This window comes from Pantoea sp. GCM10028869 (genome assembly GCF_042666835.1).
GTDB classification, from domain to species: domain Bacteria; phylum Pseudomonadota; class Gammaproteobacteria; order Enterobacterales; family Enterobacteriaceae; genus Pantoea; species Pantoea leporis.
In genome coordinates, this window is sequence record NZ_JBHTGO010000001.1 from 1 (window position 1) to 57,671 (window position 57,671).

Annotated in this window: 50 protein-coding genes (1 of these 50 running past the window's edge); 32 read left to right on the plus strand and 18 right to left on the minus strand. The window is 57.4% G+C overall.

The genetic code is table 11. The annotated features are described in order from the left end of the window. Window positions 1-221 precede the first annotated feature (221 nt). Entirely contained in the window at window positions 222-1,172 is a 951-nt protein-coding gene (gene fepB / locus ACFQW4_RS00005; protein ID WP_350262148.1) for a Fe2+-enterobactin ABC transporter substrate-binding protein, read from the plus strand. On the opposite strand, the gene entS is transcribed toward fepB, so the two are convergent. The 4 genes from entS to fes form a co-directional block, all read right to left on the minus strand. Beyond that, entirely contained in the window at window positions 1,169-2,431 is a 1,263-nt protein-coding gene (gene entS / locus ACFQW4_RS00010) for an enterobactin transporter EntS (RefSeq protein ID WP_377722974.1), read from the minus strand. The genes fepB and entS overlap by 4 nt on opposite strands. Before the next feature lie 105 nt (window positions 2,432-2,536). Next, window positions 2,537-10,930 (minus strand): amino acid adenylation domain-containing protein, encoded by an 8,394-nt coding sequence (locus ACFQW4_RS00015; protein ID WP_377722976.1) that lies wholly within the window; start codon window positions 10,928-10,930, stop codon window positions 2,537-2,539. A 52-nt stretch (window positions 10,931-10,982) separates the two neighbouring features. Next, complete coding sequence (locus ACFQW4_RS00020; protein ID WP_110866731.1) at window positions 10,983-11,204, minus strand: MbtH family protein; 222 nt, start codon at window positions 11,202-11,204, stop codon at window positions 10,983-10,985. Then, the gene (gene fes, locus ACFQW4_RS00025) at window positions 11,197-12,555 is read right to left on the minus strand and encodes an enterochelin esterase (protein WP_377722979.1); all 1,359 of its coding nucleotides are present in this window, start codon (window positions 12,553-12,555) and stop codon (window positions 11,197-11,199) included. The genes ACFQW4_RS00020 and fes overlap by 8 nt, the downstream gene beginning before the upstream one ends. 278 nt (window positions 12,556-12,833) lie before the next feature. Between fes and ACFQW4_RS00030 the strand changes: the two genes are divergently transcribed. Further along, entirely contained in the window at window positions 12,834-15,020 is a 2,187-nt protein-coding gene (locus tag ACFQW4_RS00030; RefSeq protein WP_377722981.1) for a TonB-dependent siderophore receptor, read from the plus strand. A 173-nt stretch (window positions 15,021-15,193) separates the two neighbouring features. Next, window positions 15,194-15,679 carry a hypothetical protein gene (locus ACFQW4_RS00035; protein ID WP_101761737.1) on the plus strand — a complete coding sequence of 162 codons (486 nt, stop codon included), beginning with the start codon at window positions 15,194-15,196 and terminating at the stop codon, window positions 15,677-15,679. 219 nt (window positions 15,680-15,898) lie between these two features. Here ACFQW4_RS00035 and ACFQW4_RS00040 read toward each other — a convergent pair whose 3' ends face one another. The 4 genes from ACFQW4_RS00040 to ACFQW4_RS00055 all read right to left on the minus strand — a co-directional run bounded on the left by ACFQW4_RS00040 (window position 15,899) and on the right by ACFQW4_RS00055 (window position 17,908). Beyond that, on the minus strand, window positions 15,899-16,528 hold the full coding sequence (locus ACFQW4_RS00040) for a LysE family translocator (RefSeq protein ID WP_280173221.1): 630 nt from the start codon (window positions 16,526-16,528) through the stop codon (window positions 15,899-15,901). Between the two features lie 25 nt (window positions 16,529-16,553). Continuing rightward, a complete protein-coding gene (locus ACFQW4_RS00045; protein WP_110866735.1) occupies window positions 16,554-17,090 on the minus strand; it encodes a GNAT family N-acetyltransferase in 537 nt (178 codons plus the stop codon). Next, a complete protein-coding gene (locus tag ACFQW4_RS00050; protein ID WP_377722984.1) occupies window positions 17,071-17,382 on the minus strand; it encodes a DUF1778 domain-containing protein in 312 nt (103 codons plus the stop codon). Before ACFQW4_RS00050 ends, ACFQW4_RS00045 begins: the two co-directional genes overlap by 20 nt. Window positions 17,383-17,596: 214 nt before the next feature. Continuing rightward, entirely contained in the window at window positions 17,597-17,908 is a 312-nt protein-coding gene (locus ACFQW4_RS00055) for a PTS lactose/cellobiose transporter subunit IIA (RefSeq protein WP_222212812.1), read from the minus strand. Window positions 17,909-18,076: 168 nt separating this feature from the next. On the opposite strand from ACFQW4_RS00055, the gene ACFQW4_RS00060 reads away from it, so the two are divergent. The 4 genes from ACFQW4_RS00060 to ACFQW4_RS00075 all read left to right on the plus strand — a co-directional run bounded on the left by ACFQW4_RS00060 (window position 18,077) and on the right by ACFQW4_RS00075 (window position 22,027). Beyond that, on the plus strand, window positions 18,077-19,411 hold the full coding sequence (locus tag ACFQW4_RS00060) for a PTS sugar transporter subunit IIC (protein WP_061719102.1): 1,335 nt from the start codon (window positions 18,077-18,079) through the stop codon (window positions 19,409-19,411). 9 nt (window positions 19,412-19,420) lie between these two features. Continuing rightward, window positions 19,421-20,848: a glycoside hydrolase family 1 protein gene (locus tag ACFQW4_RS00065; protein WP_271460521.1), complete on the plus strand. Its 1,428-nt coding sequence runs from the start codon at window positions 19,421-19,423 to the stop codon at window positions 20,846-20,848. Window positions 20,849-20,857: 9 nt separating this feature from the next. Beyond that, window positions 20,858-21,175 (plus strand): PTS sugar transporter subunit IIB, encoded by a 318-nt coding sequence (locus ACFQW4_RS00070; protein ID WP_008110135.1) that lies wholly within the window; start codon window positions 20,858-20,860, stop codon window positions 21,173-21,175. A gap of 78 nt (window positions 21,176-21,253) precedes the next feature. Beyond that, complete coding sequence (locus ACFQW4_RS00075; RefSeq protein ID WP_036650080.1) at window positions 21,254-22,027, plus strand: FCD domain-containing protein; 774 nt, start codon at window positions 21,254-21,256, stop codon at window positions 22,025-22,027. 241 nt (window positions 22,028-22,268) lie between these two features. Here ACFQW4_RS00075 and ACFQW4_RS00080 read toward each other — a convergent pair whose 3' ends face one another. Then, window positions 22,269-23,189, minus strand: coding sequence for a LysR family transcriptional regulator (locus ACFQW4_RS00080; protein WP_377723965.1), 921 nt, complete (start codon window positions 23,187-23,189; stop codon window positions 22,269-22,271). 142 nt (window positions 23,190-23,331) lie between these two features. Between ACFQW4_RS00080 and ACFQW4_RS00085 the strand changes: the two genes are divergently transcribed. After that, complete coding sequence (locus ACFQW4_RS00085) at window positions 23,332-24,333, plus strand: zinc-binding alcohol dehydrogenase family protein (RefSeq protein ID WP_377722988.1); 1,002 nt, start codon at window positions 23,332-23,334, stop codon at window positions 24,331-24,333. Window positions 24,334-24,448: 115 nt separating this feature from the next. Further along, window positions 24,449-25,102, plus strand: a complete 654-nt coding sequence (gene nfsB / locus ACFQW4_RS00090) for an oxygen-insensitive NAD(P)H nitroreductase (RefSeq protein WP_377722990.1) — start codon at window positions 24,449-24,451, stop codon at window positions 25,100-25,102. Between the two features lie 73 nt (window positions 25,103-25,175). On the opposite strand, the gene ACFQW4_RS00095 is transcribed toward nfsB, so the two are convergent. Next, window positions 25,176-25,721, minus strand: a complete 546-nt coding sequence (locus ACFQW4_RS00095) for an ATP-binding protein (RefSeq protein WP_255610321.1) — start codon at window positions 25,719-25,721, stop codon at window positions 25,176-25,178. Window positions 25,722-25,989: 268 nt separating this feature from the next. Between ACFQW4_RS00095 and ACFQW4_RS00100 the strand changes: the two genes are divergently transcribed. From ACFQW4_RS00100 to ACFQW4_RS00115, 4 genes are all read left to right on the plus strand, one after another. After that, window positions 25,990-26,682 carry a hypothetical protein gene (locus ACFQW4_RS00100; RefSeq protein WP_377722992.1) on the plus strand — a complete coding sequence of 231 codons (693 nt, stop codon included), beginning with the start codon at window positions 25,990-25,992 and terminating at the stop codon, window positions 26,680-26,682. 225 nt (window positions 26,683-26,907) lie between these two features. Next, a complete protein-coding gene (locus tag ACFQW4_RS00105; RefSeq protein ID WP_222234284.1) occupies window positions 26,908-27,387 on the plus strand; it encodes a type VI secretion system tube protein TssD in 480 nt (159 codons plus the stop codon). A gap of 231 nt (window positions 27,388-27,618) precedes the next feature. Beyond that, window positions 27,619-28,389 carry a transporter substrate-binding domain-containing protein gene (locus ACFQW4_RS00110; RefSeq protein WP_192413220.1) on the plus strand — a complete coding sequence of 257 codons (771 nt, stop codon included), beginning with the start codon at window positions 27,619-27,621 and terminating at the stop codon, window positions 28,387-28,389. Window positions 28,390-28,462: 73 nt separating this feature from the next. Continuing rightward, window positions 28,463-29,536 (plus strand): DUF2817 domain-containing protein, encoded by a 1,074-nt coding sequence (locus ACFQW4_RS00115; RefSeq protein WP_377723967.1) that lies wholly within the window; start codon window positions 28,463-28,465, stop codon window positions 29,534-29,536. On the opposite strand, the gene ACFQW4_RS00120 is transcribed toward ACFQW4_RS00115, so the two are convergent. Further along, entirely contained in the window at window positions 29,531-30,301 is a 771-nt protein-coding gene (locus tag ACFQW4_RS00120; RefSeq protein ID WP_377722995.1) for a 2OG-Fe(II) oxygenase, read from the minus strand. The two genes, ACFQW4_RS00115 and ACFQW4_RS00120, sit on opposite strands and share 6 nt — an antisense overlap. Before the next feature lie 99 nt (window positions 30,302-30,400). Here ACFQW4_RS00120 and ACFQW4_RS00125 point away from each other — a divergent pair, with 99 nt between their 5' ends. From ACFQW4_RS00125 to ACFQW4_RS00140, 4 genes are read left to right on the plus strand one after another with little or no spacing between them, the layout of a single operon-like run. Beyond that, window positions 30,401-31,300 carry a LysR substrate-binding domain-containing protein gene (locus ACFQW4_RS00125; RefSeq protein WP_377722997.1) on the plus strand — a complete coding sequence of 300 codons (900 nt, stop codon included), beginning with the start codon at window positions 30,401-30,403 and terminating at the stop codon, window positions 31,298-31,300. Between the two features lie 58 nt (window positions 31,301-31,358). After that, the gene (locus ACFQW4_RS00130) at window positions 31,359-32,657 is read left to right on the plus strand and encodes an SLC13 family permease (protein ID WP_377722999.1); all 1,299 of its coding nucleotides are present in this window, start codon (window positions 31,359-31,361) and stop codon (window positions 32,655-32,657) included. A gap of 21 nt (window positions 32,658-32,678) precedes the next feature. After that, the gene (locus ACFQW4_RS00135; protein WP_101761724.1) at window positions 32,679-33,536 is read left to right on the plus strand and encodes an AraC family transcriptional regulator; all 858 of its coding nucleotides are present in this window, start codon (window positions 32,679-32,681) and stop codon (window positions 33,534-33,536) included. 34 nt (window positions 33,537-33,570) lie between these two features. After that, window positions 33,571-33,978: a DUF2000 family protein gene (locus ACFQW4_RS00140; protein ID WP_101761723.1), complete on the plus strand. Its 408-nt coding sequence runs from the start codon at window positions 33,571-33,573 to the stop codon at window positions 33,976-33,978. Between the two features lie 135 nt (window positions 33,979-34,113). On the opposite strand, the gene ACFQW4_RS00145 is transcribed toward ACFQW4_RS00140, so the two are convergent. Beyond that, entirely contained in the window at window positions 34,114-35,436 is a 1,323-nt protein-coding gene (locus ACFQW4_RS00145; protein WP_377723001.1) for an amidase, read from the minus strand. Window positions 35,437-35,440: 4 nt separating this feature from the next. Next, a complete protein-coding gene (locus ACFQW4_RS00150) occupies window positions 35,441-36,262 on the minus strand; it encodes an MBL fold metallo-hydrolase (protein ID WP_377723002.1) in 822 nt (273 codons plus the stop codon). A 133-nt stretch (window positions 36,263-36,395) separates the two neighbouring features. Here ACFQW4_RS00150 and ACFQW4_RS00155 point away from each other — a divergent pair, with 133 nt between their 5' ends. Beyond that, complete coding sequence (locus tag ACFQW4_RS00155; protein ID WP_377723969.1) at window positions 36,396-36,815, plus strand: LysR family transcriptional regulator; 420 nt, start codon at window positions 36,396-36,398, stop codon at window positions 36,813-36,815. A 30-nt stretch (window positions 36,816-36,845) separates the two neighbouring features. Here ACFQW4_RS00155 and ACFQW4_RS00160 read toward each other — a convergent pair whose 3' ends face one another. Further along, complete coding sequence (locus tag ACFQW4_RS00160) at window positions 36,846-37,526, minus strand: SDR family oxidoreductase (protein ID WP_377723004.1); 681 nt, start codon at window positions 37,524-37,526, stop codon at window positions 36,846-36,848. Between the two features lie 132 nt (window positions 37,527-37,658). On the opposite strand from ACFQW4_RS00160, the gene ACFQW4_RS00165 reads away from it, so the two are divergent. Further along, complete coding sequence (locus tag ACFQW4_RS00165; protein ID WP_377723006.1) at window positions 37,659-38,594, plus strand: LysR family transcriptional regulator; 936 nt, start codon at window positions 37,659-37,661, stop codon at window positions 38,592-38,594. On the opposite strand, the gene ACFQW4_RS00170 is transcribed toward ACFQW4_RS00165, so the two are convergent. Continuing rightward, the gene (locus ACFQW4_RS00170; protein WP_101761719.1) at window positions 38,552-39,586 is read right to left on the minus strand and encodes a LacI family DNA-binding transcriptional regulator; all 1,035 of its coding nucleotides are present in this window, start codon (window positions 39,584-39,586) and stop codon (window positions 38,552-38,554) included. The genes ACFQW4_RS00165 and ACFQW4_RS00170 overlap by 43 nt on opposite strands. A gap of 217 nt (window positions 39,587-39,803) precedes the next feature. On the opposite strand from ACFQW4_RS00170, the gene ACFQW4_RS00175 reads away from it, so the two are divergent. The 4 genes from ACFQW4_RS00175 (at window position 39,804) to ACFQW4_RS00190 (ending at window position 45,068) form a co-directional block, all read left to right on the plus strand. Continuing rightward, on the plus strand, window positions 39,804-40,832 hold the full coding sequence (locus ACFQW4_RS00175; RefSeq protein WP_377723008.1) for an ABC transporter substrate-binding protein: 1,029 nt from the start codon (window positions 39,804-39,806) through the stop codon (window positions 40,830-40,832). 140 nt (window positions 40,833-40,972) lie between these two features. Then, window positions 40,973-43,195: an ABC transporter permease gene (locus ACFQW4_RS00180; RefSeq protein ID WP_377723010.1), complete on the plus strand. Its 2,223-nt coding sequence runs from the start codon at window positions 40,973-40,975 to the stop codon at window positions 43,193-43,195. Then, window positions 43,192-44,253, plus strand: a complete 1,062-nt coding sequence (locus ACFQW4_RS00185; RefSeq protein ID WP_061719127.1) for an ABC transporter ATP-binding protein — start codon at window positions 43,192-43,194, stop codon at window positions 44,251-44,253. Before ACFQW4_RS00180 ends, ACFQW4_RS00185 begins: the two co-directional genes overlap by 4 nt. A gap of 14 nt (window positions 44,254-44,267) precedes the next feature. Continuing rightward, complete coding sequence (locus tag ACFQW4_RS00190) at window positions 44,268-45,068, plus strand: inositol monophosphatase family protein (RefSeq protein ID WP_101761717.1); 801 nt, start codon at window positions 44,268-44,270, stop codon at window positions 45,066-45,068. Between the two features lie 36 nt (window positions 45,069-45,104). Here ACFQW4_RS00190 and ACFQW4_RS00195 read toward each other — a convergent pair whose 3' ends face one another. Continuing rightward, window positions 45,105-45,743 carry a LysE family translocator gene (locus ACFQW4_RS00195; RefSeq protein ID WP_101761716.1) on the minus strand — a complete coding sequence of 213 codons (639 nt, stop codon included), beginning with the start codon at window positions 45,741-45,743 and terminating at the stop codon, window positions 45,105-45,107. Window positions 45,744-46,131: 388 nt separating this feature from the next. On the opposite strand from ACFQW4_RS00195, the gene ACFQW4_RS00200 reads away from it, so the two are divergent. From ACFQW4_RS00200 to ACFQW4_RS00230, 7 genes are all read left to right on the plus strand, one after another. Continuing rightward, window positions 46,132-47,244, plus strand: a complete 1,113-nt coding sequence (locus tag ACFQW4_RS00200) for a lactonase family protein (protein WP_217548450.1) — start codon at window positions 46,132-46,134, stop codon at window positions 47,242-47,244. A 291-nt stretch (window positions 47,245-47,535) separates the two neighbouring features. Continuing rightward, a complete protein-coding gene (locus tag ACFQW4_RS00205) occupies window positions 47,536-48,777 on the plus strand; it encodes an ABC transporter substrate-binding protein (RefSeq protein ID WP_377723014.1) in 1,242 nt (413 codons plus the stop codon). A gap of 11 nt (window positions 48,778-48,788) precedes the next feature. Continuing rightward, on the plus strand, window positions 48,789-49,658 hold the full coding sequence (locus ACFQW4_RS00210) for a branched-chain amino acid ABC transporter permease (RefSeq protein ID WP_192234635.1): 870 nt from the start codon (window positions 48,789-48,791) through the stop codon (window positions 49,656-49,658). Next, the gene (locus ACFQW4_RS00215; RefSeq protein WP_377723017.1) at window positions 49,658-50,668 is read left to right on the plus strand and encodes a branched-chain amino acid ABC transporter permease; all 1,011 of its coding nucleotides are present in this window, start codon (window positions 49,658-49,660) and stop codon (window positions 50,666-50,668) included. Before ACFQW4_RS00210 ends, ACFQW4_RS00215 begins: the two co-directional genes overlap by 1 nt. Next, entirely contained in the window at window positions 50,665-51,396 is a 732-nt protein-coding gene (locus ACFQW4_RS00220; RefSeq protein ID WP_137387268.1) for an ATP-binding cassette domain-containing protein, read from the plus strand. Before ACFQW4_RS00215 ends, ACFQW4_RS00220 begins: the two co-directional genes overlap by 4 nt. Then, the gene (locus tag ACFQW4_RS00225; protein WP_101761710.1) at window positions 51,389-52,093 is read left to right on the plus strand and encodes an ABC transporter ATP-binding protein; all 705 of its coding nucleotides are present in this window, start codon (window positions 51,389-51,391) and stop codon (window positions 52,091-52,093) included. Before ACFQW4_RS00220 ends, ACFQW4_RS00225 begins: the two co-directional genes overlap by 8 nt. Window positions 52,094-52,331: 238 nt before the next feature. Beyond that, window positions 52,332-52,910 carry an ANTAR domain-containing response regulator gene (locus ACFQW4_RS00230; RefSeq protein WP_377723020.1) on the plus strand — a complete coding sequence of 193 codons (579 nt, stop codon included), beginning with the start codon at window positions 52,332-52,334 and terminating at the stop codon, window positions 52,908-52,910. On the opposite strand, the gene ACFQW4_RS00235 is transcribed toward ACFQW4_RS00230, so the two are convergent. Next, window positions 52,899-53,846 (minus strand): helix-turn-helix domain-containing protein, encoded by a 948-nt coding sequence (locus tag ACFQW4_RS00235; protein ID WP_377723022.1) that lies wholly within the window; start codon window positions 53,844-53,846, stop codon window positions 52,899-52,901. The genes ACFQW4_RS00230 and ACFQW4_RS00235 overlap by 12 nt on opposite strands. A 118-nt stretch (window positions 53,847-53,964) precedes the next feature. Continuing rightward, window positions 53,965-55,359, minus strand: a complete 1,395-nt coding sequence (locus ACFQW4_RS00240) for an amidase (RefSeq protein WP_377723024.1) — start codon at window positions 55,357-55,359, stop codon at window positions 53,965-53,967. Window positions 55,360-55,634: 275 nt separating this feature from the next. On the opposite strand from ACFQW4_RS00240, the gene ACFQW4_RS00245 reads away from it, so the two are divergent. Together ACFQW4_RS00245 and ACFQW4_RS00250 are read left to right on the plus strand one after the other, a co-directional pair. Next, window positions 55,635-57,065 carry a hypothetical protein gene (locus ACFQW4_RS00245; RefSeq protein WP_377723026.1) on the plus strand — a complete coding sequence of 477 codons (1,431 nt, stop codon included), beginning with the start codon at window positions 55,635-55,637 and terminating at the stop codon, window positions 57,063-57,065. Window positions 57,066-57,368: 303 nt separating this feature from the next. After that, window positions 57,369-57,671: the start of an SfnB family sulfur acquisition oxidoreductase gene (locus tag ACFQW4_RS00250; protein WP_377723028.1), read on the plus strand. Its footprint extends 903 nt past the window's final position; the window shows 303 of its 1,206 coding nt (coding positions 1-303); it begins with the start codon at window positions 57,369-57,371; the stop codon falls past the right edge of the window.

The following is a 57,671-nucleotide window of genomic DNA, read 5'->3' on the forward strand; positions in this document are numbered from 1 at the left end:
ATGGTATCTCTCGCATCCCAGGACATAAGCGACTCCATAAACGGGTTCTTATGCCTTAGTTGTAAGTGTCTACCATGTCCCCGAACAAGTGTTCACCATGTCCCCGGACTGTACAGCGGGAGAGGGTTAGGGTGAGGGGAAACCACGCACAATTTCCCTTGCACCTACACTTATTTTTGATAATGATATTTATTCTCAACTATCAAGTGATGGACAACCTGATGCGTTTCCCCGCTCTTTCTCTGCTGCTTAGCCTGTTTTTCATCTGCACCCATGTACAAGCCGACGCCGCCTGGCCGCGCACTATCGCCACACCGAAAGGCCCCTTCACGCTGCAACAGCCGCCGCAGCGCATTGTCTCGACCAGCGTTACGCTGAGTGGCACTTTGCTGGCAATTAACGCGCCGCTGATTGGCTCCGGCGCCACCAGCCGCAATAGCAGCGTATCGGATGCGCAGGGCTTTTTTACGCAATGGAGCGCGATGGCCAAAGCGCGTCAGGTTAAACCGCTCTATATCTCACAGCCGAATGCCGAAGCGATTGCCGCCGAAGCGCCGGATTTGATCGTGATTGCCGCCACCGGCGGCGATTCGGCGCTGCGCCTTTACGATCAGCTGCAAACCATCGCGTCGGTGTTAGTGATCGACTACGGCGATAAAAGCTGGCAGGCATTGACCTTGCAGCTGGGCGAGATTACCGGCCATGAAGCTGATGCCAATAAGGTGATCGCAGCATTCGACCAACGAGTCGAAGCAGTGCGTCACAAGATTACGCTGCCGCCGCAGCCGACCTCTGCGCTGGTCTATTACGAAGATGGGCGCGGGATGAACTTGTGGACGCCCGCATCGGCGCAGGGCGCACTGTTACAGGATTTGGGCTTTACGCTGGCCGCGCCGCCCGCCAGTTTTCAGGGCAGCACCAGCATGGGTAAGCGCAATGACATTATTCAGCTGAACGGCGAAAACATGGCCGATGGCATCACCGGTAACACGCTTTTGCTATTCGCTGCTGATGAGAAAACCGTGCCGCAGGTGGCGAAGAATCCGTTCCTCGCCCATCTGCCGGCGGTACAGCAGCACGACATCTTTGCCGTGGGCAACGATACTTTCCGCCTCGATTACTACAGCGCCAGCAATATGCTCAGCAGCATCGAGCGGCAGTTTACCCGTTAAGCGTCTGCGGTGGCGGGCTGCGGCGCGTCCGGTTGTTCACTGAGGCGCGCCGAGCGCAGGCCGCGCGCCGCCAGCGACAGCAGCACCAGCAATCCCGCCGCCAGTCCACCAAACCACAGCACGCTGCTCAGCGGTGCCAGCACGCGTGCCAGCGCCCCCAAACCCAATGCCCCAACCGAATCGCCGGTCACATCCTGCGCGGTGCCGAGGCTGTTGACGCGTCCCAGCAGCGCATCCGGCGTGTGGTGCTGCGTCAGCATAAACTGCAATAGCGAGGCGATGGCGTTGCTGTAGCCGTAACACACCAGCGCCAGCAGCGCGGGCAGCAGATGGCTGTAAAGACCGAGTGAGGCGATACAGGCAAATGCCAGTAGCGCACAACCCATCAGCACCCATCCCGGGCGCGTTAACTGCCGCACCCAGCCGCTGGTAAAGGCACCGATCATCGCACCCAGCGGCACCGCCGAGTACATCAATCCTAATGCGGATGCATCGGCGTGATAGGTCAGCGCCAGCGCCGGGAACAGAATACGCACCGCGCCAACCATGCTGAGCAGCAAGCCAACCAGCACCACCGCGCCCACCACTTTATGCTGGCAGACAAACTGCATGCCGCTCGCCAGCGCGCGCAGCGGATGCTCCGGCTCCTGTTGTTCGGGCTTCATCGACGGTAAACGCACCAGCGGAATCAGCGTTGCTAGCGTACCAATCGCGGCGACCGCAAACGCCCACCCGACACCCGCCGCAACGATGATCATGCCGCCGAGCGCGGGCGACAAAATCGCGCCGAGGCGCACCGTTAGCATACTGAGCGCACCGGCTTCCGCCAGATGTTCACGTCCGACGATTAGCGGGATCACTGCCATTAGCGCAGTCATGCCGAGCGCGCCAAAGAAGCCATCCCAGAAGGCGAGGAAGTAGAGCGCCAGCAATGAAGGCGCTGGGCTGAAGGCGTTGAGGCTGAGCAGCACAAAGCCGATGCCGCAGGTGCCGCGCGCGAACAGGATTAATTTGCGGCGATCGTAGCGATCGGCCAGCACGCCGCCGAGCAGCAGGCCGATAAACATGCCGATGCCATCGAGCATTACCGCCACACCAACCTGCAACGTGGAGCCGGTCATCGCCTGAATTTGCACCGGCACGCCAACCGCCAGCATGCCAAGGGCAAATACCGAGAGCATGCGCGCGCAGAATATCGCGCGGAAGGATGCATTGTTTTTAAGCAAACTGAAATCTAGGAATATCGAGGGCTTAGCCATAAATCTCCAACGGTGAATCACATTTGCATCACCCGTAGCGGCGCAACTTATTGCGCGTTTTTTGTCAAAACGCGATGAATCGCGCCGCTACGGTATGTGCCTTAATTAACGCCGAGCTAACAAACGATTTATCAACGGTCCCAGCACCTGCAACGAATCTGCTGAAAGAATATCGGCGTGTTCGCAATCCAGCGGGAAGATCGTCAATTCATCAACGAACAGTGCCCAACTGGCGCGCACATCCATCTCCGGCGGCAGGGTTTTCTCGGCCATAAACAGCGTGGCGTGGCCGGCATAGCGCGGCGTTCGCGCTTCAGCCAGGCGTGCGACGGCGTCTTTGTAGTTCGCGACGATGGTGCTAAACATCGCCGCCTTCTCTTCACGCAGTAGCGGATCGCGCTCATCTTCGGTCGCAGCCATAAACTCGGCCTGCTCACGCGCCACTTCCTGTTCCGCTTCATCGGCATCCGGCGTGCGCCAGTCCTGACCTTCTGCCGGATAGGTATCCAGCAGGCCAAGAAATGCCACCGTTTCACCCTGCGCCTGCAAACGTGACGCAATGCCTTGCGCCAGCGTGCCGCCGAGTGAATAGCCGAGCAGGAAATACGGACCGCTCGGCTGCTGCTGGCGAATCGCCTGCAGATGACGTTCACACATCGCCTCCACGCTGTGACAGGCAGCAATCACGCCGTTTGGCCGCGGCGATTGCAGGCCGACAATCGGGAAGTCGCCGTCGAGATAGTGCAGCAGGGCGCTGTACTGCCAGGCGAAGCCGGATGCCGGATGGATGCAGAACAGCGTCGGGCCGTGACCGGCGCGCAGCGGCAGCAGTTCGCCGTTGCCACCGCTTTCACTGTTGGCACCGCCGTCAAGCAGCGCCGCCAGCTTCTCCACGCTGCGCGCGGCGATGATCTGCCCGACGCTGAGCGGCGGCACCTCACGACGACGCAGTTCCGCCGCCAGACGCATCGCCAGCAGCGAATGACCACCGAGCGCGAAGAAGTCGTCATCGGCAAACACGCTGTCGCAACCAAGCAGCTGCTGGAACAGATCCGCCAGCAAACGCTCGTTGGCGCTGTGCGGCAGGCGGCCGCTGCGCGCGCTGAGCTGCGGCATCGGCAGCGCTTTACGATCCAGCTTGCCGTTGGCGCTGAGCGGCAGATGGTCGAGCAGCAGATAGCTGACCGGCTGCATATGCGCCGGCAGACGTTCGCCGAGCTGCTGCTTCACCGCGTCGATATCCAGCGCCACGCCCGTTTCGGCCACCAGCCAGCCGAGCAGCTGACGGTTATCGACGCCCGGCGTGGCGTGCTGCGTCAGCGCGCGCGCCGCCACCACCGCCTGCGCCACGCCCGGCAGCGCCACTAGCGCCTGTTCGATTTCGCCCGGCTCGATACGTTGTCCACGCATTTTTAGCTGATCGTCGCTGCGGCCGAGATACTCCACCGCGCCGTCGGCGCGCCAGCTGGCGATATCGCCGGTGCGATACATGCGCTCGCCTTCGGCAAACGGCGCGGCGACAAAGCGCTGTGACGTAAGATCAGCGCGATGCAAATAGCCATCGGCCAGCTGCACGCCGCTGAGATAGAGATCGCCCGGCACGCCAACCGGCACCGGTCGCAGCAGGCTATCGAGAATATGCAGCTGCGTGTTCCACACCGGACGACCAATCGGCACGCCCGGCCCGTTAAGGCCTTCCAGCGCGCTGCCGCTGGCCGGTTGCCAGGTGACATCGACGGCGGCTTCGGTTGGGCCATACAGATTGTGCAGCGGCGCGGCGATCATCTCCTGATAGCTGCGCGCCAGGTCGCACGCCAGCGCTTCACCGCTGCAGAATACGCGGCGCAGCGTTGGGCAAGCTTGCTCGGTTTGCGCGGCGAGATGGCCGACAAAGGCCGCTAACATCGAGGGCACGAAGTGCAGGGTGGTCACGCGATAATCGTCGATCAGCTGCCACAGCGCCTGCGGATCGCGATGCGCTTCCGGCGGCGCCATCATCAGCTGCGCACCGGTCATCAGCGGCCAGAAAAACTCCCACACCGATACATCAAAGCTGCACGGCGTCTTCTGCAACACTACATCGTCGGCGCGCAGCGGATAGCTGGCCTGCATCCAGCGCAGGCGGTTGACGATGGCGCGCTGATTCACCACCACGCCTTTAGGTTTACCGGTCGAGCCCGAGGTGTAAAGCACGTAAGCCGGGCGACTGGCGTCCGCCTGCGGCAAAGGATGGCGCGGCTGAATGTGTTCACCGGCTAAACCATCAAACATCATCAGCGTGCCAAACGTGGCAAAGCGGGTTTCCAGCGCGGATTCGGTGATCAGCACCCACGGCCGCGCATCTTCCACCATGTAAGCCAGACGCTCATCGGGATAACCGATATCCAGCGGCAAGTACGCCGCGCCCGCCTGCAGGATGGCAGTGAGCGCAATGCTGAGACGCACCGAGCGCGGCAGCGCCACGGCGACGATATCGCCTGGCATCACGCCCGCTTCAATCAGGCGATCCGCCAGCAGCGCGGCCTGACGCTGCATTTCGCCGTAGCTCAGACGGTGGTCGACATCCATTAGCGCCAGCGCGTCGGGCGTGCGCGCCGCCTGCTGGGCAATCGCCTGTTGCAGGGTTTCATTTTCCAGCTGCACGCCGGTGTTATTCACCCAGGCGAGCAGCGATTGCTCGGCCAGCGTTTGCAACTTCCACTGCGTCAGCGGCAGATCCGGCGTGCTGACCAGCTGTTGCAGCAGCAATAATAGGCGTTCGGCGAGACGTTCCGGCTCGCTGACGCAGTCGCGATACTCCATCAGCAGCGTCAGCTGTTCGCCCGGCAGCACCAGCAGCGTCAGCGGATAGTGCGTGTAACCGCGATTATGGATCGCTTCGCAGCGCACGGTAGCGTTGGCATCCAGCAGCGTTTGGTTGTCCGGATAGTTCTCCACCACCAGCAAGGTATCGAACAGCGTACCGACGCCGACACACTGCTGAATCTCGGCGAGGCCGAGGCAATCCTGCTCAATCAGCTGGATTTGCTGCGCCTGATGATCGGCGAGCTGCGCCAGTAACGAACGTTGATGATCGAAGCGTACGCGCACCGGCAGCGTATTGCTGAACAGGCCAACGTGCTGATCGATGCCGTCAATCTGACCAAAACGGCCAGAAACCGGCGCACCAAACACCACGTCTTGCTGGCCGCTGGCGACCGACAGCAGCAAGCCCCACAATCCCTGCATCACGGTGTTCAGGGTTAAGCCGCGCGCCCGGCATAGGGCATAGAGTTCCCGCTCCAGCGTGGCATCCAGCGTAATGCGCTTTTCGTTGACCGCGCTATCGGCGGCCTGCGGATAAAGCAGCGTCGGACGCACGTCTTTCAGGCAAGCTTGCCACTGCTGACGCGCTTCATGGCTGTCGCGCTGGCTGAGCTGACGCACGATGTCGGCGTAGCTGCTGCTGTGCGCGGGCAAGATTTGCTGGCGCAGCGCGCTGAGCAGATCGTTGAGGATCACCGGCGTTGACCAACCATCCACCACCAAGTGATGCGCGTTGAGCAGTAGCGTCCAGCGCGCGCCATCGCGATGGGCGATCAGCGTGGCGTGCAGCATGATTGGCTGGCTAAACAGATCCTGCGCCAGCGCCTGATGTTCCAACGCCTGAATGTCCGCTTCCTCGCCCAACTGAAGCAGCGTCAGCGGCCAGTGCAATTCGCCTTCCGGTATCAGCTGCAGCGGTTGCAGGCTGAGTTCGGCGTCGAAGCGCGCCGCCAGCTGCGGATGACGCTGTAACACCGCGTCGAGCGCGGTTTGTACCGCTGCGGGGCTGATATCGCCGCTCAGCGTCAGGCGGGTTAACGAGTTATAGCTGCCTTGCTGCGCGGTGGTTTGCGCGTGGAACAGCAAACCTTTCTGCAGCGGCAATAGCGGCAGCGCATGGCTAAACGCACCGTGACGCGCATGCAGCTGTTGCAGCAGCGCGTCATCAACGCCTTCCAGCGCCACCTCGGCGGCCACCAGCGTGTGGGCGGCGTGCTGCGGTTGCTGTTGGGCCAGCGCGATCAGCGCCTGCGCGGCAGCCGCCATTGCCCGATGTAAATCGGTAATCGCTTCGGCGTTGAGCACGCCGTCCGCCCAGCTCCAGTTCAGCGCCAGCTGCGCCGCATGTGGCTGCTCCTCAACGAAGACGTTGAGTTCCAACGCGTGCTGCAGCGGCAGCGCGTCATCCTGCAATACCGCGAAAGTGTCACGGAACTGTTGCGCGGTGCGCTGTGGCGTCCAGTCACCGCTGCGCGGTGTAAAGCGCCCGAGGTAGTTAAACAGCACCTGCGGCGCGTGTTGTGCCGCCAGTTTTTCCAGCGTCACGCCGCGATGTGCATCGAGCCAGCGCAGCTGCCCGTGGCCAATGCCGCGATCCGGCACCGCACGCAGTACCGCTTTCACCGCGCGTACGCACTCATTGAGCGGCGCATGTGGATTTTCTGGCAACGGCAGCAGCAGCGGGAATTCGGACGTCAGCCAGCCTACGGTGCGCGCCAGATCCTGTTGCGCATGCAGTTCAGCACGGCCATGCGATTCCAGCGTGACGCGCTGCTGTGCGCTGCCGTTGAGCTGGCGCAGAGCGAGGGTCAACAAGGTCAGCAGCAGCTCTTCGCTGGTGGCGCGATAGTGCTGCGGCAGCGTGTTGAGCAGCGCGTGCGTGGTTGAGGCATCCAGCAGCGTGCGTTGATGCTGTTGGCGATCGCCGGACTGAATCGCCCGTTGACCGACAAGCGGCAGCGGCTCGGCCAGCATCTGCTGCCAGAACGGTAACTCGCTGGCGCGCGCCGCAAGGTTCGCCAGCAGCGCGGCAGACCAGTCGTGCAGCGAGGTTTCCTCGGCGGGGATCACCAGCGGCGTGTTATTGAGCAGCGCGTCACCGGCCTGTTGCAGTTCTTCCAGCAATACGCGCCACGAGACGCCATCGACAATCAGGTGATGCAGCGTAAACACCAGCCCACAGCTGGCGCCATCTTGCTGCAGCAGCGTGGCGTGCAGCAGCGCGCCGTTAGCCGGGTCGAGCGCCTCAGCATCCTGGCGGAACGCCCGTTCCGCTGCTTGGTCGCGGTCCTGCACCTCCAGCGCACGCACGCGAGCAGGGCGCGTCGTCAGCGCTTCGCCGACAATCAGCTGATCGCCACGCGTAAAGGCGTTGAGCGCCGGATGCGCCTGCGCCAGCTGATCGATCAGTATTTCCAACTGAACGAGCTGCAACTGCGGCGGCACCGACAGCAGTACGCCGTGAGCAAAGCGCGCATTGATGCCCGCCTGGGCGTTGAACCAGTGCAAAATTGGTAAGCCGCCAATCGCGCCCTGTTGCGCGACGCGCGCGCCGGTGTGGTGCTGCGCCAGCGGCTGCAAACCCCGCGCCATGCGGGCGGCGGTGCGTTCGGCAAAGATTTCGCGTGGACGCAACAGATAGCCAGCGCGACGCGCGGCGGTGCTGAGCCCCATCGCTGAGATGCTGTCGCCGCCGAGCGCGAAGAAATCATCTTCCGCGCCAACGCTCTCCAGCCCCAGCAGACTCGCAATGGCGTGGCAAATCAGCTGCTCCTGCGGCGTGCTGGCGGCGCGACTTTGACTTTGCTGCGCCTGTTGCGGCTTCGGCAGCGCCTGACGATCAATCTTGCCGTTAACGTTGAGCGGCAACTCGTCCAGCACCATCAGCACCGCAGGCACCATGTAATCCGGCAGCTGCGTGGCCAGCTGCGCCAGCAAACGGGCGTTGAGATCGGCATCGGCACGCAGCGCGTCATCCTGCACCGAGCAGTAACCAATCAGGCGATGCGTGGCGCCCATCACCTCGGCGATCACCACGGCGGTGCTGACTTCTGACAGCGCCACCAGCGCGTTTTCAACCTCACCGAGTTCAACGCGGAAGCCGCGCACTTTAATCTGGTGATCGGTTCGCCCAATAAACGCCAGCTGTCCATCCTGACGCCAGCGCATCAGGTCGCCGCTGCGGTACATCACATCGCCATCGCGGAAGGGGTTAGCGACAAAGCGTCCGCTGGTGAGATCGGGACGACGCAGATAACCGCGCGCGATGCCGCTTCCGGCGATATACAGCTCGCCAGCAGAACCAATCGGCACCTGACGCAACTGGTTATCCAGCAAATAGACTTCGCTGTTGCCCACCGGACGACCAATCACCGGCTGCGGTGACGCCATGACGCTGGCACCCAGCGTATCGATGGTGTATTCCGATGGGCCGTAATAGTTGTGGATCTCCATCTGCTGCTGTTGCTGCATCAGCTTCCACAGCGTTGGCGTGGCCGCTTCACCACCAATCATTACGAAAGAGGGACGATGGTTATCGGCTTCCAGCAGGCCGCTGTCGATCATCTGCGAAAAGAATGACGGCGTGATATCCAGCAAATCAACCGGCACCGCGTTCATCTGCTGAATCAGGCCCCACGCATCGCGGCGCAGCTCTTCGTCGAAGATATTCAGCTCGCAGCCCATCAGCATGCAAAACAGCGGTTCCCATGAAGAATCGAACGAGAAGGAGGCGGTGTGACCGGCGCGCATGCGGCGCGGGCTGCTGGCGCTGAAGCGCGCAATTGCCGGGCCGAACAGATGCTCGCGGTGCGACAGGAACAGATTGAGCAACCCTTGATGGGTGCTCATCACGCCTTTCGGGCGGCCGGTCGATCCTGAGGTGTAAATCATGTAGGCCAGATCGTCGCCGCACAGTGGGGTAACTGGTCGTGCGGTGGAGAGGGTGTTCAACGCAATCTGATCAATCAGCAGATGCGGCAACTCCGGCATTTGCGCCAGCGTGCTGGAGTGCGTCAGCAGCAGCTTCGGCTGCGCGTCATCGCACATCAGCGCCAGGCGTTCGCGCGGATAGTCGAGATCGAGTGGCATATAAGCCGCGCCGCTCGCCAGCACGCCGAACATCGCTACCAGCGAATCCACCGAGCGCGGAATGCCAATCGCCACCACGTCGTCTGCTTGTAAACCGCGCGCAATCAGCAGATGCGCCAGTTGCATCGCGCGATCGGCTAACTGGCGATAGCTCAGGCTGCGATCGCCGCACACCACCGCGGTTTGCTCGCCGTAGTGCTCAGCGGCTTGCAGCAGGATATCGACGATGGTGTGGGTATCGGCGGGCGGCACGATGGTTGGTCCGGTCGACCAGCGTTGCAGATCGATCAGTTCCTGGGGCGCCAGCAGTGACAGCGCGCCGATTTGCGTGTTGGCATCCGCCGCAAATTGCGTGAGCACGTGGCTGATGCGCTCGGCGTGACGTTGTAGCGTTTTTGCCTCGTAGCGGCGCGGGTTTGCCACCAGCGTCAGCTGCAATGCGCCAGCGCGGAAGCCGACTTCAAACTCGAGATCGTCGACCGGGCCCATCGCCAGCGTGTGCGTTGGAGCTGCATGGCCATCGAACTGCAGATCGTCGTGGTAAACTTTGACGTTAATCACCGGACCATACAGCGCCTGGCTGCTGCCGACCAGACCGAGATCGCGGCGCAGCTGTTCAGCTTCATAACGCTGATGACGGCGCGCTTTGCGGATTTCGCCTTGCACCTGCTGCACCAGCATCGGCAAGGTCATCTCATCGCTGATGCTGAAAATCAGCGGCAACACGTTGACCACCGGGCCGAGGGCAGAAATCGCAGCCGAACCCATGCGGCGCATAAACGGGAAGCCAATCGACAAACGTTGGCAATTACTGAAGCGCGCCAGATAGGCCACCAACAGCGCGCTGACGATATCGCCTTCGCTGCTGTCGGCGAGTGGATGCTGCTGACGCAGCGTGGTCAGTTGCGGCAGCGTTACCTGACAGCTGATCGGGCGATCGCCGGGATCGCTGACGTTTTCACTGGCAAGCGTCAGGGTTTCCGGCAAATCCGCCGCGTAACTTTGCCAGTGGCTGGCGGAGCGGGCAAAAGCTGGCGAATCCTGCCACTGCTGAATCTCGTCAATCACCGTGGTGAACGGGGTAAACGGCGAGGGCGCGGGCGCTTCGCCGGCGCAAAGGGCGGCGTAGATCGCTGCGACGCGTTGAGTTAACGCTTCAAAGCTGAAGCCATCCACCAGCAAATGGTGATAGCGCTGATACCACAGCCAGCTGCCGTCGCCGATGCGCATCAGCGCGTGACGATAGAGCGGTTTGTCGCCGTCGGCGGGCAGATCGGCAGCGAGATCGGCCTGCATCAGTTTCTGAGCATGGCTGCTGGCATCGCCGCGCTGGCTGAAATCATGCCATTCCGGCGCGACCGGCGCTTGTGCACCAAACCACTGCGCCGGATTGCCATGTTCGTCCAGGCCGAAGCGTGCCTGCACGGTATCGGCTTCCGCCATCGCCTGCTGAATGGCGCTGTCCAGCGCCGCGCGATTGATGTCGCCGTGCAGCACGCTGTAGTGCGCCACGGTAAATTGATTGCGCTGCTGCGCAATGCTGTCAGCGATCCAGATGCCGGGCTGCGCCGCGACTAACGGATAAGGTTGGTTGAACGTTGCCAAAGGACAATTCCTGTCGAGAAAAACAATTTAAAAAAGAGAAAGTTAAAAAAATTTAATGCGCGGTAGACGACGTCTGTTGCGTCGCTGGCCGCATGTCGTGCCAGTTTGCTTCGATAAACTCAATGGCGGCGCTGCGCGTCAGCGGTCCCGCCACGTTGTGCCAACCTGCCGGAACCGGGGCAAAAGCCGGCCACAGGCTGTATTGCTGGCGCGCGTTAAGCAGCACAAAAAAATCGAGCGCGTCGTTATCAAACGGATTCTGTTGTTCAGACATGGTGGTTACCTTCAGAGGTTGATGTAGGGGAGAGAAAATCGGCCAGCAGCCAGCGGCAGCCGTCGATCAAACCGCCACGCCAGCACAACGCATCGTGCCCTCCGGCGAAGCGGCGAAAATGTAATTCATGGCCTGCGGCCTGTAGCGCCGGGGCGATCTGTTGGTTGACGTACACCATGTCCGCCTCGCGATCGCCCACTTCCTGGAAAATCTTCAGCTTGCCCGTCGGTAAATCGCCCTGTTGCAGCCGCTCGAGTAGCAAGCCGGGTGCGTGCTGCTCGCGGTTGGCGTAGTCGCGGATGTATTGCAGATGCGGCCACCAGAAGGAGCCGGATTGTGTAAGAATGCGGCCAAAACGCTGCGGCCAGTGCAATCCGGCATAGAGCGCGGCGAGTCCGCCATAGCTTTGCCCGGCCACCAGCGTGCGGTCGGCGTCGCTGCTGAACGCCGCGTGCTGGCGTGCCAGCGGCAACAGTTCCTGTTGCACCGCTTGCCAGAAGGTTTCATTGCACGGCAGTTCGGCTTCGCGGTGCTGGCTGTCGATAACATCGATAAATAGCCAGCAGGCGGGCGGCAGTGCGCCATCCGCGGTGACCTGATCCAGCGCGCTGAAAATCGGTTGGCCGTACACCCAGTTTTGTCCATCGAGCAGAATCGCCAGCGGACGCTGTTCCGGCTGAGCGGTTGTTCCGGTGCTATAAAGCCAGACGTTGCGTGTGACGTTGAGCAACGCGCTGTGCCACTGCAGGGTTTGCAGCGTATCCGGCCAGGTTTCGGCCATGCCGGCATCCAGCGCGCGCCAGGCCGATTGATCCGGCGCATCCGGCATGTGCGCGTTGCTCAGCGCAAAACGGCGGCTGCTGAGAAACGGCGGCGTGGGATTGAATTTGTCGGGGATCGCCAGCGGCATCAGCGAGATCCACCACTTACGCTGCAGCGCGCGGCATTCGGCATCATCGCCACAAAACAGCGGCGGTAACTGCTGCGCGGTGGCGGGGATCAGGCTGTAACTGCCGCGCCAGTCAGATTCAATGGCGGTCGACCAATACCAGACGTTGCTGTCGCCGACGCGCACCAGACTTTCTGGCGCTTCGCTGTGGTGATCGGTGACGCCGTTAATATCGATATAAACCCGTTCAGTGGAAGAACGTGCGGAATGTCCTTCGGGATCGCGCCAGAAGAAGTGCATGGTCGTTTGACCGCTTTCGTCACGCTCCACCAGCGGCGTACCTACCGCATACAGCCGCTGCCACCAGCTTTCGCTTCCTATTTCGGCCTGCTGCAACCATTGCGCAACTGTTCCGGCGGGCAACCACGTCTGCGTCGTATTTTCTGCGCTTGTTAGAAACATCCTGCAACCCATCTCCACATTTTGTTCACTGTCTTTACTTAATCAAAGCTAATGCAAATGCTATTGATAACGATTTACATTTGCAATATGATTTTTCGTGCCTGATAAACCTTCGTAATTTCAGTGGATTATTTTGTGAAGGACGTCACGCGGGGAGATTAGGACCGTCAATTACGCAAGAGATTAATATTTCAATCCGTTACGGCCCTTGTCGTTGGGTGAGGGCGACTGAACGGATTATTTCATTTACAAGGCAGTTTGAAATAGAGATGGCAACTATGTCCGTTAACGCTAAAAATTCAGCAATACCTGCTGTGGCACGGCAGTTCAGATTCAATCCTCTGTACCTTTCTCTGGCCTCAATTCTGTTGGTGACACCAGCCGCCTTCAGCGTGGCCGCCGAAGAGACCCTTACCGTCAACGCCGACACGCGTGAAAGCGTGACCTCGCCGCTGCAGGGCTACGTGGCGAAAGAGAGCGCGGCAGGCACCAAAACCGCGACGCCGCTGCGCAAAACCCCGCAATCCATTTCGGTGATTACCCGCGAGCAGATGGACGATCAGGCTGCGGCCTCCGTCGCGGATGCGTTGAGCTACAGCAGCGGCGTGTTGACCAACTATCGCGGTAACTCCAACCGTAATGATGAGATCATCGCGCGCGGTTTCCGCTATGCGCCGAAGTTCCTTGATGGCCTGAGCTACGGTTTATCCGGCCAGGCGGGCGCAGCGGGGCAGATCGATCCCTGGTTGCTGGAGCGCGTAGAGATGATCCACGGCCCAGCTTCTGTGCTGTACGGCCAGGTGAATCCGGGCGGTATCGTGGCCATGACCAGCAAGCGCCCGACCGCGCAGAGCATTCACAAAGTACAGCTCAGCACCGGCAATCAGCATTTGGGTGAAGCGGCGTTTGATTTTGGCGGCAAGCTGAATGATGACAACACGCTGTTTTACCGCCTGAACGGTATTGCCAGCACCAAACATGAGTTCGTTAAGGACAACAAACAGCAGCGCATGGCGATTGCGCCAGCGATAACCTGGCTGCCGAACGCAGACACCAGTTTCACGCTGCTGACGATGTATCAAAATGAGCCGAAAGCGGGATACCGTAACTTCCTGCCGGCCAGCGGTACGTTGAAAGAGAGCAGCGCGGGCTTTATCCCTTACGATTTCAACGTCAGCGATCCAAGCTTTAACGAAGCCAAGCGCGAACAGACGTCGATTGGCTATATCTTCGAGCACAATTTAAGCGATAACATCAGCTTCACGCAGAATCTGCGCTACAGCAACATGGACGAATCGTACAAATATCTGGTGTATACCTTTGATGCCGATAACGATCACTCCATCAATCGTCGTCCGCAGCATGACAAGATCAAGTCGAAAGAGTTGGGTCTTGATAACCAGCTGAAAGCCACCTTTGAAACCGGCAACATCGCGCACACCGTGCTCGGCGGGCTCGATTACAAGTGGAGCGACGTCGATAACAAACTGTGGCGCGACAGCGGCGATCAGTACATCCTCGACTGGTCGAATCCGACGCGCATCAGGATCAACGAGAGCGATTTGACGCTCACCACCAGCACGCGCAAGAAGCTCGATCAGGTGGGTGTTTATCTGCAGGATCAGCTGGAGTGGAATCAGTGGAACCTGCTGCTCTCCGGACGTCACGACTGGAGCGAAGTGCGCACGCAGGATCGCACCGACGACAGTGAAACCCAGCAGAATGACAACAAGTTCACTGGCCGCGCGGGTCTGCTGTATGCGTTTGATAACGGCATTTCACCGTACGTCAGCTACAGCACCTCGTTCGAGCCAAACCTCAACAGCGGCGCGCCAGGCACCGATCCTTTTAAACCGACCACCGGCGAACAGACCGAAGTGGGCGTGAAGTATCAGCCGGTAGGTTGGGATGCGGTGTTAACCGTGTCAGCGTTTGATATCACGCAGAAAAACATCACCGCTTATAACAGCGTGACCGGTTATAACGAGCAGATTGGTAAAGTGCGTTCGAAAGGCATCGAAACCGAAGCGCATGCGCAGATTACGCCAGAGATCAAACTGTTAGCGGCCTATACCTACACCGATGCGGTGACCAAAGAGAGCAGCATCACGCAGCGCATCGGCCATTCACCGTCGAGCATTCCGCGTCATGCGGCGTCGGCGTGGGGCAGCTATACCTTCCTTGATGGCGTGCTGAGCGGCTTAACGCTGGGCAGCGGCGTACGTTATACCGGCACCGCGCCAGCGGATGAAATTGGCGTCGACAAAGTACCGCATTACACCTTGTATGATGCGATGGCGAAGTATGAGCTGGGCGAAGCGGCGAACTCGCTGCGTGGCACCACGCTGCAGCTCAACGTCAACAACATCGCGGATAAGCACTACGTGGCGTCATGCAGTAATGAAAGCGCCTGCTTCTACGGCAGCGGTCGCACTATTGTGGCTTCGGTCAGCTACAGCTGGTAATTCCCTCCGGCGGCCTGCGTGGCCGCCGTTTCGTTTCGCATTCCGTGCGACGCGCTTTTCAGCCAGGTATTTATTAAGCGGTTTTCGGAAAATACTGTATTTGTGTGACTGTCATCACTCTGCAAGGCACGTTAAAATACGCGCTTCTCATTTAGCAGGGGTTTTTCGTCACGATGTTATCGCGCTTCACTTTAGCCACTTTGATGGCAACAATCATGCTCACCGGCTGCGCCCGCCTTGCCGCCGTTACTGGTACATCTCATGACAGCACTGCGACTGCGGACGCATCCGCCGCTCAGCCTGCAACCGGCGCGCCAATCGACAATAATGATTCGCCTTCTCCATTCGAGACCGGCCCAACGGTGATTAACGTTTCGCACCTGGTGACGCGTACCGATGACGGTTCTTCTGTCTATGTGACGGTAGATGGTCAGGATGCGGGGTTGCTGAAGAAGGGTGAAAAACGAGAAATTCGTGTTGCGCCAGGTAAACACCAGATTGGTGGTTACGTGCAGACGCTGTTTGGTTTTGGCAAAGTGACCATCGCATCCGTGGATGTCACCACCGATCCGAACAGCCCGAAAAACGTGGTCTATTCTGTAACGCGCCAGAAGCCCGCGTTCAGCGAAACCGACGCCACGCCGCCGAATAATTCCTGATGTATGGGTGCGCAGAAATGCGCACCGATATGGTTTTTTCAGGTCGCCATTGATGGCTTAATGTCGATCAGTTAAGCGCCCTATCAAATCACCGCACCTTCCGTAGCGGCGCGATTTATCGCGCAATGAATTGCGCCGCTACAATGTGTGCTCTCGATAATAAGGGATTTTCATGCCTTAACTGACGAGCATTACGCCATTTATGGCGATCTCCCCACATCAACTCCGGCTAAACACTAGTTTCAATCCCGCAACTGTGAAGCAGCAAGCCAGCAGCGCATCCAGCCCACGACGGATGCGGCGATAGAAAGCCGTCATCACCGCGGTGGAAAACAGCAGCGCATAACCGCCAAACACCAGCACACAAATTGCCGCGCAGCCTGCAACAATCATCGGCAAGGTTGATGCCGCCGCACCCGGTTTTAACGCCACCGACATGATCGCCACCCACGTCAAAATCGCTTTAGGATTGCCGACGTGCATCAAAATGCCCTGACGAAACATTCTGCCGAAGCGCGCTTTTTCGCTGACCGGTGCGAATTCACTGGCATCTGGCCGACGCAGCGCCGATTTCCCTGCCTTGAACGCCAGCCACAGCAGATACAATCCGCCGCCAATCTTCAGCACAATCAGCAGTTGCGCAAAGGTGGCCAGCACGGTGAGAACCCCGCAAGCCGCCAGCAGCGCCCACATCATTGAACCGCCAATCACGCCGCTCGCTAATGCCAGCGCCGCGCCGCGTCCCTGTTTCATCGCCGTACCCATAATCGCCATATTGCTCGGGCCGGGACTGGCGGTCGCGACGAAATAGGTGGTGTAGATCAGAATCAGTTCATGTGACAGCGCCATAGGTTCCTCAGTTAATCATGATGGATTACGCCGCGAGTATGTGCTGAATCGCCAGAAACATCGGGATTGCGCCAAATACATTGGGCGGCTCATGCAATGCCACAAATCCCAGGCGGGTGTAAAAATTCACGGCTTTGGGTTCAGCGTCAAGATAAACGCCTTTTACAGGTAATGCGTCATGGATTATTTTGACGTGTTCGAAGAATTCGCCTAACAAATCCTGTCCATAACCCTTGTTTTGTTCTTTGACGGCGACTCCCAGCATAACCAGGCGCACCACGCCGACTTCGGCTGGCATTGAACCGGACACCACGCCTGTGAGCTTTTGTCTCAACAGGGAGTAGGCGCTGAAGGTACAGATTCCCAGCAGTTCGCCGGTATTAGCGTCAATCAGCGCCTTCGCTGCACAGTTTCCCTCTTTTACGCTTTTTTTAAGCGAGTTGCGCACGAAGGAGTTGATAATTGCGTTGCCGCAATCGAAGTGCTTATTACCGGGATAGGTGATATCAGCCTGATAAGCGCACACCATAACGTCAGCGCTGTTATTCCGTGAATTTTCCATCTGCTCTTTTCCTTCGCATCAACGCTTGTAACGCCAGCGTCGGAGCTGCAGGTTCAGACATGAGCTGATTCACTTGCTGCCAACTCACTTCCGAAAGCTGGCGACGTCGCTGATTATCCAAAACGGTTTCTGCACGCTCAAGCGCCGCATTTAAGATAAAGGCACTCAAATCTAACCCTGCAGCGGTTGCTGCTTCCTTTAAGACTTCTTTGAGATTCGAACTGGTTTTTAACTCTACGCGCGCATCTTTAACGGCGCGCGTATCGGTGGAAAGTGCGGATACTTTTGGCATAGCGAGAGCCTCGTTGAGTAAAAACGCCTCCTGTTGACGTCAGTCCTTAAACTTATGCAGCGTTGCAATGTGAGTGAAGTCTTTCATTTCAGTTAGCTTGGTACGGCTAATAACCGTATGCGGATAATGTAAACCTTATCGCTTTGATAAGTCAACGCGTACGGTTAATAGCCGTATAGCATTTGATGTCGGTTAAATTTACCGTGCTGCACCCTTACTTCCCATGCAACTCCTTCCTTAACAGCACCAACTCGCCCGCCAAATCGCGGCACAGCATCGCCGTCATCAGATGATCCTGCGCATGCACCAAAATCAGCGTGACCGGTACTTTACCGCTGCCTTCATCGGCACCAATTAACGCGGTCTGGATTTTATGCGCGGCTTTTGCGGCCTCGTCGGATGCTGCTAAAGCCTCATCGGCACCGTGCCAGTCAGCTTTACGCGCCTGCTGAATCGCCATCATGGCTTGCGATCGCGCCTCACCGGCATTAATCAGCAACTCCATCATCGTTTGTTCAAAATCCATATCCGCCTCACTTATTGGTATGCCAAATTGGTAATAACGATGCTACCGGAATACCAAAAATGAGTTCCGCGAGCATGATCACAGAAATTAACGGCGAATATCGCCATTTTGGTATGCCACGAACCATCAAGCTGATGCATAACACCTAAAACCGCTGAGGGTTGACCAATGTCTCTACAGGAACGTCTTATCGATTCACTGGGTAGCTTTGCCACGCGATTCAACAGCTACCGCTACATTATGGCGATCAAAGCCTCGTTTATTACGCTGATGCCGGTGATCATCGTCGGCGCGTTTTCGGTGCTGATTTCCAACATGGTGCTGGATCCGAAAAATGGCCTCGCCAGTTTCTCTGCGCTGTCGTTTCTCGCCGATCTGAAACCGATCACCAGCAGCATTAACTACGCCACGCTGAGCTTTCTGAATATCGGCGCGGTGTTTCTGATTGGTATCGAACTGGGCCGCATTAACGGCATTAAAACGCTGTTTCCCGGCCTGCTGGCGATCATCTGCTTCATCTCGGTGACGCCCACCACGCTGCAAATGCTGGTGGATGGCCAGATGCATGTGGTAACCGATGTGCTGGCGAAACAGTTCTCCGATACCAAAAGTCTGTTCCTCGGCATGTTTATCGCCATTCTGTCGGTGGAGATTTACTGCCGGCTGGAGCAGGTTGAACGGCTGAAGATCAAAATGCCGGATACCGTGCCGCCGAACGTTGCCGCGTCATTTTCTGCGCTGATTCCGTCGATCATCACCGTCACGCTGGTCGCCACCTTTGGCTTTATCTTCCATCAGATCACCGGCATGTACCTGTACGACGCAGTGTACAAAGTGGTGCAGCAGCCGCTGGAATCGGTGGTGCAGAGCTTGTGGGGCATTCTGCTGCTGATGTTTGTTGCCCAGCTGTTCTGGGTGATTGGTATTCATGGCAACCAGATGGTGAAACCGATTCGTGAGCCGCTGCTGCTGGGGGCGATTCTGGTCAACATGAACGCCTTCGAGCAGGGCAAGGAAGCGCCAAACATCATCACCATGCCATTCTGGGACGTGTACATGAGCATCGGCGGTTCCGGCCTGACTATCGGGCTGTTAACCGCCGTGATGATTGCCACCAAACGCAAAGAGATGCGTGAAATCGCCAAACTGTCGTTTGGACCTGGCTTATTCAACATCAATGAGCCGGTGATTTTTGGTATGCCGATCATGCTCAACCCCATTCTTGCCATTCCCTTCATCATCACCCCGCTGGTAACCGGTTCGATTGGCTATTTCGCCACGGTGATGGGCTTTGCCGGCAAAGCGGTGGTGATGGTTCCCTGGACTACGCCGCCGATCATCAATGCGTGGCTTTCTACCGCCGGTTCGATGGGCGCGGTGGTGACGCAGATCATCTGCATCGTGGTTTCAGTATTGATTTATCTGCCTTTTGTCAAAGTGGCCGCGCGTCGCGCCGAAGCGGCGGAAGCAAAAAATCTGCAGGCCGAACTGGCACAAAATTAAGGAGGATCTATGAGTAAGCACACTATTGCGCTGCCGCAGGGTTTTATTCTCGGCGCGGCGGCATCGGCCTGGCAAACCGAAGGCTGGAGCGGCAAAAAAGCCGGCCAGGATTCGTATTTGGATGCCTGGTATCAGCAGGATCGCCACGTCTGGCATAACGGCTATGGACCGGCGGTAGCAACGGATTTTATCAACCGCTTCCGCGAAGACGTGGCGCTGATGAAAGCGGCGGGGCTGACGCACTATCGCACCTCGATCAACTGGTCGCGTTTTCTCACCGATTATGAAAACGCGGTGGTTGATGAGGAGTACGCGGCCTACTACGACCAGTTGATTGATGAGATGCAGCGACAGGGCATTGAACTGATGTTGTGTCTCGAACATTACGAACTGCCGCTGCAGTTGCTGGAGGAGTACGGCGGCTGGCAATCAAAACATGTGGTTGAGCTTTTTACTCGCTATGCCGAGAAGGTGTTTGCCCGCTACGCCGGAAAAGTGACGCGCTGGTTTGTTTTCAATGAGCCGATTGTGGTGCAGACGCGCGTCTATCTTGATGCGCTGCGCTGGCCGTATGAGCAGAACACCCATAAGTGGATGCAGTGGAATCACCATAAAAATCTCGCCACGGCGAAGGTGGTTAAGCTGTTCCGCCAGCAGGGTTATGCCGGCACGGTGGGCACCATTCTCAATCCGGAAGTGACCTATCCGCGCTCTTCGGCGGCGCACGATGTTAAAGCCGCAAAAATCTACGATCTGTTCTACAACCGGGTGTTTCTCGATCCGGCAATCAAAGGCGTCTATCCAGCGGAATTACTGCAGTTGCTGGATAAACATGAGGTGCAGTGGGATGCGACCGAGGAAGAGCTGGCGATCATCGCCGCCAACACCGTCGATGAAGTGGGGCTGAATCTTTACTATCCGCATCGTGTTAAAGCGCCTTCACGCGCCTGGCACCCAGAGACGCCATTCCATCCCGCTTTTTACTACGAACATTTTGAGTTGCCAGGCCGCCGCATGAACAGCTCGCGCGGTTGGGAAATTCAGCCGCGCATTGTCTTCGACATGGCGCAGCGTATGAAAGAGGAGTACGGCAATCTGCCGTGGTTTGTGGCCGAGAGCGGCATGGGCATCGAGAATGAAGCGCAGTTTAAGGATGCGCAGGGAGAAATTCAGGACGACTACCGCATCAACTTTATTGCTGAACATCTCTACCAGGCGGTGCGTGCGCGTGAAGCGGGCAGCAACTGTCAGGGCTATATGCTGTGGGCGTTCACCGACAACGTTTCACCAATGAACGCCTTCAAAAACCGCTACGGACTGATCGAGATCGACCTCGACAACCAGCGGCAGCGGCGGATGAAGAAATCCGCGCACTGGTTCCGTCAATTGCGCGATACCCAGCAATTGACCCTCAACATTGACGATGAAGCCAAATAAGGACCACCAATGAAACGCATTATTCTGGCCTGCGCGGCAGGCATGTCGACTTCGATGTTAGTCACCCGCATTGAGAAAGAGGCGGTAGCACGCGGTCTTGAGTACCAGATCTACGCTATTCCGGAACAAAACCTGCGTGAAGAGTTACAAAACTACGGCCAGGACGTGGTGGTGGTGCTGTTGGGACCGCAGGTGCGCTTTAAGCTGGAGGAGAATAAAAAGCTGACCGACAGCTATCAGCTGCCGATTGCGGTGATCGATACCGTGGCTTACGGCACGTTGAATGGTGCAAAGGTACTCGATCAGGCACTGGCTTTGGTACACTAGCGCCCAGATAGCAGTCAGGCTCCGGCTCGCACAGGACGCGGCCGGGCCGAATGCACCATGATGCAAAAGGGTGAGAGCGTGGAAAAAGCCGAAGCGCCACAAGAGAAAAAGCAGTATCAGGAAATTGGTCAGCATCTGCGTCAGCAAATCCTTGATGGTCATTATCCGGTTGGATCACGACTGCCGCCAGAGCGGCAGTTGGCCGAAACCTGGGGCGTGAGCCGCACCATTGTGCGTGAAGCGTTGCTAATGCTGGAGCTGGAAGGCACGGTGGATATTCGTCAAAGTTCTGGCGTTTACGTGATGCGCATTCCTTCGGAAAGCGAGGATGCGGAAGAGGCCTTTTTCCGCAGCGATGTCGGCCCGTTCGAGATGTTGCAGGCGCGTCAGCTGCTGGAGAGCAACATCGCGGCCTTCGCCGCCAAAATGGCCACCAAAGCCGATATTGAAAACCTGCGCCGCACGCTGGAGCAAGAGCAGCGCGCCATCGCGCTCAACGACAGCAGCCAGGATAACGACAAGTTATTTCATCTGCTACTGGCAGGCGCGACGCAAAATCAGATGTTGCTCGATACGGTGACCAGCGTCTGGCGTCATCACGAAGCCAGCCCGCTCTGGCAGCAGCTGCGACCGCAGTATGAAACCCGCGCCTATCGCCTGAAGTGGCTGGGCGATCATCAAACCATTCTGGCCGCGCTGCGACGCCGGGATGTGATGGGTTCCTGGCAGGCGATGTGGCAGCACCTGGAAAACGTCAAGAACACATTGCTGGAGTTATCCGATGCCGATGCGCCAGACTTTGATGGCTATCTGTTCGAATCCGTGCCGATTTTCCAGGGTAAGTTGATGTGATGAGGTCGCCATTCATGGCGTAATGCCGCTCAGTTAAGCGCCGTATCAAATCACCGCTTCTTCCGTAGCGGCGCGATTTATCGCGCAATGCATTGCGCCGCTACAATGTGAGCTCTCGGTAACTAAGGATTTTCACGTCTTAACTGACGAGCATAACGTCCTAAATGCGGGCCCCTGTGTGATAGTAATTACAACGCAGCGCGCAAAGTTCAATGACTAAGCTGCACGATAAATCGCGACGCTACTCATGCTGGGTGAGCTTCGCGGTTAACGCACGCAGCGGCGTGTGCAATACCTCATGCAACGCGCGGATCGCTGGAGAGAACTGTTTGCGATGCGGGCAGATAAGGTGCAGCGGCGTGCTTTCGCCCGGCATCTCCGGCAGTACGCGCTCCAGCCTGCCGCCCAGCACATCGTCACACACATCAATCCACGATTTATAAGCGATGCCCATACCGGCGATGGCCCAGCGGCGCGCCACTTCGGCGTCATCACACAGCATGCGGCTTTTCACCGTGATCTGGCGGCGCATGCCATCCTGCGGGAAGGTCCATTTGTCGTACACGTGGCCGCCCATCATAAACAGCAGGCCATGATGGTGCTGGCCGATATCCTCCAGCTGTTGCGGGCGACCGTGACGATCAAGATAATCCGGCGACGCCACCATCACGCGGCGATTATCCTCCGCCAGCGGCAACGCCACGTAGCTGCTGTCTTCCAGCTTGCCGTAGCGAATGGCGATATCCACCGGATCGCGAAACACATCGCTGATCTGGTCGGAAAAGGAGAGCCGCACCGCCAGCGCCGGATGCGCGCGGCAAAAGTCAGTGATCAACGGCAGCAAAATATTGCGACCAATATCCGACGGCAGCGCGATTTTTAGCTCGCCGCTCAGCGCATCTTCATCGCTCTGCAAGCTTTCGGCACCGGCATGCATCAGCGCCAGCATCTCCTGCGCAAAGGGCAGATACTTTTCCCCTTCGGCGGTTAAGCGCAGGCTGCGGGTAGAACGGGCGAACAAGCGGCGATCCAGTTCCCGCTCCAGCCGCTGAATTGCCGCGCTGACCTGTCCGGGCAGTAAATTCACCTCGCGCGCCGCGCGTGAAAAGCTGCCGAGTGCGGCTGAACGCACAAACAGAGTGACATCTTCCAGTCGGATCATCTTCTTATTCATCATGGTAGTCAGCAGGGATTTTCACTCTAAGAGTGAAAGTGTTCACCTGCAACTGGCATTTTTCATTGCGCTGCGGACCGCTATGCTGAATTTACTTCACCAAACCTGCTGATGAATAAGGATCTGCCTGATGAAAGCCATTGTTTATAGCCAAAACGGTTTACCGATTTCCGATGAAAATGCGCTGTATGAGCTTGAGGTTGATAAGCCAACGCCGGGCGCGCGCGATCTGCTGGTAAAAATTCACGCCATTGCGGTGAATCCGGTGGACACCAAAGTGCGCGCCGGTGCGCCAACCGATCAGCCGCGCATTCTGGGTTGGGATGCGGTAGGCGTGGTGGAAGCAGTGGGCGCAGACGTCACGCTGTTCCAGCCGGGCGACGAGGTGTTTTATGCTGGTGATATCACGCGCGCCGGCAGCTATGCCGAATATGGCCTGGTGGATGAACGCCTCGCCGGGCACAAACCGCGTTCACTGAATGACGCCGATGCCGCCGCGCTGCCGCTGACCTCGCTGACCGCGTGGGAACTGCTGTTTGATCGTCTTGAGGTACAAGCCGATGACAACGCCGCGCTGCTGATTATTGGCGCAGGTGGCGGCGTCGGTTCCATATTGACGCAACTCGCCAGCAAGCTAACCAAATTGACGGTGATCGGCACCGCTTCCCGCCCGGAAACGGCGGATTGGGTGCGTTCACTCGGTGCGCACCATGTGATTGATCATTCTCAACCGCTGGGCGAACAGCTGGCGGCGATTGGACATAATGAGGTGCGCTATGTCGCCTCGCTGACGCATACCGACAGCTATTACGATCAGCTGATTGATGCGCTCGCGCCGCAGGGCAAGCTGGCGTTGATCGACGATCCCGAGACGCTGGATGCGGTGCCGCTGAAGCGCAAAGCGATTTCACTGCACTGGGAATTGATGTTTACGCGCTCGCTGTTCCATACCGCCGATATGCAGCGCCAACATGAGATTCTGCAGCGCGTGAGCCAGCTGATTGATGACAAAACGCTGCAAACCACCGCCGGCGAACATCACGGCATGATCAATGCCGCCAATTTGCGCAAGGCGCATGCGCTGATCGAGAGCGGTCGCGCACGCGGTAAGATCGTGCTGAGCGGGTTTTAACCAACTTAACGCAATAAATGATGCAAACCACGCGCAATAAATTGCGCCGCTACGGATATCCGCACACTTGTGTAGCGGCGCGATTTATCGCGCTACAAAGAAAAAGGAATAGGCCATGACACTCAATGATGCAGTCGCTCGTCGTCACACTGTAAAAGCCTTTGAACAAGGTAAAAGCCTGCCGCAGGATGAAATCGAAACCCTGCTGAACGTGCTGCGCAACAGCCCGTCTTCGGTGAACTCGCAGCCGTGGCATTTTGTGGTGGCGTCAACCGAAGCGGGTCGCGAGCAAATCGCCGCATCCACCGATGGCGCCTTTGCCTACAACAGCCCGAAAGTGCGCAATGCCTCGCACGTTATCGCGCTGTGCATGCGCACCGATCTGGATGAAGCGCATTTGCAGAACGTGCTCGATCAGGAAGATGCTGATGGCCGTTACGCCAAGCCGGAAAGCAAAGCGAACAATGACATGGTGCGTCGCAGCTATGTCGATATGCATCGCTATGAATCACGCGATGTGCCGCAGTGGATGGAAAAGCAGGTTTATCTGGCGTTGGGCGGATTGTTGCTGGGCGCAGCGATGTTGGGCATTGATGCCACACCGATGGAAGGTTTCGATCAGCGCGCGCTGGATCAGGCGCTGGGTCTGCGTGAGAAGGGCTTTACCAGCGTGGTGCTGGTGTCGCTGGGTTATCGCAGCGATGCGGATTTCAACGCCGCGCTGCCGAAATCACGTTTGCCACGTGACGAGATTTTTAACTTTATTTAAATATTTCGCGCAATAAATTGCGCCGCTACGGATGGACGCACGTTTCTGTAGCGGCGCGATTTATCGCGCAAGATCAATACGGAAACCGCAACGTAAAGCGGTTCACACCCTGCTCGCTATGCATCTCACAACTTCCCTGATGCAAACGCATAATGCTGCGCACAATCGACAATCCCAAGCCGCTGCTGCCCTGATGATGTGACGCATCGGCGCGCCAGAAGCGATCAAAGATGCGTGCCTGCTGTTCCGCGCTCATTGCCGGGCCCTGATTCTCCACCATCAAAGCGCTGCCCCGATTGAAAATGCGCACGGTGGAATCTCGTTCGCCGTAGCACAAGGCGTTGGCCATCAGATTCGCCAGCGCGCGTTGCAGCAGTTGCGGATCGGCGAGCAGTTCGCCGTACAGCGCCAAATAATCTACGACGCTGTGCGTCTGACTCAGTGCCACTTCAGTTTGGCCGATCAGCGTGCTAATCGGCGTGCGCAGATCGTGCGCCATATCAACAGAAACCTGGCTCAACTGTTGATAACCCCTTTCAAGGCGCCCCAGCATCTGATTGAAAGCCGCCACCAGCGGCTGCAGTTCCGCTACCGCCTGTTCAGGCATTCGCTGCGACAAAAGGCGCACGTCAATCGCATCCGCCTGCGATAGCCAGCAGCATGCCCGCTGCAAGGGTGAGTTTGTTCAATTTCATCTTAATACTCCTGATTTGAAGGTAGGCCATCAGGATATGCAATCGGCTCTGACATCAGCGTGAGCGAGTTATGACAAAAGAATGACATGCGCACTTGTTATATAGAAATGACCTAACGTAATAGGTGGATCTAAAATTTGATAATCAGTATCGTAGACCACAGTTACTATAAGGATATAGGATGCAAAAGTTATGTTTAACAACAGTGAAGTCATCAGTTATCTTCAAGCAAATAAAATTCTCGCAATGAAACTTGACAATGCCGTTGATTCCGTCGGAAAACAGGTGGCGGAACAGGTCAAATCAATCGGTGCTGGTGCTACCCGAGCGTTGTTTTACACGTCCTGTTTCACTGATGAATATAACGATGTATGCCTGCGGCAAAAAAATGAAGATATCCGTTTTCGGGATGGGGTTTACCGACTTCTCAGGCATGGAGATATTGGCTTTGAGATGCTTAAAGTATATTTTGAAGAACTGCTAAAATATAAAACTGCACAGCAATTAGAATACATAAAGAAAAAGCTTATGACGGTTAATGTTCATATTGCTGCAAGTTCACTGACTAACGCAGGTTTTGCTATGGCGGCAGCCAGCGCCGTTCGCATGGGATTAAACCTGAGTATGGAGATCAGCGCGCTGACAGGGCGAATAGCCGGTGGTGTAGTGGGAGCAGCAGCTTTGTATGGTATTGTTCAGAGGGCAGCAGATAGTGCGCACCGCCTTCAAACTCAATATCCCGTCTATTATTCAGCGCTCTATTTACAGAATCTGGAAATGATGTATTTCCTAATTGAACCCGTAATGCAACGCGCGAGTGCCCTGGATGCTCAGTGGGCAACTGAAGAAAATATTGCAGATATCATTACCCGGTTGATTAGGTAACTATGATTAAATTTATAAAAGACTCAATGTGTTCATTAGTTAGGTCGTTAGTATGGATATACGGACCGGCAATATTGACCATTGCCTTTGCATTACTTCAGGCTCATTTTTTTCCAGGAAGTCCAGTTTGGCCTATTGCGGTTTTCTTTATATTCGTGCTGGTCATCGTGGCTCGTTACATAAAATGATGAAGTTTAAAAAACTGTTAACAGATAAGGATATTGTATGTCGACGCCCGCACATTTATGGCTAGAAGATGAAAATGGCTCGCCTATTGTTGGAAGTTGTTTAATCCCACTGAGGTTAGGTTCTATCGAATTAAAATCATTTTCACACGGCATAACCATCCCAGTAGATCCAAATAGGGGAAAATTGACCGCAACGCGAGTCCATCAACCTATCGTGATAGTAAAAGAGTTCGACAAGACAACACCAATTCTTTATCGCGCTGTATGTGAAGGGCGCACACTTAAAAAAGCTACGATCAAGATGTATCGGATTCTTGAATCAGGCATTGAGTCCGAATATTTCAATATCATTTTGGATAACGTTAAAATCACCACGGTTTCGCCTTACCTTGCCCCAAATGGTCAGAGCAACACTCATGTTGAAACATTAGAGTTGCGTTATGAGGCGATCACCTGGAAGTACACGGAAGGAAATATTATTTACCGCGATAGATGGAATGAATACGCTTGCGCGTGACACTATTTCAGTGACCAAAGTTATAAAGTGTATCCAAACTAAGTTTGTTTCCGCATAACGTTCATCTTCGGCATTAAGATTCTCTTACTGCCGAAGATAAAATCGCTTAACCCCTTCTGTTTAATAAGTATTCCCTCTGCATTAAATCCGTAATTTCTGTAGTGAGATCATGTCCACCATGTTATTAACTCTGTATGACGTTGTGAATTTAGCTACCTGCCGGAGATAACAATGAAGAAAAGTTTGTCCTTTGCCTTACTGCTTTCGCTGAGTGCTTTCAGCCACGCTTCATTTGCCCAGCAAACCTTGCGTTTCGGCGTTGATCCGACGTTCCCGCCGTTTGAATCCAAAGCCAGCGACGGTTCTTTGCAGGGCTTTGATATCGATCTCGGCAACGCGATCTGCGCCCAGGCCAAAGTGACGTGCCAATGGGTGCAGATTGGTTTTGATGGCAGCATTCCGGCGCTGCAGGCGAGAAAGTTTGATGCGATTCTTTCGGCGATGTCGATGACGGAGAAACGCCGCGAGCAGGTCGCTTTCAGCGACATGCTTTACGTCACGCCGAGCGCATTGCTTACACCCGCCAAAGCGCCGCTAACGGGAGACATTAACGCGCTGCGCGGCAAAAGAATCGGCGTCGCGCAGGGCACCATTCAGGAAACCTACGCCAAAGCGCAGTGGGCAACCAAGGGCGTGAGTGTGGTTTCTTACCCTAATCAGATGGAGATCTACCCTGACCTGGTGGCGGGACGGCTCGACGCCAGCCTGGCCAATGCGGTTTCGGCAGAACAAGGTTTTCTTAACACGCCAGCCGGCAAAGACTACGTCATCAGTGCCACGCTGGTGGATAAAGAGGTGTTGGGCAATGGCGTGGGCATTGGATTGCGTAAAGACGATGCGGCCAATCTGAAGTTGATCAACAGCGCGCTGGCCGAACTGCACAGCAACGGCACTTACGACCAACTGGCGAAGAAGTACTTCAAATTCAAGGTCTATCCGTAAAAGTCATATGCACGCAAGGTCGCCATTGATGACGACCTTGCCCACCAACCGCACCCACACTCACTCAAAAATCATGACGAACTTACCGCACTACCCAACTCAACGCGCCCGCTTTCTCGCCGCCGTCAAACGGCAAAACGGCGCATTAACGTCCTACGCGCATCCGTTACCCGGTCCGCAGGGCGAGGAACTTTTCACTGACGTAGCGATAATCGGCGATGTCAACGCATCACGGCTGATGCTGGTGATCTCCGGCACGCACGGCGTAGAAGGCTATTACGGCTCCGATTGCCAGATCGCCTGGCTGGATACCTTCAACCTCACGGCGCTGCCGGCGGATACTGCTATCGTGATGCTGCATCAGCTCAATCCGTGGGGCGCGGCGCATTTACGCCGCGTCAATGAAGACAACATCGACCTCAATCGCAACTTTATCGATTTTTCACAGCCTTCACCCGCCAATCCCGATTACGCCGCGTGGCATGGCATTTACCACGGGGAACGTGCCCGCGCCGATAAGCTGTTAGCTGACGCGCTCAACAGCGCCGGTTGGCCGGCGATAAAACGCGTGGTGGAAGCGGGGCAATATGGCGCGGCGGACGGTTTCTTCTTCGGCGGCCAACAGCCAGGCTGGTCGTACCGCACGCTGCAAACCATCATCGCCGATCACTTGTCGCAGGCCAAAACCATCATCAGCTTCGATCTGCACACCGGCGCGGGCGCGTGGGGACATCCGATGCTGCTGTCGATTGCCGAGCAGCGTTTTGCCGCACATGACTGGGGCAAGGAGATTTATGGAGAATGGTTAACGCTGCTGTTCACCGGCGCAGGGCGCGACAGCGAAACCGGCGTGACCGCGACGGCTACCGGCTATGTGTCGCAATTTCTGCTGACGTCGCTACCGAAGACGCAGATTTTGCCGCTGGTGGTGGAGTGCGGCACCTATCCTGGCGAGGAGATGCATCGCCGCGTGCGCGACGATCACTGGCTGCATCTGCAAGGCGATCCAGCCAGTGAAAGCGGGCGGGCGATTAAGCAGGAGCTGGTAGAAGGATTTTGGCCCGCCGACGCTGACTGGCGCGCGCTGGTGGCTTTTCGCACCCAGCAGATTTTTGTGCGTGGCTGGCGGGCGTTAATCGATTTATAAGCGTCCGTAAAACGTCATGCGGGCGGTTTCCGACAGGGCAATGCCTGGCTCGGTGTTATACGCCAGCACCGCAAGCATGCGGGTGATATCGCCTTCGGTTGGCGTAACGCGATGCAGCGAATTGCGCCCACGGAACAGCACCAGATCCCCGGCATCAATCGCCAGCGCTTCCACCGGCTGGCGCTGATCCAGCACCGCCGCCACACCGTCGAAATTCATCTCACCGGCATCGGCATCGCGCAGATCTTTCACATACTGGAACACGGCGCCGGCGCGCGGTTTCTGCACCAGCAGCGTGATGGCGAACGACGAGTTATCAAAGTGCCAGCCCAGTTCCTGGCCGTCGGGCGCGTAGTGCAGATTGATCGACGAAAGCGGATCGGCATACGGATAGAGCGCCTCTTCACCCAGCACATCGCACAGGAAGCTTTTGAACAGTTCATCGTTGTAGAGCTGGCGCAGCGGCGAATCGGCGGCAATCACATCATCGGTGATGCAGCCTTTGGTGCTAATGACATCGCGATTACGCGGATGATCGGCGCTGAAAGCCTCATCTTTTTTCATCAGATAAACGTTGTGTTTGCTGGCGGTGTGATACGCCAGATGGCGCTGCGCATCGCCTTCGGCAATGATGGCCTGCAGCGCAGCGGGCTGCAGGAACTGACGCAAAATTAAAGCGCCGTGCTGATTAAGTTGGTCACGGCAGGTGCGACGCCAGTCGGCATCGGCCAGCGGATGCAGATCGAAACGAATCAAGGCAGACATAGTTTTACTTCTCATGTGTTACAGGTGTGTAAAGACTGTAACTCGCTGATATGTTAATACGTAACGATAAAAATTTAACACCTTGCTAAGGAAACCTTAATGCCCGCCCCATCACCACGTTTGCCCAAAATCAGCGTCATTCAATCCTTCAAAGTGGCGGCGGAACTGGGCAGCCTGGCGAAAGCGGCTGCGCAGCTGGCGTTAACGCCCGCCGCCGTGAGCCAGCAAATTCGCCAGCTGGAAGAGCAATTGGGCAGCACGCTGTTTGTGCGCACACAAAGCGGCGTGATGCTGACGGAGATGGGCAAAGAGTATCTGCGTTATGTCACTGAGGCGTTCGACATTCTGCACCTCGGCCAGCAAAACCTGCGCCATGCGGCGTCGGCACCGCGATTAACGCTCTATTCGCTGCCGGCGCTGGCCTCAAAATGGCTGCTGCCGAACATCGCGCAGTGGCGCGCGCACTGTCCTGAAATTGATTTATCGCTGCACGGCACCCATACGCAAGTGGATTTCAACGCCACGCCAGCCGATTTTGTCATCTGTTTCGGCGAAGATCGCTATCCGCAGCTGGACAAGCAGCTGCTGTTTCTCGATGAGGTGTTGCCAGTGGCGAGCCCGGCGCTACTGCATCGTTTTGCCGGTATGGATGTGTTGCAGCATGCGCCGCTGATTCAGCTCGACTGGGGCAACGAAGGACGTTTCTTACCTGACTGGCGCAGCTGGTTTCAGACCAAAGGCATTGACGATGCGCCGCCGCAGCCGTCGTTCAGTTTCAATCTTACCTCACTGGCGATTGATGCCGCCGTGGCAGGCGCGGGCTTGCTGCTCGGTCAGCGGCGTTTGATTGCCAACGAACTGGCGCGCGGCGAGCTGGTGGTTGTCGATCCGCTTAGCTTGCCGCTCAGCAAACCCTATTTCCTCGTCTGGCCGCAGCGCTCGCTCAGCCAGCCGGGCAGCGCTGCGCTAATCCACTGGCTCACGCAGCTGGCGGGATAATATACCCATTCGTAGCATCGCCCTTTATGGCGACCTGGAAAAGAAAGGGAGTTCACCAATGACCACAGATCTCAACTTCTGGCTCACCGCGTTGGTGGTGGGCAGCACCATTTTGCTATGGGCCAGCGCGCGTTTGCCGGAATACGTTACCGCTTTGCTGTTTTTCACGGCGGCGATGTTGCTAAAGTTGGCTCCTGCCAGCAGCATATTCAGCGGTTTTGCCTCGTCGGCGTTTTGGCTGGTGCTCAGCGGATTTGTGCTGGGCGCGGCGATCCGCAAAGTTGGTCTGGCGCAGCGCTGGGCGAACTGGCTGGTGGTGCCGCTTAGCCAAAGCTGGCCGCGTATGATTGCGGGAACCGTGCTGCTGACTTATCTGCTGGCGTTTGTTATGCCCTCAAATATGGGACGCATCGCGCTGCTGATGCCGGTGGTGCTGGCGATGGGCGAACGCGCAGGAATCAAAGCGGGCAGCCGCGGCAGTATTGGCCTGGCGCTGGCAGTGGGATTTGGCACCTTCCAGCTCTCCGCCAGTATTTTGCCCGCCAACGTGCCGAATCTGGTGCTGAGCGGCGCGGCGGAAAGCGCGTATCAGTTACATCTGCAATGGTTGCCGTGGTGGTTGCTGCATATGCCGGTGGTGGGCGTCGTTAAGGGCTTGTTGATGATAGGTTGCCTGCTGTTTCTGTTTCACGCGCAGCCCAAAGCGGTCCACCAGCGCGACAGCTTAACCGCGCTTAGCCGCAGCGAATGGCGCTTGATTGGCCTGCTGGCGATCACCTTGCTGCTGTGGATGACCGACAGCGTACACGGCTTACCGGCTGCGTGGGTGGGATTGGCAGCAGCCTGTATCTGTTTATTGCCGCGCGTAGGTTTTATCTCCAGCGAGGACTTTGCCAGCGGGGTAAATTTCCGCACCTGCATTTACATTGCCGGGATTCTTGGCGTCGCCACGCTGGTAGTGGATTCAGGCCTGGGACGGATGATCGCCAATGCGCTGCTTAACGTTTTGCCGCTGCACGAACACCCATCCTTCAGCAATTTCGCGGTGCTCAATGCGCTGGTGTCGCTACTGAATTTCGTGCTCACCGCCAACGGCGTACCGGCGATGGTGACGCCGATGGCGCAAGAACTGGCGAACGCGTCTGGCTTTCCGCTGCTCACCGTGATCATGTTGCAGGTGTTTGCCTACGCTACGCCGCTGCTGCCGTATCAGGCATCGCCGGTGGTGGTGGCGATGGGACTCGGCAACGTTCCGGCGAAGGCCGGTTTACAGCTGTGCGCACTGATTTTTCTGCTTAGCGCGGTGTTGCTGTTACCGCTGGATTATCTGTGGTTTCGGCTGCTAGGCTATGCCTGATGTCTTTGCCAGAGATTGCCTATGCCAGCCAATAATGATTGGGTTGATTTTCGTCGTGATGATGAGACCGGAATTGAAAGCGTCAACGCGCACTTTCGCGGACACGCTTACGATCCGCACGATCATGACGAACTGCTGGTGGGCGTGACGCAACAAGGTTTACAGCGCTTCAACTGCCACCGTTCGCTGCACACCAGCACGCCGGGCCGGGCGATTCTGATTGAACCGGGTGCGGTACATGATGGCCATGCGCCGGACGCCGAGGGTTTCACCTACGTGATGCTCTATCTGCCGCAAAGCTGGGTGGCGGAGATGATGCAGCGTCGCGGCTTGGGCGATGTGTCGAATATCGAAGGCGCTTTCCGCCACACGTTGACTGACGATGCGCTGTTAGCCAGCGCCATTCAGCAAGCCTGGTTTGCCGTACATCAGGGTGAAGGGCGGTTGGCGCGCGATCAAAGCCTCGATCATTTGCTCACCCTGCTGTCACGCCATCTGGATACCAAACCCAGCCTGCAGCACAGCGAAGCGATGCGTCAGATGCAGCTGCTGCGCGACTATCTGCACGATTTTATGGCGCAGGATATTGGTCTGGATGAGCTGTCGCGCCTTTCCGGCATTGATCGATTTCGCCTGACGCGCCAGTTCAAACAGGCGTTCGGCCAATCGCCGCATGCCTATCTGGTGCGTTTGCGTTTGCGCAGCGCGCGCGCGTTGCTGGCGCAGGGCATTGAGCCGGTGCAGGTGGCGGCGCAGGTTGGATTTGCCGATCAAAGTCATTTGGGCCGTTGGTTTCAGCGCGCCTATCGCATGACGCCCGCCGCTTATCAACGTCAGTGCACAAACGTTCTATACGCTTCCCCGCCTGCTCTTAGATGATGAGGTTTTCGTTGTCATTGGAGAGTTGTTGCAGATGTTTGATACCAAAATCGCCCTGATCGTACGTGATGATTTAGCCACCTGGCAGCGCCTGAATGTGGTGGCGTTCCTCGCTACCGGCGTGGCGTCCGCCGCCCCCGAGATGATGGGCGAACCCTATGTTGATGCCAAAGCGCGACAATACGGCAACATGGCGGGCCAACCGATGCTGGTGTTTGCCGGGGATTTGGCCGGTTTGCAGCGTGCGCACCGTCAGGGACTGGAGCGCGAGTTAACCATTATTCCTTACGTGGAAGCGATGTTTTCTACCGGCCACGACGCGGCGAACCGCGAAGTGTTTATGGCGGAGGATGCTGATCATTTGAATCTGGTCGGCATTGCGCTGCGCGGCCCGAAGAAGGCGGTGGATAAGGCGATTAAGGGATTGGCGTTGCACGGGTAAAGCACGTTTTCCCTCACACTAACCCTCTCCCGCGGGCGGGAGAGGGAACCGATTGTGCGGCTTAGTAGATGATCATTCGCTCCACCTACTCATTCCCTCTCACGCGGGCGGGAGAGGGCCAGGGTGAGGGCAATACTAAACAAACTTATCCGCCGCGCTCAGCAACAAATCTTCCCGCCCACGCAGCGCCAGCAGCTCCAGCCCAATCGGCAAACCTGCGGCGCTGAATCCCGCTGGAATGCTGATCGCCGGTGCGCCGGTCACCGCTGAAATCAGCGCGTTGCTGCTATCCTGCATCTCACCGTGCTTAACCGGCGCACGGCGCACCACCGGATAAGCCAACAGATTGATCTGCTGCGCGGCGAAAAATTCAGCCAGCTGCAAATACAGATCGCGCTGACGCTGCTGCACCCGCCGGTAACCTTCACTCTCAACGCCCGGATGCTGGGCCCGCGTGGTAAACACCGTTTCCAGCTGAGGATGATAGCGCCCGGACGCCACCACTTCCGCCAGCGTGCGGACCTGCGCCTGCGATTTATCCGCCAGATACGCCGCCAGCGCAGCGGCAAATTCGTAGCCGATGATATTGGCGTCGGCGGCCAACGTCTCCAGCTGCGGATAACTCACCTCACGCGGCGCGAAATCCGCCAGCGCCGCGCGCACCGCCTGGTTAATCTCGCCTTCATCGGCAGCAAACCCTTCCAGCCAGATGCCGATGCGCAGCGGCTCATCGCTCTCCGCAAACTGTTGTCCGCTGAGAATTTCAGACGCTAAACGTAAATCCGCCACCGACCGCGCCAGCGGGCCGGGAATATCCTGAGTTGGCGACAGCGGCACAATGCCGTCAGTGCTGATTGCACCGCGCGTCATGCGCAGGCCAAAAAGATGGTTAAACGCTGCCGGAATGCGCACCGATCCGGCGGTATCGCTGCCGATCGCCAGCGGCACATAACCGGCTGCGACCGCCACGGCGGAACCGCTGCTCGATCCGCCCGGCGAGCGGCCATCAACCCACGCATTGTGGGTAAATCCGCTTAACGACGACGCGCCGGTAATGCCCGCCGCCAGCTCATGCATGGCGGTTTTGCCGATCATAATCGCGCCTGCTTTTCTAAGTCGGGTAACCAGCGGCGCATCGTCGCTGGCGATAACCTCACGCAGCAGCACCGAACCGGCGCTGGTCGGCCAGCCCTGCACTTCGATATTGTCTTTAATCAGCACTGGAATCCCTTCCAGCGGTCCCGCTACCTCGCCGCGCTGACGACGCGCATCGCTGGCGTCCGCTGCCGCTAAGGCTTGTTCGGCAAACAGCCAGGTGATGGCGTTGTAGCGCGGCTGATCCACCTCGGCAATGCGCTGCAGCGCGAAGGTGGCTAACTGGCGCGCGCTCACCCTGTGCTGGGTCAGCGCCTGCTGTAAATCGTTAATCGAAGCGGTGAGATAATCAGCGTATTGCATCAGGTTAAACCTCCAGCGGAATCCATTGCCCGTCGCGCGTGACGCGTCCGCACGCGCTGCCAGTAAAGTGGGTGCTGAACCAGATTGCCTGATGTTGTGCGCACCAGTCCACCACCCGTTGCCGTGAAGTGACCGCCAGCGCTTTATTCTCGCAAAACAGTGAGTTCCAGTGCGGATACTGAAACTGGATGGCATTATGCATCACGTCGCCAGCAAAGATGGCCGATTCACCGGCGCTTTCCAGCACGATCGAGGCATGATCAACGCTGTGACCGGGCGTGGAGAGATAGCGCAGCACGCCAGCAAACAAAGGTGAATTCTGAACGTTGATAGTCTCAAGCTGGCCGCTCCCGATAAGCGGCAGAATGCTGTCGCGATAGAGCTCCTGCGCCGCCGGATTCTGTTGACAGTGCGCCAGTTCCCGCGCCGAGCAGATATAGCGCGCATTCGGGAACATTGGCAGCCATTCGCCATCACGCTGATGCGTATTCCAGCCAACGTGATCGGTATGAATGTGCGTCATCAACACCAGCGTCACTTCCGCTGGATCAACGCCCGCCTGCGCGAGGTTTGTGGCATACGGCGTGTTCAGCTGGTGAAATAATGGCTTGTTGTCGCGATTGCGGCCGTTGCCGGTGGCGGTATCGATAATGATGGTGTGTTCACCGGTGCGCACCACCCAGCTATGAATCGACATTTCGGCGGGCTGCTCAGCTAATTCGTCACTCATTTCCGCGCGATGTGGCGTAAACAGCACGCCCAGCGGGAAGGCGGCGGTTTGTTCGCTTACTTTAGTAATCAGGCATTCGCCGACGCGAATCGTCATCAGGGGCTCCTAAATTTTTTGATGGCAGCGAAGAAGCCTCACTATACTGGCGGCACGATCATTATTTAAATCGATTAGAATCATTCAAAGCATCAACGAAAATGATTTTTCGCGCATCGACCTGAATTTGCTGGTGGTGTTGCTGGTGATGTACGAGGTGCGCAGTGTCACGCAGGCGGCAAATCGGCTCTATCTTGGACAAGCGGCGGTGAGCGCGGCGTTAAAACGGCTGCGCGAGATGTTTGACGATCCGCTATTTGTGCGCGCTGGATCGGCAGCTGCAGCAACAAGGTGTGGCGCGGCGCGTGCGCTATGTGACGCCAAATTTCTCCGCGTTGCCATGCTGCTTAAGCGTTTGCCGCTGTTCGCTACGGTGCCGCAGGGTTTGGTGCCATCCTGGTGCGATTTGTATGACCTGAGCGCCGCGCCAGTGCCGGTCAATATGCCGGATTATGAAGTGTCGCTGCTGTGGCATAACGCGCGCAGCGAAGATGCCGCCAGCCGCTGGCTGCGGGAGAGGCTGCGCGGGCTGATAAAGAGTAAGCCGCTTTGATGAGGTCGCCATAAATGGCGACCTTCACGTTTACCACGGCACCACACGCCCTAAATAATCCAGATAATGAATTCCGCGTCGCCCAGCGTAGCTTTCCATAGTGTTCAGCAAGTTCGGAATGCTCTCCTCAATGGTCAGGCGCGCTTCCGGGCCGCCCATATCGGTGCGCACCCAGCCGGGTGCCATCAACAATAACGTGCGCTCGCCGCCGCTACGTGCGGCGAAGCTGCGCATAAACATATTTAGCGCCGCTTTGCTGCCGCGATACACCTCGTAATTACCGTTGGTGTTGTTGGTCAAACTGCCCTGGCCAGATGACATCACCGCAAGAGTGCCGCTGGGCGTAACGCGATCTTTAAAGGTTTCAATCACCCGCAACGGGCTTAGCGCGTTAGTCACCATCACGCGGGTGAACTCTTCGGTGGAAACATCGGCGATGGTTTCGCGGTCATCATTTTTCACCCCTGCGTTGACGAACAGCATATCGAACTGCCAATCCGCCAGCCGCGTATGCAGCGCTGCGACCTGTTCCGGTTCATTGATATCCACGCTTTCCACCGTCAACTGTGCGGGGAAGCGATCGGCCAGTTGTTGTAAATTTCCTGTCGAGTTTTCACGTCCGGTGGCGACCACCTGATAACCGCGCTGCAGCATGGTTTCCGCCAGTGCCAAACCCAGGCCACGCGATGCGCCAATCAGTAATATCTTCATGTTGTTCTCCACGGTGTTTGCGATAAGAAGAGTGTAGCGCCGGGCGAGGGCAGGCGGAACGCGCAGCACTCGCAGTATTAACCTGCACCAAACGCCTTGTCTCACTGCGCTGAATCGGCGAGGATAGACCGCATGAATGATGCCGACCTGAATCTGTTAATTGCTTTGGATGCGCTGCTGATTGAAGGCAGCGTGATTGGCGCTGCGCGTCGCTTGGGCTTAAGCGAATCGGCGATGAGCCGCACGCTGGGACGCTTACGTGCCACCACCGGCGATGCGCTGTTAGTGCGCGCCGGACGCAACATGGTGCTGACACCTTATGCCGAAGCGATCCGCGAGCGCACGCATCACACGGTACGCGAGGCGCGTGCGGTGTTAAGCCCAACGGCGCAGTCGCTGGATCTGCATCAGCTAGACCGCTGCTTCACCCTGCGCACCAATGAAGGGTTCGTCGAAGCCTTTGGCAGCGCGCTCATCGCTGCCGTGGCGCACCAGGCGCCGCACGCGTGGCTCAGTTTTGTGCCCAAGCCGGAGAAAAGCGCGCGCGATTTGCGCGAAGGCAACATCGATCTGGAGATTGGCGTCCTGGCCAATATGGGCCCGGAGATTCGCCTGCAGGCGCTGTTCCGCGATAGCTTCGTTGGCGTGGTGCGCGCCGGGCATCCGCTCACGCAGCAGTTGGATATTACCCAGTTCGCGGCCTTTGGTCATATCGTGGCGTCACGGCGCGGTGAGCTTGGCGGGCCGATTCACGATGCGCTGCAGCAGGCAGGATTAACCCGCAAGGTGGCGGCGGTGGTAGCGGCATTCTCCAGCGCGGTGGCGCTGGCGCAGGAATCGGATCACATCGCTTTGGTGCCGCGTTCGCTGTTTCTGCATCATCCGTTGATCAAAAACAGCACCCGCTTAGCGATGTTTGAACTGCCGTTCGCTACGCCAGAAATGACCGTGTCACAACTGTGGCATCCGCGACTGGAAAATGACGCGGCGCATCGTTGGTTACGCGGCGTGGTAAAAAATGTTTGTCAGCCGCCGCGCACCGAACCACGCCACACCACATCAGCCTGATACAGCAGGCTTTCGTGCTGCTGTTCACCTTGCGGCGTGAAGCCGGTTTCCTCCTGCTCGGTGTGTATCAACCACTTCACCGCGTCCTGCGCGAACTGCTCAACCGGTTGGGAAAACGTGGTGAGATTGTAGGATGACCAGCCGGCCTGCGCGATGTTGTCGTAACCGATCAAACAGAGATCTTCCGGCACGCGCAGCGCAAAGCGGTGGCGCGCTTCATCCATAAAGCCGCAGGCCACCAAATCGGTGACGCAAAACACGCCGTCGGGTCGCTGATGACGCGTCAGCAAGCGGTGCGCCAGAATCTGCCCGCTCTCGTAAGAGGTGGTACCAAAACGTTCGATGGTCACGGTTAATCCCGCCCGTTCGGCCGCCAGCACAAAGGTGTCTTCGCGCTTTTTCAGGCTCGGCGTGCCCGCCAGCGAATTGGCAAACGCCAGATGCTGACAACCGGCGCGCTGAAACGCCATTACCGCCGTTTGCGCGGCGCTTTCGGCATCGAGATTGATGCTCAGCGAGCCCGGCAACGCTTCATCGCGGTTGATCAAAATGATGCGCTGACCGTGTTTATAGCATTGGCGCGTGATGGTGCGATCCGGCATGCCGGAGAGAATGATTGAGGCATCGGCGCGGAAATTAATCGCCTGCTGCAGCGCCGCCGAAACGCTGTTATCCGAGCGATCGGTGTTGATCAGCATCGCCACTTTGCCTGCTTCCTGCAAAAACTGCGTCAGCCAGCGCACCAGACTGGCGCGATAGGGCGTGGCGATTTCCGAGACGATCAGGCAGACAATGCTGCTGCGATTGCGCACCAGACCGCGCGCCAGATGATTGACGTGATACCCCAACTCTTCCGCCGCCTTCATCACCCGTTCTCGCGTTGCCGGTGACACGCTGGCGCCCGGCGTAAACGCGCGCGACACCGCTGAGCGCGATACGCCCGCGCGTTCAGCGACATCCTGCGCGCTCACCACCGCTTTCTCATGCTGCATGTTCAACACCTCTTCACAATCTGGCTGCAACTGAGTCTGCCTCAGATTGCAAAGCTGTGCAAACCGCTTTAGATCTCATTTGTTGCATTTTTGTGACATCGCCTAACAATTGCGCAGCGTGGTGTTTGACAGGACATTTCTTGTTCATTACTACTTTGCACACACGTGCAAGAAAAGGTGCCAATGAAGCACCAACCCTACAATCCAGGAGAACACTATGCGAGTCACCTCAATGGCCATCGCGCTATCCCTCTGTTGCACTGCCATACCTTTTGCCGCTTCGGCGGCGGGCAATCTGAACATGGTCTGCTCCGCCGATGTGGTGGTGTGCGAGCACATGACCAACATCTTCAGCAAGGCACATCCGGATATCAAAGTCAGCATGGTGCGCCTCTCGGCGGGCGAAGCTTATGCACGCCTGCGCAGCGAAGCACGCAATCCGCGCACTGATATCTGGTGGGCGGGCACCGGCGATCCGCATATGCAGGCGGCGGAAGAGGGGCTGACGCAGCCGTACAAATCGCCGCTGCTCGATCAGCAGCAGGATTGGGCGCAGAAGCAGGCGGAAAACTCCCATTACCGCACGGTGGGCATATACGCCGGCGCGCTCGGTTGGGGTTACAACACCAAATTACTGGCGTCGAAAAAGCTGAAAGAGCCGAAATGCTGGGCCGATTTGCTGGACCCAAGCTTCAAAGGAGAAATTCAGATCGCCAACCCGAACTCGTCGGGCACGGCGTACAACACGCTGGCGACGCTGGTGCAGATCATGGGTGAAGATCAGGCCTTTGATTACCTGAAAAAACTCAACGCCAATATTTCGCAGTACACCAAATCCGGCTCGGCGCCGGTGAAATCGGCGGCGCGTGGCGAAACCACCGTTGGCATTGTGTTTATGCATGATGCGGTGGCGATGGAAGTCGACGGTTTCCCGATCAAGACCGTCGCGCCCTGTGAAGGCACCGGCTATGAGATTGGCTCAATGTCGATTGTTAAAGGAGCGCGCAATCTCGCTAACGCCAAAGTCTGGTACGACTGGGCGCTGAGCGCCGAAGCGCAATCGCATATGAAAGAGGCCAAATCCTTCCAGCTGCCGTCGAACCGCAACGCGGAGATTTCAGAGTACGCGCCGCGCTTTGAGAACATCAAACTGATCGATTACGACTTCAAGACCTTCGGCGATTCGGCCAAACGTAAAGCGTTACTGGGACGTTGGGATAAAGAGATTGGTGCCAGCGCGCAGTAACAGAATTTGCGCACACCGTAGCGGCGCAATTTATTGCGCGTTGTTCGTCGGTGCATGCGGTTCGAATGTTGAAAAGCAAAAACGCGCGAGAAATCGCGCCGCTACGCATACGTGCACGCAATGACGTTTTGGGGGATTGGATGAATGCAAATAATCGTCGTCTGACAGGCGCGCTGCTCATCGGCGCAGTGGCGTTACTGCTGCTGCCGTGGTTCAGCCTGGAAGCCGGTTTCTTCAGCCGCGGCTGGTTAACCAGCCTGTGGAGCGATAGCGCCAACGCGCCTGCGTTGTGGCAAGTGGGCGAACATCCGTGGCTCATCATCGCCATCGCGCTGTTTGTGCTGTGCGCTGGCTGCGGCCTCCTGCCGGGCGCGGCGCGCAGCCGTTTGCTGCTGCTGTTCAGCGCACTTGGCGTGCTGTTCCTCATCATCGAAGGTCACGCCATTGGCTACAGCGGCTGGAGCTGGCTGTGGCTGGAAAACCGCTTCGGCACGCTCGCATCCGGCCAGCCGGCAATGGGCGCAGGTGCGCTGCTGTTGCTGACCACTTTTCTGCTGCTGTTCTCCTTCGCGCTGGCTGAACGCGGCGTGATGAAAGGCGACGCCTTTGTGGTGGCGTCGCTGGTGCTGCTCACCGCGCTGGTGAGCATCTTTGTGCTCTATCCGGTGCTGAGCATGTTTGTGGTGTCGGTGCAGGACGTAGACGGCAGCTTCAAACCGGATGGCTTAATCAGCAACATTCAGGATCCGTCGATCTGGAGCTTGTCCTGCTTGTCGGGCGGCACCTGCGGCACCGCATGGCGCACGTTGTGGCTGGCGCTGATGACTGCCGCCGGATCAACGCTGCTCGGTTTGGCGTTTGCCTTAGCCGCTACGCGCACGCCGCTGCCTTTTAAGAAAGCACTGCGCATGCTGACCATTCTGCCGATCATCACGCCACCGTTTGTCATTGGTCTGGCGCTGATCCTGCTGTTTGGTCGCTCCGGCGTGGTAACCGAACATCTGGCGGCGCTGTTTGGCATCGAACCGGGCCGCTGGCTGTATGGCTTAACCGGCATCTGGATTGCGCAGGTGCTGTCGTTTACGCCGATCGCGTTTCTGGTGCTGATTGGCGTGGTGGAAGGTGTTAGTCCGTCGCTGGAAGAGGCATCACAAACGCTGCGTGCCAATCGCTGGCGCACCTTTACGCGCGTCTCGCTGCCGCTGATGGCGCCGGGTTTAGCCAACGCTTTCCTGATCAGCTTTATCGAAAGCATGGCCGATTTTGGTAATCCGATGGTGCTGGGCGGCAGTCACGGCGTGCTCTCCACGGAGATCTTCTTCTCGGTAGTTGGCGCGCAGAACGATCCAAGTCGTGCGGCGGTGCTGGCGATGATTCTGCTGTGCTTCACGCTGACGGCCTTTGTGCTGCAGCGCTGGTGGCTCGGCGGTAAAAACTTCGCCACCGTCACCGGCAAAGGCGACGGCGGCAAACATGTGCAGCTGCCGCGCGTGCTGCGCTTTGGCGTGTACGGCATGGTGATTCCGTGGGGCCTGTTCACGCTGGTGATCTACGGCATGATTGTGGTCGGCGGGTTTGTGCAGTCGTGGGGATTGAATGATGCGCTGACCATCGAGCATTACGTGCGCGCCTTCGGCGTCAGCTTCAGCGACGGGCATCTGCTGTGGAGCGGCGTGGCGTGGAACTCGTTCTGGACCACGCTGGAGATCGCGCTGATTGCCGCGCCGCTGACGGCGATTGTCGGCCTGCTCACCGCATGGCTGATTGTGCGGCAGAAGTTTGCCGGTCGTCAGACCTTCGAGTTCCTGCTGATGCTGAGCTTCGCCATTCCCGGCACGGTGATCGGCGTGAGTTATGTGATGGCCTATAACCTGCCGCCGCTGGAGATCACCGGTACCGCGATGATCCTGGTAGCCTGCTTTGTGTTCCGCAACATGCCGGTCGGCGTGCGCGGCGGCATCGCAGCGATGAGCCAGCTGGATAAAAGTCTGGATGAAGCGTCATTAACGCTCGGGGCCAACAGCTTCCGCACGCTGCGCAAAGTGGTACTGCCGCTGCTGAAACCCGCCATCAGCGCCGCGCTGGTCTATGCCTTCGTGCGTGCCATTACCTCAATCAGTGCGGTGATCTTCCTCGTCAGCGCGCAATACAACATGGCAACCTCTTACATCGTCGGGCTGGTGGAAAACGGCGAATACGGTGTGGCGATTGCTTACTCAACCGTCTTGATTGTGGTGATGCTGCTGATCATCGGCATGTTCCAGTGGCTGGTGGGCGAACGGCGTTTGCGCCGCGTGGCCCGTCCGGTCGATATTGCGGTGCCGCCCGCAACAACCTCATTAACGCAGGAGAGAGCCGTATGACACGCGTAACCGCTGGATCTGTGGTGTTTGAACACGTCTCGAAACGCTTTGCCGGTTTTGATGCCATTCCCGATCTCTCGCTGACGGTGGAGCCCGGCACGCTGGTAACACTGCTGGGTCCATCCGGCTGCGGCAAAACCACCACGCTGCGCCTGCTGGCCGGGCTCGAGCATCCCAGCGCCGGGCGCATCTTGATTGGCGGCAAAGATGTCACCAACTTGCCCGCCAACGAGCGCGACGTGGCGATGGTGTTTCAGTCTTACGCACTGTTCCCGCACATGAGCGCGCTCGACAACATCATGTATGGCTTGCAGTCGTCGGGTATGAATAAGCGTGAAGCGCAGGACCGCGCGCGCGAAGGGTTGAAGCTGGTGGGCCTCGAACATCAGGGCCAGCGATTGCCGTCTGAGCTCTCCGGCGGGCAGCAGCAGCGCATTGCGGTGGCGCGCGCGCTGGTACTGGAGCCGCAGGTGCTGCTGCTGGATGAACCGCTCTCGAATCTCGATGAGCGTTTGCGTCGCCGGGTGCGCACCGATATCCGCGATCTGCAACAGCGGCTCGGCTTCACCGCGGTGTACGTCACGCACGATCAGGAAGAGGCGCTGGCGGTCTCCGATAAGATTATTGTCATGAAAGAGGGGGATATTGCCCAGCAGGGCGCGCCGGAAAGTCTTTATCACGCGCCGAACTCGGTGTTTATCGCCGACTTTATGGGCGAGGCCAATATCCTGCCATGCGAAGTGGAGCAGCTTGATGGCAGCGAAGCGCTGGTGCGACTCGGCAGCCAGCGCTATCGCGTGCGCGGCAACGGCCTGAAAACCGGCGCAGCACAGCTGTCGGTGCGACCGCAATTCATCACCCTGCGCGGAGAAGGCGCAGGTGCACTGCGCGGCGAAGTGACGCACAGCACGTGGCTCGGCGACCATATCGAATATGAAGTCGCCACCGAATTGGGTTCACTGTTTATTGTCGATGCCGAGATGGAGCAGCAGTTGCCGCTGGCCTCGAACGTCGCGATTGATTTTAAACCTCAGGGTTTGGCCCTGATTGCCGGTTAATGTAAGGATGGATGATGAGTGAATTAGACAATGACCCGCTGTTATCGCGCCTGATTCTGGCGGAGAAGGTGGCACGCGCCGGCGGCGCGAAGGCACTGGAGTATTTCCATCAGCGTGAAACCTTGGTGGTGGAGACCAAATACGATTTGCAGGATGTGGTGTCGCGCGCTGACCGCGAAGTGGAGCAGATGATCGACCAGCAAATTCGCGCGCAGTTTGCCGACGACGGTTTCCTCGGCGAAGAGTACGGATTGCAGGAAGGTTCATCGGGTTATACGTGGGTGGTCGATCCGATCGACGGTACCAGCCCGTTCCTTAACGGCATGCCGAACTGGTGCGTGTCCGTGGCGGTGCTGCATGACGGCGTGCCGGTGATTGGCGTGATTTTCGCGCCCACTTATCAGGAGTGCTACGTGGCGGCGATGGGTCAGGGCGCCACGCTCAACGGCAAGCGCTTGCAGGTGGATGCGTCGCGCACGCTGCAAAATCATGTCACCGGTTTTGGTGCCAACAGCCACGTCAGCCCGGATGAAGTAGGAAAAATCCTCGCCTCGCTGCTGGCGGCGGGTGGGAATTTTATTCGCATTGGGTCCGGCGCATTGATGCTGGCGTGGGTCGCGGCTGGGCGCGTGGTCGGTTATTACGAACCGTACATGCATGCGTGGGATTGCCTGGCCGGTTATTGCCTGGTGAAAGAAGCGGGCGGCTGGTATCACCCGTTCAATACCGAAGGTGAACGATTGTTGAAAGGCGCACAGGTATTGGCGGTTGCGCCAGGCGCGGAAGCGGATTTGAAGCGGATTGCCGGGTTGTGATGTTGGTTGCGGTCGCCATTGAATGGCGACCTTCTATCAAACCAGAATAAATTCCCGGTAACCCGACCAAATCACATAGATGGCGAAATAAACAAAAATCAACGCCGAAGCAAGATAGGAATACTTCAACAAACGCTGCCCCAGCAGCTTGCCGCCCATGCTCCCTACCAGGCACAGCACGCAGGTCCACACTACGCCCGCAATAAAGAAGCCGCCAAGAAACGATGAGGTTGCCGCCGCGCTGCCGTGTCCCATGCGAGAAATCAACGCACCGCCGACGCTGGCAAACCACAAAATTGCAGTCGGCGATGACATCGCCAGCATCACGCCACGACTGAACTCGCGCAGCAGCGATCGATAGGGCTGTTGTTCGGTTTCCGGCAGTGCAGCCTGCTTTTGCAACGCCGCATACAGCATTTTCCCGGCAAACCACAGCAGCATCACACCGCCGCCAATCCACAATACCCAGCGCACGGCGGTGAATTGCAGCACTATCGCCATGCCCGCCAGCGCCAGCACCGCATAGATTAAGTCACCAATGCAGGTGCCAATCCCCAACCAAAAACCGTGAAAATAGCCGCGCTGCATCGCCAGCGTGATCATGGCGATATTGGCGAGACCAATATCAAGGCATAACGACAAACTCAGCAGAAAACCATTTGAAAACTGCAGCATAGCAACGTCAGCATCCCTGGCATGTTAATAGGGCTGTATTAAAGCATGCAGGAAAACGCAGTAATAATAAGAATTACGCATTTGTGCTATTCCGGCTGCCACGTTTGGAGGTAATCGTGCTCTACCGGCGGATAAATCCCCGATAATGTGAACACGATCACGCCTGTTCGCCGCGAATCAAAGCAACCCCACTATAGTCGTTATGCGGCCTGCAGCATTAGCCGCAATCACAATAAAAAATCCAACTCTGCGAACGATTTTTATAAAGAACATTCCGATTATGGTGGGTACCACAATGAAAAATCACAATAAAACGGTGTCTGGCGGTATGGCGTCACGTTTAAGCGTGGCATTATCGCTAGCTGTTTTCACATTAGCGGGAAGTGCAATGGCAACTGCAGCGGAACATCATAACCAAACGGCTTTAGTGGGCACATGGACCAGCATCCCGGATGCGCCGTTAGTGCAAAATCCAGGTCATCCCAGCGAAGGTTTATACCGTTTGAAGGTCAATAGCGACGGCACGCTGACGCCGCTCGATTTCATCAAAATGAAAAGCCCATCGTGGATTGTGAAATCGCACGATGGACGTTTTGCCTATACCACTAACGAAGAAAACGCCGGTGCCGTCACTGCACTGGCGATTGATCACGGCGGCGAAGTGCGCGTGATTAACGCGGTGGATAGCCACGGCCAGCAGCCGACGCATGCCACCATTAGCCCGGACGGGAAATTCCTGTTTGTCGCCAACTACTCGGTGGCTAAAGGCGGTGCCAGCGTGGCGGTATTCCCGATTCATCACGACGGTTCGCTCGGCGAGCAGGTACAGAATTTCCCGTTCGCCAGCGGCAGCGGGGCAGTGAAAGATCGTCAGGATAGCGGGCATGCGCACTCCACCACCTTCACTCATGATGGCAAATACCTTTACGCTGCAGATCTCGGCGGCGACAAACTGCACGCTTATGCCTATCACGCGGGCAACGCTCAGCCGCTGCAAGCGGATACTTCACGCGATGTCACCTTCCCGGCCGGATCGGGCCCGCGCCACATGGTGTTTTCACTGGATGGTAAACACGCCTATGTCATTACCGAAATGGCCGGTGAAGTGGTGGTGTTTGCGGTTAAGGACGATCGTCTGCAGCAGCAATCTAGCGTCAAACTGAATACGGAAAACAGCAGCGCCGAGTATCGCAGCGGCGGCGGCATTATCCTCAGCCCGAACGGCAAATTTGTGATAGCCGCTAATCGTGGATCGGATAACAGCTTAGTGGTGTTCCGCATTGAGCAGGATGGTTCACTGGGATCGCCGGTGCGCTATAAAGCGGATGGCATTGAACCGCGCGCTTTCGCCTTTGATGCCAGCGGCAAATACCTTTATGTGGCGAACGTGTTTACCAATAACATCACCCTGTTCCATTTCGATGAACAGAGCGGTGTGCTGAAAGCCGCGGGTGAAGTGGCGAAGATTGCCACGCCGACGGATATTAAGTTTTTTAATTGAGTGTTATTGAGGTCGCCATGAAGGGCGACCTCGCACCTAATTGGTGCCCATTGCCATTTAACAGTGCGCACGTTGTCGTAGCGGCGCGATTTATCGCGCAATGAATCGCGCCGCTACGTGAATGTGCAGAGTCTAATTAATTTGGCCCACTTCTTGCTTTATTAAAAACAACGCCCCAACGATGTGGCAACCCTCTTTTCAATGCAGACAGCGCCGTCTGTAGATCGCTTTTATTCTCTCCGGCCTCCCGGAAACACTCCTGTTTGATCCTTCTCTTTTCAAGAGGTTGCTATGGCTATTAGTCGTCGTTCATTTATCCAGGGTTCAGCCGTTTCGGCATTAGGCTTGGCTGCAGGCGTTGCGCCTCAATTCTCTTTCGCCGCCGACAGCAAAGACGCCATCAAAATCGCCAGTATTCTCGACTTATCCGGCGGGCTCGATATTTACGGTAAGCCGATGTCGAACGCCATTAATCTGGCGGCAGAAGAGATTAACGCGGCGGGTGGTTTATTAGGTCGACCGTTGCAGGTGATTAATTACGATGCGCAATCCAATATGCAGCTTTATGCGCAATATGCGCAGCAGGCGGCGCTGAAAGATAAAGTGGCGGTGGTGCATGGCGGTATTACCTCGGCCTCGCGTGAGGTTATTCGTCCGGTATTGGATCGTTTTCGTTCACTCTATTTTTATCCGGCGCAATATGAAGGCGGCGTGTGCGATCGCAATTACTTCTCATCCGGTTCTACGCCAGCACAAACCGTGGAAAAGCTGGTGCCTTACGCGGTGAAGAAGTGGGGCAAAAAAGTCTACGTGCTGGCGGCGGATTATAACTACGGCCAAATCGTCTCGGCGTGGGTGAAAAAGTCGGTGCACGATAATGGCGGTGAAGTGGTAACGGTTGAATTCTTCCCGCTGGATGTTACCGATTTTGGTGCGGCGATCTCTAAAATCCAGAGCGCCAAACCCGACATGGTGTGGTCAGCGCTGGTCGGTGGCGCGCACATCTCCTTCTATCGCCAGTGGCATGCGGCTGGTATGAGCGGCAAGATCCCGATTGCCTCCACGGTGTTTGGCGGCGGCAACGAACATATCATTCTGTCGCCGGAAGAGAGCAACGGCATTCTGGTTGCCGCCAACTATATGCAGGAAATCCCCTCACCGGAAAACAAAGCTTTCGTTGAGCGATTCCATGCGCGCTACGGCGCCAATACGCCGTACATCAGCGACCTGGCGATGGGCGCTTATCAGGGCATGTTGATCTGGGCGGAAGGGGTGCGCAAAGCGGGCGATATCGAGCGCATGAAGGTGATCGAGGCGCTGGAGTCCGGCGTCACGCTGACCTCGCCGAGCGGCAAGCTGAGCGTGGATCCGGCCACGCATCACTGTTCGCTGGATGTGCATATCGCCGAAGTGGAAAACCATCAGATGAAAATTCTGCAAACCTTCACCGATCAAGCGCCGGTGGATACCGCGATGGTGTGCGATCTGAAGAAAAACCCGCGCGATACCAAACAGTATCAAATTGAGCTGTGACAGGAGCCGCTATGGATCTGTTCATTATCTACGCCATTGAAGTGCTCAATGCCATCGCCGTGCTGGTGATCATGAGCGTCGGGCTGGCGGTGGTGTTCGGCATGATGAAAATCGTCAATATGGCGCACGGCGAATTCATGATGCTTGGCGGCTACAGCGCCATTCTCGCCACCAATCAGTGGGGCGTGCCGATCTGGATCTCGATGCTGGTGATTGCGCCGCTCACTGTGGGGGTGTTTGGCGCGGTGATTGAGCGCGTAATTATCCGTCATCTGTACGGGCGGATGATCGACACCATGCTGGCGACATGGGGGCTGAGTCTGGCACTGATTGGTGCCGCCACCATGCTGTTCGGCAATACCACGCTGGGCATCAGTTCACCGCTGCCCAGCGTCAGCATCGGCAGCTACAGCACCAGCGGTTATTCGCTGTTCATGATTGTGTTTGCGATCGGCTTGCTCGGCGCGCTGTGGTTGCTGTTGCGCTTCACCACTTTAGGTTTGTGCGCGCGTGCCACCATGCAGAATGCGCGCATGGCGGCGGCGCTCGGCAGCAATCCGGGCAAAATCTACAGCCTGACGTTTGGCCTGGGCGCAGCGCTGTCGGGTTTAGGCGGCGCGCTGTTAGCGCCGATTACCGGCGTGATCCCGACCATTGGCGTCAGCTTTATCGCCAAAGCCTTTATCACGGTGATTGGCGGTGGTAGCGCCATCATCGCCGGAACGCTCTCCGCCTCGACGTTATTCGGCACCATTTCGCAGCTGGTGACCTACTTCTCCACGCCGGTGTTTGGTGCCGTCGCGCTATTGCTGAGCGCCATTGTGCTGCTGCGCTTGCTGCCGCAGGGCATCACCGGACGCTTCTTCAGGAGATCGCTGTAATGAAACTGTTCTCGGAAAAGATCCAGATTATCGTCATCTCACTGGCGATGGTGCTGGTGGCGCTGTGGCTGTCAGGCGCGATTGAGCTCTACACCTTGCTGTCGCTGACGGTGTTTCTGGTGATGGGTTTGTTGTCGCTCAGCCTGGCATTCATCTGGGGCTACGGCGGCATCCTGTGCTTTGGTCAGGCGGCGTTTTTCGGTTTAGGGGCCTACACCTATGCGATTTGCGCTATCAACTGGGGCGATTCGACCTGGGCGGTGGTGATGGCGGTGCTGCTGCCAACGTTGTTCTCGCTGTTGCTCGGCTATGTGATTTTTTATGGCGGCGTCAGCGATGTCTATCTCGGCGCCATCACGCTGGCGGTGAGTCTGGTGCTGTTTAACTGGGTCAACTCCACCTCCGGCAGCGAATACCACATCGGCGAGGCGTTGCTGGGCGGCTTTAACGGCATTCCTTCGGTGCCGACGCTTAACCTGCCGTTCCAGCCGGAGGCGATCTTTATGGTCACCGCCGGATGTCTGGCGCTGTGCTACGCCTTGCTGAAGTTCGTGCTGCTGAGCCGTTTTGGCAAAACCGTGGTGGCGATCCGTGAGAACGAGCAGCGCGCCGGATTGCTCGGCTACAACGTGCCGGCGCATAAATTGGCAACCTTCGCCATCGGCGCGGCCATTGCCGGACTGGCGGGCTGTTTGTACGTCAACTGGGGCGCCTTTGTTAGTCCCGGCGTGTTTAGCATCAGCCAGTCGGCGCAGATCATCATCTGGGTGATTGTCGGTGGCCGCGGCACGCTGCTGGGTCCGGTGATCAGCTGCGTGCTGTTGCAGTGGATGGTGACGCGGCTGGGTGCGCAGCAAACCGTGGATGTCAACTTAGTGCTCGGCGTGATTCTGGCGGTGTTTGTGTTGCTGATTCCAGGCGGCATTCTGCCAACGTTGCAGCGCCTGTGGCGGCGCAAGCGTCCCGCCGCGCCTGCCAGCCGCGCGCAGGTCAGTGAGGTGAAACCATGACGGCCAACGTGTTACTGGAAACCCGCAAAATGGGCGTCAGTTTTGGCGGCGTGCATGCGGTGAAAGAGGTGGATTTCACCCTACGTGAAGGTGAGTTGCGCTGCCTGATCGGCCCTAACGGCGCAGGCAAAAGCACTTTCTTCAAGATGCTGAGCGGCCAGGTCACGCCGACGCGCGGCGAGTGCCGCTATCGCGAACAGGTGATCTCCGGCAAACGGCCATGGGAAATCGCGCGTTTGGGGATTGGCATTAAAACTCAGGTGCCGAGCGTGTTCGAAGGCTTAAGCGTGCGGGAAAACCTGTGGCAGGCGGCAGCAAATAAGCTGGCGAAAGCGGCGCTGCCGGCGGCGATAGAACAGGTGCTGGAGGATATCGGTCTGGTCGATCTGCAACATGCGGTGCTCTCGGAACTGGCGCACGGTCAGCGGCAGTGGGTGGAGCTGGGGATGATCCTGATCTCCAAACCGCAGCTGGTGCTGCTGGATGAACCGGCGGCGGGTATGACGCATCAGGAAGTGCGCAAAACCGCGCAGCTGATCAAGGCGATTAATCAGCAGAGCACGGTGGTGGTGGTGGAACACGACATGGAGTTCATCAGCATGATTGCGCAGCAGGTGACGGTGTTTAACCAGGGCGCGGTGCTGGCGGAAGGCAGCTTCCGCGAGGTGACGCAAAATCCGCGGGTGAAAGAGGCGTATCTCGGCAATCTGGAGATTAAACATGCTTGAAATTAAAGAGATGGTCTCGGGCTACAACAAGATTCCGGTGCTGAACTTATCCGAGCTGTTTGTCGGCGCGAAGTCGTTTACCGGCGTGCTGGGCCGCAACGGCATGGGCAAAACCACGCTGCTGCGCACCATTATGGGCGAACTGCCGGCCTGGCAAGGCCAGATCGCGCTGAACGGCATCGATATTACCCGTTATCAGGCGCACCAGCGGGCGGTGGCGGGCATCGGTTTTGTGCCGCAAGGCCGACAGATTTTCCCGCAGCTGACGGTTGAGGAAAATCTGCGCATGGGCTGCGTGAAACATTTTTCCCGCGCCGGAGAGATTATCGAGCAGATGCTGGCGTATTTTCCGCGCCTGAAACGCCTGCTGGCGCAGCCCGGCGGTGCGCTATCAGGCGGCGAACAGCAGCTATTGGCGCTGGCGCGCTGCCTGTGCGGCCAGCCGCAGCTGGTGCTGCTGGATGAGCCAACGGAAGGGATTCAACCGAATATCTGCGAGGAGATCATCGAGACGTTACGACGGCTGCGGCATGAGATGGATATTTCGATCATTCTGGTGGAGCAGGATATCGAGTTTCTATACGCGCTCTCTGACCAGATTCATGTGATTGAAAAGGGGCAGATTGTGCAGAGGATCGATCCGAAAACCCAGTCGAGCGCTAGCGTGGCGGAGCAGTTTTTGGGGTTTCATGCTTGAGTTGTTTTGCAATTGCCCTCACCCTAGCCCTCTCCCGCAGGCGGGAGAGGGGACAGATTGAGCGGGCTCGTATATGGCAGTGTCTCCCTTTCCCTGTGGGAGAGGGCCGGGGTGAGGGCATCAGCGCGCAGCGGACATTGTCCGCCCTGACACAGCACCCGGCAGCATCAGCAAAGCGTTAACGCATCCGCTCGCTTACTGTGAGCTTTCCTCATTCAGGATGCGCATAGGGTGAACCATGACTGAACAATCATTACTGGCAACGCTTTCTGGTGTCCGGCTGCATATTTTCCATCCTGATTCACAGAGCGTGCGCGCGTTTTGCGCCTCGCTGACGCAGCTGGGCTGTCACGCGCAGCACAGCTGGCCGCCTGCCGCGTCACTTTCCACGGATACGCAGCTGCTGCTGGTGGCGATCGATATGCATCAGCAGCCACTGTTAACCCCGCTGTTTATCAGTGCGCGCGAGAGGGATATTCCCATCATCGCGCTGGCGGATAGCCACAACGCACGGCTGTTTCCGCTACTGCTGCAACTCCAGCCGAATGCCATCGCTGCGCGTGAGCTCAATCCGTTTGCCTTGATTGTGCAAATGATTGGCACGCTAAAAACCGTGCGTCATCAGCAGCGGTTGCGTGCGGTACAGCAGGCGCGTCAAGCGCGTAATGAGCGACTGGCGCAGGCCAAAAGCGTGCTAATGCAAACCTTCGGGCTGGATGAATCGGGGGCGTACCGCTTGATGCGCCGTGAAGCGATGAACACGCGCAGCAGCATGGAATTCACCGCCGAGCGCGTGATCACCACGCTACAAAAGTAGCGGCGCGTCCGGCTGCCGTAACAGGCTGCTGGGCGTATAACCAAAGGTTTTGCGGAACGCCAGGCTGAAGTGCGACATATCGCTGAAGCCGTGATCCAACGCCACCTGGGTGACATTGCGCGCTTTGCCTTCGGCGAGAATGCGATGACACGCCTGCAATCGCTCCTGCCAGAGAAAGTTCATCGGCGTGGTGCCGTGGGCGGCAAACACCCGGCTGATAGTGCGCGGAGAGACGTGATGCGCATTGGCGATCTGCGCCACCGACAGCTCTGGCTCCTGCAGGTTGTGACGCAGAAAACTCACTACGCGTGAGTAAAGATCCGGCTTCAGCGCCTCTTCGCTGTGCTGTAAATTGACGCTCACCGAAATCATATTCAGCAGCGTGTTGGCAAACTGCTCGGCCAGAAACGGGTTCTCGCGGTCGGGATTAAACACGAACGCTTCCTGCAGCAGCAGCTTGAGCGATGCCATGCCGGGGCGCGTGAGATCCAGCGTTTTGCCCGCCAGTTTGGCGGTGGCAGGCGCTTCCTTCTCCATGATGTGACGTGGCAGATGCACGATATTGATCGCCACCTTCTCCATCGTAAAATCAAACGGCGTGGCAGCATCGTAAATCACCACATCGCCGGCGCTGACGCGTGATTGATGGCCATTCTGCCGCAGCGTGCCGCTGCCGGCGCAGACGTAGCCCAGATAGAAATCGTGATTAGGATGGCGGCGGATACATTCTGCTGTGCGTTGCCACATCAGCGCGGTATGCGATACGTGATTGGCAATATCCATGTGACCGAGCATCGAATAGGCAAAGCTGCCGGAAAAAGTGCCTGAATGCATCTGTCGCGCTTGGGCGTTGATCAGCCGCGAGCACACCGCATCACGCCAGGCATCGAAGCGATGACGGTTATCGAGATCGTCGGTGGTGAAAAGCTCTTTCATATCAGCATCCCCTAAACATGGCGAAAAAGGGCGGAAGTCAGGAAGTTGAAGCAAGTTTCAGGCCATGAGCGGGTGAAATGACCGCCCCGAAGCTATCGGGGCGGCAAACGACGCAGATTTACAACGCAGGATGCTGATTATGCCAGTCGGTGACCTGCTGGAAGGCCCACGCGCCCTGAATCATGGTGGTTTCAGCGAAATGTGCTGCCACCAGTTGGAAGCCAATCGGCGCGCCGCCTGCGGTTTTGCCGCACGGCAGGGTGATGGTGGGATGACCGCTGGCATCGAATGCACTGGTATAGCGCAGCACGCCGTTAAACAGTGCCTGATCGGTACCAAAACGGGTCATGGTGTCCCAGGTCAATCCGGCATACGCGGTAGCCGGTGCCAGAATCAGATCAACCTGAGTAAAGAGCGCGGAGATATCGCCGCGCAGCGCCGCACGGCTGAGTAGCAAACGTTGATACTCCAGCGCGGTGACGCTGTGACCGAGATCCAGCAGACCAGCCAGGCCCGGACCGTAGTGATCTTTCTGCGCCGGATAAGTGTCTTCATGCGCCAGCGCAGTTTCCACGGCGCAGAGTGCGCTCCACTCGGCGGCGGCTTTTTCGGTATCGGGCAAGGTGATATCTACCAGCGTCGCGCCGAGCGAACTCAAGGTGGCGATCGCCGATTGCAGCGCAGCACGCGTCTCCTCGTCGACTTTCTCCAGCGCCCAGCTTTTATCAACACCGATACGCATCTTGCTGATGCCGCGCGTCATCAGCGCCAGATAATCGGGCACCGGCTCGCTGCTGGAGGTGGAATCTTTATCATCGCGACCGGCAATCGCCTGCAACATGGCGGCGGCATCGGCGGCGTTACGTGCCATCGGGCCGATATGATCCAGTGATGCCGCCAGTTCACAGGCACCGTGACGCGTGACGCGGCCCCACGTCGGTTTAATGCCGGTCAGGCCGTTGGCGTTGGAGGGAAAACGAATCGATCCGCCGGTATCGGTGCCAATTGAGCCGAAGCATAACCCTGCGGCGGTGGCGACGCCGGATCCGCTGGAGGAAACGCCGGTCCACAGCGCGCTGCCCCACGGATTATTGGGCCGGGTAATGTCGGGATGGTGATCGGCGAAGGCGCTTTCGGTTTGCGTCAGCTTGCCGAGAATCACCGCCCCCGCCGCGCGGAAGCGCTCCACCACGGTGGAGTCTTCGGTTGGGTAACGATCTTTGTGGATGATCATGCCGTGGCTGGTGGGCGCGTCTTTGGTCCAGATCAGATCTTTGAGCGCGATTGGCACGCCGTGCAGTGGACCGCGCATTTTGCCTTGGGCTATTTCAGCATCGGCTTCAGCCGCCTGTTGCAGCGCACTGTCGCGCATCACGAAGAAGTAGCTGTGTAAGTCGCGATCGAGCGTAGCGATGCGCGTCAACAGGGTTTGCGTAACTTCTACCGAAGAGATTTCGCCCGACTGAATCAAGCGGCCAATTTCCAGCAAGCTTTTGTAATGCAGATTATCCATCGTGACCTACCTCGTGAGTGAGAGATGTGTTGATGAATAACCTAAGTCACTGCGTGAAGTGCGGCTGTGTTTAGGCGGACAGATGGTATGTCAGAACTGCCAATCCATTTCCCTCACCCCAGCCCTCTTCTGCAGGCGGGAGAGAGAGCAGACGGTGCACAATCGGTTCCCTCTCCCGTTTATGGGAGAGGGTTACGGTGAGGGTAAAAAGCATTAAAGCAGCTGAACATTTCGCCGATAAATTTCAGGAATAGTACACAACGAGGATTATTTTCATGCTAAATGGGATTGGCAGCAGCGTACTGAGAAATTTAATCGCATCGAATGCGGTGGTGACGCCGGCGGTGAACAACAAATCCGCGCAAAACGCTCTGACGGCGGAAGCGTCGACCAAAGTCACCTTCAGCGAGGCGAGTGATGCCATCGCCGCGATCTACAAAATCGAGCCCGCGCAGGTCAAGAGTTCCGTCGATGTCACCAGCAGCTTGCAAGCGCAGCTCAACGGTGCCGCGCACGCCAGCGGCGTCGGCATGAACGGTCTCGGCAGCACCTTATTAAGTAATCTGGCCAGCCATCGCGGCGACGTAACCTTAAGCGTGCCAGCGACGGAAGCGCTGAACGGTGCGCGGAGCAGCAGCCAAAGTGCGCTGGCGCTGACCATCACTACCCAATCTGGTGTGCAGGTGAGTTTGCAGATGACGCGTCAACAGGGCGGCATGGTGGTGGAGCTGAAAACCAGCGGCGGCCAGCTTAACAACGTTGAAGCGTCGGCGATGGGCCAGCTATCCGCCGGTTTGCAGAAGGCGCTGGATGGCCTGGATGGCAGCACCACCAAACTCGATATCAGCGATCTGATGAAGTTCGACACTTCAGTGTTGAAAAGCGTCGATTTGAAGACCGATCTGCGTAATGGCAATAACGTCACGCAGTCGCTGAACTTGCATGCCGACGATCAGGCGCGCTGGCTCGGCTTCCACAACGGCGATGTCAGCATCAAACTCGATACCGATGTTTCGAAACTGACGCAGGCGGGCAGCGCGGCACAGCAGGCAGCGGCGCTGGATCAGTGGAGCAGCAAATTTGATCAGGCCGCTTCGCGCGGTCACGGCGATAGCGACATGCTGACGCTGTTTAAAGACAGCTTCCGCGCGCTCAATACCACCGAAGGCAGAGCGGCTGAAAGCATCAATACGCAGCGTGTGAAGTCGATTGATGCCAATGCGGCGAAGAACGGCGCAATCAGCGGACTGGCGGACTTCTCGGCGAGCTATCAGCAGACGCCGGTTTCCGGTAATCCGTATAAGCCGGAAGAGCAAGACACCTTCTCCCTGAACGTGGCGCAAAAAACCGCTACGCAAACGCATGGTGATACCCAGGATTTGACCCAGCAAACGCTGTTTAAACTCAAGGCCAGCTTCCACACCGCGCTGGATTCTGTCTCAGCGGCGAAGCTGACCGAACAGAAGTCGTCGCAAAACTATAAGTATCATTTGATCGATGATGAAGAGCGCAGCCAGACCTCGGTGACGCAGAATAAGAAAGGGGATTTGACCGCGAATTATGCGCAGCAGCTAACGCAAAATGAGACGGTGAAAACCTATCAGCTGGCGAAGTTAATCGATAGCGTGCAGATTCCGCATAGTGTGAAAAGCGAATCCACCCGCAGTTTCGCTGCCGCGCAGTTTGATGCGCAATTAAATAATTAATATTTCGCGCCGCTACATTATTTGCGGAATTAAACTTTTCTTAGCGTTATTTGATCTTAAGAATTACTCGCCGCTTTTTTATACTCGCTAATTGCCCGCAGCGCCGCCGCTAGCCTGTTGTTGTGCTTAAATAAATCCATAGCTTAATAATGGAAACACATTGCCGGATATAGCATAACCGCGCTATTTACTTGCTTTAACCCCGCTGATTATCATCGCTTTCAATCCGTTATTCATTCCACGGCCTGCTGAGTTTTTCAGTGCAGGCTTACACTTCGCTGTGCAGTAAAAGTGAAATCAGCTATGACGCAAAACAGTGACGAGATTATTAACCGCGCAGCGGTATTAAACAGCGATGAAGAAGCCATCGCCGCCGCACGCCATCTGGCCGGGCAGGCGAAAAGTGGCGCAGTCGAGCGCGACCAGCAGCGCATTTACCCCATCGCGCTGCTCAACCAGTTCACCGCGTTGGGACTTGGCAGCATCAGCGTGCCGCGCGAATTGGGTGGTGCGGGTTTGTCGTACCAGACCATGGCCGAAGTGTTTCGTCTGATCTCCGCCAGCGATCCCTCGCTGGGGCAAATCCCGCAAAACCACTTTGGTCTG

Coding starts and splice junctions, on each gene's coding strand:
- ACFQW4_RS00100 (WP_377722992.1), top strand. CDS start 25,990: ATGTTTAACAACAGTGAAGTCATCAGTTATCTTCAAGCAAATAAAATT.
- fes (WP_377722979.1), bottom strand. CDS start 12,555: ATGTTTCTAACAAGCGCAGAAAATACGACGCAGACGTGGTTGCCCGCC.
- ACFQW4_RS00230 (WP_377723020.1), top strand. CDS start 52,332: ATGACTGAACAATCATTACTGGCAACGCTTTCTGGTGTCCGGCTGCAT.
- ACFQW4_RS00140 (WP_101761723.1), top strand. CDS start 33,571: ATGTTTGATACCAAAATCGCCCTGATCGTACGTGATGATTTAGCCACC.
- ACFQW4_RS00240 (WP_377723024.1), bottom strand. CDS start 55,359: ATGGATAATCTGCATTACAAAAGCTTGCTGGAAATTGGCCGCTTGATT.
- ACFQW4_RS00205 (WP_377723014.1), top strand. CDS start 47,536: ATGGCTATTAGTCGTCGTTCATTTATCCAGGGTTCAGCCGTTTCGGCA.
- ACFQW4_RS00050 (WP_377722984.1), bottom strand. CDS start 17,382: ATGCCAAAAGTATCCGCACTTTCCACCGATACGCGCGCCGTTAAAGAT.
- ACFQW4_RS00065 (WP_271460521.1), top strand. CDS start 19,421: ATGAGTAAGCACACTATTGCGCTGCCGCAGGGTTTTATTCTCGGCGCG.
- ACFQW4_RS00105 (WP_222234284.1), top strand. CDS start 26,908: ATGTCGACGCCCGCACATTTATGGCTAGAAGATGAAAATGGCTCGCCT.
- ACFQW4_RS00120 (WP_377722995.1), bottom strand. CDS start 30,301: ATGTCTGCCTTGATTCGTTTCGATCTGCATCCGCTGGCCGATGCCGAC.
- ACFQW4_RS00195 (WP_101761716.1), bottom strand. CDS start 45,743: ATGCTGCAGTTTTCAAATGGTTTTCTGCTGAGTTTGTCGTTATGCCTT.
- ACFQW4_RS00045 (WP_110866735.1), bottom strand. CDS start 17,090: ATGGAAAATTCACGGAATAACAGCGCTGACGTTATGGTGTGCGCTTAT.
- ACFQW4_RS00040 (WP_280173221.1), bottom strand. CDS start 16,528: ATGGCGCTGTCACATGAACTGATTCTGATCTACACCACCTATTTCGTC.
- ACFQW4_RS00185 (WP_061719127.1), top strand. CDS start 43,192: ATGACACGCGTAACCGCTGGATCTGTGGTGTTTGAACACGTCTCGAAA.
- ACFQW4_RS00235 (WP_377723022.1), bottom strand. CDS start 53,846: ATGAAAGAGCTTTTCACCACCGACGATCTCGATAACCGTCATCGCTTC.
- ACFQW4_RS00110 (WP_192413220.1), top strand. CDS start 27,619: ATGAAGAAAAGTTTGTCCTTTGCCTTACTGCTTTCGCTGAGTGCTTTC.
- ACFQW4_RS00210 (WP_192234635.1), top strand. CDS start 48,789: ATGGATCTGTTCATTATCTACGCCATTGAAGTGCTCAATGCCATCGCC.
- ACFQW4_RS00130 (WP_377722999.1), top strand. CDS start 31,359: ATGACCACAGATCTCAACTTCTGGCTCACCGCGTTGGTGGTGGGCAGC.
- ACFQW4_RS00125 (WP_377722997.1), top strand. CDS start 30,401: ATGCCCGCCCCATCACCACGTTTGCCCAAAATCAGCGTCATTCAATCC.
- ACFQW4_RS00225 (WP_101761710.1), top strand. CDS start 51,389: ATGCTTGAAATTAAAGAGATGGTCTCGGGCTACAACAAGATTCCGGTG.
- ACFQW4_RS00020 (WP_110866731.1), bottom strand. CDS start 11,204: ATGTCTGAACAACAGAATCCGTTTGATAACGACGCGCTCGATTTTTTT.
- ACFQW4_RS00170 (WP_101761719.1), bottom strand. CDS start 39,586: ATGCAGCATGAGAAAGCGGTGGTGAGCGCGCAGGATGTCGCTGAACGC.
- ACFQW4_RS00145 (WP_377723001.1), bottom strand. CDS start 35,436: ATGCAATACGCTGATTATCTCACCGCTTCGATTAACGATTTACAGCAG.
- nfsB (WP_377722990.1), top strand. CDS start 24,449: ATGACACTCAATGATGCAGTCGCTCGTCGTCACACTGTAAAAGCCTTT.
- ACFQW4_RS00180 (WP_377723010.1), top strand. CDS start 40,973: ATGAATGCAAATAATCGTCGTCTGACAGGCGCGCTGCTCATCGGCGCA.
- ACFQW4_RS00115 (WP_377723967.1), top strand. CDS start 28,463: ATGACGAACTTACCGCACTACCCAACTCAACGCGCCCGCTTTCTCGCC.
- ACFQW4_RS00220 (WP_137387268.1), top strand. CDS start 50,665: ATGACGGCCAACGTGTTACTGGAAACCCGCAAAATGGGCGTCAGTTTT.
- ACFQW4_RS00060 (WP_061719102.1), top strand. CDS start 18,077: ATGTCTCTACAGGAACGTCTTATCGATTCACTGGGTAGCTTTGCCACG.
- ACFQW4_RS00085 (WP_377722988.1), top strand. CDS start 23,332: ATGAAAGCCATTGTTTATAGCCAAAACGGTTTACCGATTTCCGATGAA.
- fepB (WP_350262148.1), top strand. CDS start 222: ATGCGTTTCCCCGCTCTTTCTCTGCTGCTTAGCCTGTTTTTCATCTGC.
- ACFQW4_RS00030 (WP_377722981.1), top strand. CDS start 12,834: ATGTCCGTTAACGCTAAAAATTCAGCAATACCTGCTGTGGCACGGCAG.
- ACFQW4_RS00200 (WP_217548450.1), top strand. CDS start 46,132: ATGGCAACTGCAGCGGAACATCATAACCAAACGGCTTTAGTGGGCACA.
- ACFQW4_RS00135 (WP_101761724.1), top strand. CDS start 32,679: ATGCCAGCCAATAATGATTGGGTTGATTTTCGTCGTGATGATGAGACC.
- ACFQW4_RS00160 (WP_377723004.1), bottom strand. CDS start 37,526: ATGAAGATATTACTGATTGGCGCATCGCGTGGCCTGGGTTTGGCACTG.
- ACFQW4_RS00080 (WP_377723965.1), bottom strand. CDS start 23,189: ATGATCCGACTGGAAGATGTCACTCTGTTTGTGCGTTCAGCCGCACTC.
- ACFQW4_RS00245 (WP_377723026.1), top strand. CDS start 55,635: ATGCTAAATGGGATTGGCAGCAGCGTACTGAGAAATTTAATCGCATCG.
- ACFQW4_RS00035 (WP_101761737.1), top strand. CDS start 15,194: ATGTTATCGCGCTTCACTTTAGCCACTTTGATGGCAACAATCATGCTC.
- entS (WP_377722974.1), bottom strand. CDS start 2,431: ATGGCTAAGCCCTCGATATTCCTAGATTTCAGTTTGCTTAAAAACAAT.
- ACFQW4_RS00070 (WP_008110135.1), top strand. CDS start 20,858: ATGAAACGCATTATTCTGGCCTGCGCGGCAGGCATGTCGACTTCGATG.
- ACFQW4_RS00055 (WP_222212812.1), bottom strand. CDS start 17,908: ATGGATTTTGAACAAACGATGATGGAGTTGCTGATTAATGCCGGTGAG.
- ACFQW4_RS00215 (WP_377723017.1), top strand. CDS start 49,658: ATGAAACTGTTCTCGGAAAAGATCCAGATTATCGTCATCTCACTGGCG.
- ACFQW4_RS00190 (WP_101761717.1), top strand. CDS start 44,268: ATGAGTGAATTAGACAATGACCCGCTGTTATCGCGCCTGATTCTGGCG.
- ACFQW4_RS00150 (WP_377723002.1), bottom strand. CDS start 36,262: ATGACGATTCGCGTCGGCGAATGCCTGATTACTAAAGTAAGCGAACAA.
- ACFQW4_RS00165 (WP_377723006.1), top strand. CDS start 37,659: ATGAATGATGCCGACCTGAATCTGTTAATTGCTTTGGATGCGCTGCTG.
- ACFQW4_RS00175 (WP_377723008.1), top strand. CDS start 39,804: ATGCGAGTCACCTCAATGGCCATCGCGCTATCCCTCTGTTGCACTGCC.